53 protein-coding genes and 2 pseudogenes (1 of these 55 only partly in view) are annotated in these 57671 nt (G+C 68.9%); 41 read left to right on the top strand and 14 right to left on the bottom strand.

The genetic code is table 11. From position 1 onward, the window contains the following. Window positions 1-601: the 5' end (the start) of an asparagine synthase (glutamine-hydrolyzing) gene (gene asnB / locus ACZYZ9_RS01825; protein ID WP_463824490.1), read on the bottom strand. Its footprint begins 1376 nt before the window's first position; 601 of the gene's 1977 nt are visible here — the first part of the coding sequence; it begins with the start codon at window positions 599-601; its stop codon lies beyond the left edge, outside the window. A gap of 179 nt (window positions 602-780) precedes the next feature. Here asnB and ctaC point away from each other — a divergent pair, with 179 nt between their 5' ends. The 4 genes from ctaC (at window position 781) to ACZYZ9_RS01805 (ending at window position 4057) form a co-directional block, all read left to right on the top strand. Next, window positions 781-1869 (top strand): aa3-type cytochrome oxidase subunit II, encoded by a 1089-nt coding sequence (gene ctaC, locus ACZYZ9_RS01820; protein ID WP_463824489.1) that lies wholly within the window; start codon window positions 781-783, stop codon window positions 1867-1869. Window positions 1870-1877: 8 nt separating this feature from the next. Further along, window positions 1878-2297 (top strand): cytochrome c oxidase subunit 4, encoded by a 420-nt coding sequence (locus tag ACZYZ9_RS01815; RefSeq protein WP_463824488.1) that lies wholly within the window; start codon window positions 1878-1880, stop codon window positions 2295-2297. Between the two features lie 171 nt (window positions 2298-2468). Further along, complete coding sequence (locus ACZYZ9_RS01810) at window positions 2469-3407, top strand: MmpS family transport accessory protein (RefSeq protein WP_463824487.1); 939 nt, start codon at window positions 2469-2471, stop codon at window positions 3405-3407. Further along, complete coding sequence (locus tag ACZYZ9_RS01805) at window positions 3407-4057, top strand: DUF2561 family protein (protein ID WP_463824486.1); 651 nt, start codon at window positions 3407-3409, stop codon at window positions 4055-4057. The genes ACZYZ9_RS01810 and ACZYZ9_RS01805 overlap by 1 nt, the downstream gene beginning before the upstream one ends. A 62-nt stretch (window positions 4058-4119) precedes the next feature. On the opposite strand, the gene qcrB is transcribed toward ACZYZ9_RS01805, so the two are convergent. Genes qcrB through ctaE form a run of 4 tightly spaced genes read right to left on the bottom strand, consistent with a single transcriptional unit; the run spans window position 4120 to window position 8525 of the window. After that, complete coding sequence (gene qcrB / locus ACZYZ9_RS01800; RefSeq protein WP_463824485.1) at window positions 4120-5787, bottom strand: cytochrome bc1 complex cytochrome b subunit; 1668 nt, start codon at window positions 5785-5787, stop codon at window positions 4120-4122. After that, window positions 5784-7013, bottom strand: a complete 1230-nt coding sequence (gene qcrA, locus ACZYZ9_RS01795) for a cytochrome bc1 complex Rieske iron-sulfur subunit (RefSeq protein WP_463824484.1) — start codon at window positions 7011-7013, stop codon at window positions 5784-5786. The genes qcrB and qcrA overlap by 4 nt, the downstream gene beginning before the upstream one ends. After that, a complete protein-coding gene (gene qcrC / locus ACZYZ9_RS01790) occupies window positions 7010-7873 on the bottom strand; it encodes a cytochrome bc1 complex diheme cytochrome c subunit (RefSeq protein ID WP_463824483.1) in 864 nt (287 codons plus the stop codon). The genes qcrA and qcrC overlap by 4 nt, the downstream gene beginning before the upstream one ends. Window positions 7874-7913: 40 nt before the next feature. After that, the gene (ctaE, locus tag ACZYZ9_RS01785; protein WP_463824482.1) at window positions 7914-8525 is read right to left on the bottom strand and encodes an aa3-type cytochrome oxidase subunit III; all 612 of its coding nucleotides are present in this window, start codon (window positions 8523-8525) and stop codon (window positions 7914-7916) included. 139 nt (window positions 8526-8664) lie between these two features. Between ctaE and trpD the strand changes: the two genes are divergently transcribed. Beyond that, the gene (trpD, locus tag ACZYZ9_RS01780; RefSeq protein ID WP_463824481.1) at window positions 8665-9744 is read left to right on the top strand and encodes an anthranilate phosphoribosyltransferase; all 1080 of its coding nucleotides are present in this window, start codon (window positions 8665-8667) and stop codon (window positions 9742-9744) included. Here trpD and ACZYZ9_RS01775 read toward each other — a convergent pair. After that, window positions 9682-11505, bottom strand: a pseudogene (locus tag ACZYZ9_RS01775) (DEDD exonuclease domain-containing protein); the annotation flags it as partial. The gene trpD and the pseudogene ACZYZ9_RS01775 sit on opposite strands and share 63 nt — an antisense overlap. A 119-nt stretch (window positions 11506-11624) precedes the next feature. Here ACZYZ9_RS01775 and ACZYZ9_RS01770 point away from each other — a divergent pair. From ACZYZ9_RS01770 to pimB, 4 genes are all read left to right on the top strand, one after another. Then, window positions 11625-11879, top strand: a complete 255-nt coding sequence (locus tag ACZYZ9_RS01770) for a hypothetical protein (protein ID WP_463824480.1) — start codon at window positions 11625-11627, stop codon at window positions 11877-11879. 173 nt (window positions 11880-12052) lie between these two features. Then, window positions 12053-13207, top strand: coding sequence for a peptidoglycan hydrolase RipC (ripC, locus tag ACZYZ9_RS01765; protein ID WP_463824479.1), 1155 nt, complete (start codon window positions 12053-12055; stop codon window positions 13205-13207). A 41-nt stretch (window positions 13208-13248) separates the two neighbouring features. Next, a complete protein-coding gene (locus tag ACZYZ9_RS01760; RefSeq protein ID WP_463824478.1) occupies window positions 13249-14070 on the top strand; it encodes a hypothetical protein in 822 nt (273 codons plus the stop codon). Window positions 14071-14121: 51 nt separating this feature from the next. Continuing rightward, window positions 14122-15258: a GDP-mannose-dependent alpha-(1-6)-phosphatidylinositol monomannoside mannosyltransferase gene (gene pimB, locus ACZYZ9_RS01755; RefSeq protein ID WP_463824477.1), complete on the top strand. Its 1137-nt coding sequence runs from the start codon at window positions 14122-14124 to the stop codon at window positions 15256-15258. 24 nt (window positions 15259-15282) lie between these two features. Here the strand turns inward: pimB and ACZYZ9_RS01750 are convergent, their stop codons facing one another. After that, complete coding sequence (locus ACZYZ9_RS01750) at window positions 15283-17085, bottom strand: AMP-dependent synthetase/ligase (protein WP_463824476.1); 1803 nt, start codon at window positions 17083-17085, stop codon at window positions 15283-15285. Window positions 17086-17189: 104 nt separating this feature from the next. On the opposite strand from ACZYZ9_RS01750, the gene ACZYZ9_RS01745 reads away from it, so the two are divergent. The 5 genes from ACZYZ9_RS01745 to ACZYZ9_RS01725 all read left to right on the top strand — a co-directional run bounded on the left by ACZYZ9_RS01745 (window position 17190) and on the right by ACZYZ9_RS01725 (window position 20632). After that, window positions 17190-17579: a polyketide cyclase / dehydrase and lipid transport gene (locus tag ACZYZ9_RS01745; RefSeq protein WP_463824475.1), complete on the top strand. Its 390-nt coding sequence runs from the start codon at window positions 17190-17192 to the stop codon at window positions 17577-17579. 118 nt (window positions 17580-17697) lie between these two features. Continuing rightward, window positions 17698-18132 (top strand): SRPBCC family protein, encoded by a 435-nt coding sequence (locus ACZYZ9_RS01740; RefSeq protein WP_463824474.1) that lies wholly within the window; start codon window positions 17698-17700, stop codon window positions 18130-18132. Beyond that, window positions 18129-19403: an ArsA family ATPase gene (locus tag ACZYZ9_RS01735; protein WP_463824915.1), complete on the top strand. Its 1275-nt coding sequence runs from the start codon at window positions 18129-18131 to the stop codon at window positions 19401-19403. The genes ACZYZ9_RS01740 and ACZYZ9_RS01735 overlap by 4 nt, the downstream gene beginning before the upstream one ends. Continuing rightward, window positions 19400-19795 (top strand): hypothetical protein, encoded by a 396-nt coding sequence (locus tag ACZYZ9_RS01730; protein ID WP_463824473.1) that lies wholly within the window; start codon window positions 19400-19402, stop codon window positions 19793-19795. Before ACZYZ9_RS01735 ends, ACZYZ9_RS01730 begins: the two co-directional genes overlap by 4 nt. An 87-nt stretch (window positions 19796-19882) precedes the next feature. Beyond that, the gene (locus tag ACZYZ9_RS01725) at window positions 19883-20632 is read left to right on the top strand and encodes a lysophospholipid acyltransferase family protein (protein ID WP_463824472.1); all 750 of its coding nucleotides are present in this window, start codon (window positions 19883-19885) and stop codon (window positions 20630-20632) included. A gap of 24 nt (window positions 20633-20656) precedes the next feature. On the opposite strand, the gene ACZYZ9_RS01720 is transcribed toward ACZYZ9_RS01725, so the two are convergent. Then, on the bottom strand, window positions 20657-21934 hold the full coding sequence (locus tag ACZYZ9_RS01720; protein WP_463824471.1) for a glycosyltransferase 87 family protein: 1278 nt from the start codon (window positions 21932-21934) through the stop codon (window positions 20657-20659). A 66-nt stretch (window positions 21935-22000) separates the two neighbouring features. On the opposite strand from ACZYZ9_RS01720, the gene ACZYZ9_RS01715 reads away from it, so the two are divergent. The 3 genes from ACZYZ9_RS01715 to ACZYZ9_RS01705 all read left to right on the top strand — a co-directional run bounded on the left by ACZYZ9_RS01715 (window position 22001) and on the right by ACZYZ9_RS01705 (window position 24948). Then, window positions 22001-22894, top strand: a complete 894-nt coding sequence (locus ACZYZ9_RS01715; RefSeq protein ID WP_463824470.1) for a hypothetical protein — start codon at window positions 22001-22003, stop codon at window positions 22892-22894. 137 nt (window positions 22895-23031) lie between these two features. Then, on the top strand, window positions 23032-23523 hold the full coding sequence (locus ACZYZ9_RS01710; RefSeq protein ID WP_463824469.1) for a polyadenylate-specific 3'-exoribonuclease AS: 492 nt from the start codon (window positions 23032-23034) through the stop codon (window positions 23521-23523). Between the two features lie 36 nt (window positions 23524-23559). Beyond that, window positions 23560-24948: a class II 3-deoxy-7-phosphoheptulonate synthase gene (locus ACZYZ9_RS01705; protein WP_463824468.1), complete on the top strand. Its 1389-nt coding sequence runs from the start codon at window positions 23560-23562 to the stop codon at window positions 24946-24948. 10 nt (window positions 24949-24958) lie between these two features. On the opposite strand, the gene ACZYZ9_RS01700 is transcribed toward ACZYZ9_RS01705, so the two are convergent. Further along, window positions 24959-26230, bottom strand: coding sequence for a protein kinase domain-containing protein (locus ACZYZ9_RS01700; RefSeq protein WP_463824467.1), 1272 nt, complete (start codon window positions 26228-26230; stop codon window positions 24959-24961). A 97-nt stretch (window positions 26231-26327) separates the two neighbouring features. Between ACZYZ9_RS01700 and ACZYZ9_RS01695 the strand changes: the two genes are divergently transcribed. Continuing rightward, entirely contained in the window at window positions 26328-26732 is a 405-nt protein-coding gene (locus ACZYZ9_RS01695; RefSeq protein ID WP_463824466.1) for an Rv2175c family DNA-binding protein, read from the top strand. Here ACZYZ9_RS01695 and ACZYZ9_RS01690 read toward each other — a convergent pair. Further along, entirely contained in the window at window positions 26719-28266 is a 1548-nt protein-coding gene (locus ACZYZ9_RS01690) for an alpha-(1->6)-mannopyranosyltransferase A (protein ID WP_463824465.1), read from the bottom strand. The genes ACZYZ9_RS01695 and ACZYZ9_RS01690 overlap by 14 nt on opposite strands. 4 nt (window positions 28267-28270) lie before the next feature. Continuing rightward, a complete protein-coding gene (locus tag ACZYZ9_RS01685) occupies window positions 28271-29332 on the bottom strand; it encodes a polyprenyl synthetase family protein (RefSeq protein ID WP_463824464.1) in 1062 nt (353 codons plus the stop codon). Window positions 29333-29566: 234 nt separating this feature from the next. Here ACZYZ9_RS01685 and ACZYZ9_RS01680 point away from each other — a divergent pair, with 234 nt between their 5' ends. Then, window positions 29567-30472, top strand: coding sequence for a mycobacterial-type methylenetetrahydrofolate reductase (locus ACZYZ9_RS01680; protein WP_463824463.1), 906 nt, complete (start codon window positions 29567-29569; stop codon window positions 30470-30472). Window positions 30473-30476: 4 nt separating this feature from the next. Here the strand turns inward: ACZYZ9_RS01680 and lppM are convergent, their stop codons facing one another. Together lppM and ACZYZ9_RS01670 are read right to left on the bottom strand one after the other, a co-directional pair. Continuing rightward, on the bottom strand, window positions 30477-31124 hold the full coding sequence (lppM, locus tag ACZYZ9_RS01675; RefSeq protein WP_463824914.1) for a lipoprotein LppM: 648 nt from the start codon (window positions 31122-31124) through the stop codon (window positions 30477-30479). Between the two features lie 116 nt (window positions 31125-31240). Continuing rightward, window positions 31241-31846 (bottom strand): GNAT family N-acetyltransferase, encoded by a 606-nt coding sequence (locus ACZYZ9_RS01670; protein ID WP_463824462.1) that lies wholly within the window; start codon window positions 31844-31846, stop codon window positions 31241-31243. 284 nt (window positions 31847-32130) lie between these two features. On the opposite strand from ACZYZ9_RS01670, the gene ACZYZ9_RS01665 reads away from it, so the two are divergent. The 20 genes from ACZYZ9_RS01665 to ACZYZ9_RS01570 all read left to right on the top strand — a co-directional run bounded on the left by ACZYZ9_RS01665 (window position 32131) and on the right by ACZYZ9_RS01570 (window position 54541). Beyond that, window positions 32131-32535: a DUF3040 domain-containing protein gene (locus tag ACZYZ9_RS01665; RefSeq protein ID WP_463824461.1), complete on the top strand. Its 405-nt coding sequence runs from the start codon at window positions 32131-32133 to the stop codon at window positions 32533-32535. A gap of 423 nt (window positions 32536-32958) precedes the next feature. Continuing rightward, window positions 32959-33390, top strand: a complete 432-nt coding sequence (mraZ, locus tag ACZYZ9_RS01660; protein WP_463824460.1) for a division/cell wall cluster transcriptional repressor MraZ — start codon at window positions 32959-32961, stop codon at window positions 33388-33390. Between the two features lies 1 nt (window position 33391). Continuing rightward, window positions 33392-34564 carry a 16S rRNA (cytosine(1402)-N(4))-methyltransferase RsmH gene (gene rsmH / locus ACZYZ9_RS01655; protein ID WP_463824459.1) on the top strand — a complete coding sequence of 391 codons (1173 nt, stop codon included), beginning with the start codon at window positions 33392-33394 and terminating at the stop codon, window positions 34562-34564. Next, window positions 34561-35685, top strand: a complete 1125-nt coding sequence (gene ftsL / locus ACZYZ9_RS01650; protein WP_463824458.1) for a cell division protein FtsL — start codon at window positions 34561-34563, stop codon at window positions 35683-35685. The genes rsmH and ftsL overlap by 4 nt, the downstream gene beginning before the upstream one ends. Next, window positions 35682-37670 (top strand): peptidoglycan D,D-transpeptidase FtsI family protein, encoded by a 1989-nt coding sequence (locus ACZYZ9_RS01645; RefSeq protein WP_463824457.1) that lies wholly within the window; start codon window positions 35682-35684, stop codon window positions 37668-37670. The genes ftsL and ACZYZ9_RS01645 overlap by 4 nt, the downstream gene beginning before the upstream one ends. A 50-nt stretch (window positions 37671-37720) precedes the next feature. Next, a complete protein-coding gene (locus ACZYZ9_RS01640) occupies window positions 37721-39298 on the top strand; it encodes a UDP-N-acetylmuramoyl-L-alanyl-D-glutamate--2,6-diaminopimelate ligase (RefSeq protein ID WP_463824913.1) in 1578 nt (525 codons plus the stop codon). Next, window positions 39295-40794 (top strand): UDP-N-acetylmuramoyl-tripeptide--D-alanyl-D-alanine ligase, encoded by a 1500-nt coding sequence (locus ACZYZ9_RS01635; RefSeq protein ID WP_463824456.1) that lies wholly within the window; start codon window positions 39295-39297, stop codon window positions 40792-40794. Before ACZYZ9_RS01640 ends, ACZYZ9_RS01635 begins: the two co-directional genes overlap by 4 nt. Continuing rightward, complete coding sequence (gene mraY / locus ACZYZ9_RS01630; RefSeq protein ID WP_463824455.1) at window positions 40791-41891, top strand: phospho-N-acetylmuramoyl-pentapeptide-transferase; 1101 nt, start codon at window positions 40791-40793, stop codon at window positions 41889-41891. The genes ACZYZ9_RS01635 and mraY overlap by 4 nt, the downstream gene beginning before the upstream one ends. A 1-nt stretch (window position 41892) precedes the next feature. Then, complete coding sequence (gene murD, locus ACZYZ9_RS01625; protein WP_463824454.1) at window positions 41893-43338, top strand: UDP-N-acetylmuramoyl-L-alanine--D-glutamate ligase; 1446 nt, start codon at window positions 41893-41895, stop codon at window positions 43336-43338. A 5-nt stretch (window positions 43339-43343) separates the two neighbouring features. Then, window positions 43344-44921, top strand: coding sequence for a putative lipid II flippase FtsW (gene ftsW / locus ACZYZ9_RS01620; RefSeq protein WP_463824453.1), 1578 nt, complete (start codon window positions 43344-43346; stop codon window positions 44919-44921). Continuing rightward, on the top strand, window positions 44918-46120 hold the full coding sequence (gene murG, locus ACZYZ9_RS01615) for an undecaprenyldiphospho-muramoylpentapeptide beta-N-acetylglucosaminyltransferase (protein WP_463824452.1): 1203 nt from the start codon (window positions 44918-44920) through the stop codon (window positions 46118-46120). The genes ftsW and murG overlap by 4 nt, the downstream gene beginning before the upstream one ends. Then, window positions 46117-47574 (top strand): UDP-N-acetylmuramate--L-alanine ligase, encoded by a 1458-nt coding sequence (gene murC / locus ACZYZ9_RS01610; RefSeq protein ID WP_463824451.1) that lies wholly within the window; start codon window positions 46117-46119, stop codon window positions 47572-47574. Before murG ends, murC begins: the two co-directional genes overlap by 4 nt. A gap of 41 nt (window positions 47575-47615) precedes the next feature. Further along, window positions 47616-48533 (top strand): cell division protein FtsQ/DivIB, encoded by a 918-nt coding sequence (locus ACZYZ9_RS01605; protein ID WP_463824912.1) that lies wholly within the window; start codon window positions 47616-47618, stop codon window positions 48531-48533. 578 nt (window positions 48534-49111) lie between these two features. Next, on the top strand, window positions 49112-50254 hold the full coding sequence (gene ftsZ, locus ACZYZ9_RS01600; RefSeq protein ID WP_463824450.1) for a cell division protein FtsZ: 1143 nt from the start codon (window positions 49112-49114) through the stop codon (window positions 50252-50254). Between the two features lie 100 nt (window positions 50255-50354). Next, the gene (gene pgeF / locus ACZYZ9_RS01595) at window positions 50355-51062 is read left to right on the top strand and encodes a peptidoglycan editing factor PgeF (protein WP_463824449.1); all 708 of its coding nucleotides are present in this window, start codon (window positions 50355-50357) and stop codon (window positions 51060-51062) included. A 5-nt stretch (window positions 51063-51067) separates the two neighbouring features. Further along, window positions 51068-51856, top strand: coding sequence for a YggS family pyridoxal phosphate-dependent enzyme (locus tag ACZYZ9_RS01590; protein WP_463824448.1), 789 nt, complete (start codon window positions 51068-51070; stop codon window positions 51854-51856). Between the two features lie 64 nt (window positions 51857-51920). Further along, window positions 51921-52604 carry a cell division protein SepF gene (locus tag ACZYZ9_RS01585; protein ID WP_463824447.1) on the top strand — a complete coding sequence of 228 codons (684 nt, stop codon included), beginning with the start codon at window positions 51921-51923 and terminating at the stop codon, window positions 52602-52604. Window positions 52605-52790: 186 nt separating this feature from the next. Next, window positions 52791-53090: a YggT family protein gene (locus ACZYZ9_RS01580; protein WP_463824446.1), complete on the top strand. Its 300-nt coding sequence runs from the start codon at window positions 52791-52793 to the stop codon at window positions 53088-53090. Between the two features lie 254 nt (window positions 53091-53344). Beyond that, complete coding sequence (gene wag31 / locus ACZYZ9_RS01575; protein WP_463824445.1) at window positions 53345-54148, top strand: DivIVA-like cell division protein Wag31; 804 nt, start codon at window positions 53345-53347, stop codon at window positions 54146-54148. A gap of 114 nt (window positions 54149-54262) precedes the next feature. Then, entirely contained in the window at window positions 54263-54541 is a 279-nt protein-coding gene (locus tag ACZYZ9_RS01570; protein WP_463824444.1) for a transcription factor Iwr1, read from the top strand. An 8-nt stretch (window positions 54542-54549) separates the two neighbouring features. Here ACZYZ9_RS01570 and ACZYZ9_RS01565 read toward each other — a convergent pair. Next, window positions 54550-55263, bottom strand: a pseudogene (locus ACZYZ9_RS01565) (phosphoribosyltransferase); the annotation flags it as partial. A 205-nt stretch (window positions 55264-55468) separates the two neighbouring features. Between ACZYZ9_RS01565 and ACZYZ9_RS01560 the strand changes: the two are divergent. Further along, complete coding sequence (locus tag ACZYZ9_RS01560; protein ID WP_463824443.1) at window positions 55469-56293, top strand: PPE family protein, SVP subgroup; 825 nt, start codon at window positions 55469-55471, stop codon at window positions 56291-56293. Between the two features lie 27 nt (window positions 56294-56320). Beyond that, complete coding sequence (locus ACZYZ9_RS01555) at window positions 56321-57466, top strand: PPE family protein (RefSeq protein ID WP_463824442.1); 1146 nt, start codon at window positions 56321-56323, stop codon at window positions 57464-57466. Window positions 57467-57671: the final 205 nt, after the last annotated feature.

Raw genomic sequence — 57671 nt, 5'->3', positions numbered from 1 at the left:
CGATCGCCTCGTCGAAACCGATCAGATCGGCCAGGTCCAGCAGGCATTTCTTCTCGCTGGCCACCGCGGTGCCGCCGGTGCCGGTGGCCATGAACAGCGGTTTGATGCCGAACGGGTCGCGGGCGCAGAACAACTCGCGGGTTTCGGTGTCCCACAGCGCGAACGCGAACATGCCGCGCAGCCGGGTGAGCACCTCGGCACCCCAGAAGTGGAAGCCGGCCGCGATCGCCTCACCGTCGCCGTCGGTGGCGAAGACCGCGCCGTGCCGGGTACGCAGCTCGTCGCGCAGTTCCAGGTAGTTGTAGATCTCGCCGTTGAAGACCAGCACGTAGCGGTCCGGCGTGTCGGGGGGACCCCACTTGAGCGGCTGGTGCGAATGCGCGATGTCGATGATGGAGAGCCGGTTGAATCCGAACACCACCGAGCCGTCGGAGTCGGGATCGGCCCAGGTGCCCGGCTCGTCGGGACCCCGGTGCCGCATCAGGTGCGACGCGTCGGAGATCGCCTCGTCGGCCCGGGCGGCATCAGCTGCAGCGCGCCGGGCCCCGTCGGGCTCCTCGGAACCGGCCGGAGCGGCGACGAAAGCCAGCAGTCCACACACGGCGCCCCAGTATGCCGCACTTCACCGGGCTTGGGGATGCAGCGTCCGGCGGGTTGCGGTGACCAGGCAGTCGCTAGGTGAGACGGTGTGGTCTACGCTGCGTAGTATTCGACATCCGAGTTAGACCGGGTCAGCCGGAAGGCCAGTCGGCCCAGCTTGTGATACAGGAGGCGCCCAACGTGACACGACGCGGGCTTGGTCGTTCGCAAAGCTTGTCGCAGTGCGGTTCTGGAGGCGTACGCGGCCCGGCCCGGCGTCTCCGGCCGGTGTTGCTGCTCGTCACCCTCGGCGTGCTGGCGGTCACCCTGAGCGGGTGCACCTGGCAGGACGCCCTGGCGCTCGGCTGGCCCGAGGGCATCACCCCCGAAGCGCACGCCAACCGACAGCTCTGGATCGGCGCCGTCATCGCCTCCTTCGTCGTCGGCATCATCGTGTGGGGTCTGATCTTCTGGGCGTCGGCCTTCCACCGCGCCAAAGACTCCGACACCGACCTGCCCCGCCAGTTCGGCTACAACATGCCGCTGGAACTGGTCCTGACGGTGACACCGTTCCTGATCATCTCGGTGCTGTTCTATTTCACCGTCGTGGTGCAGGAAAAGATGCAGCACCGGGAAGACCCCGAAGTCGTGATCGACATCACCGCCTTCCAGTGGAACTGGAAATTCGGCTACCAGCGCGTCGCGTACAAGGGAGACAACGGCTTCCGGTACGAAGGCCTGGACGAGGCGCGAAAACGCGAGATGGTCTCCAAACCGGAGGGCAAGGACCGGCACGGTGAAGAACTGGTCGGACCGATACACGGGCTCAACACCGAGGACCGGACCTACCTGAACTTCGACAAGGTCGAGACGCTGGGCACCAGCACCGAAATCCCGGTCCTGGTACTGCCCGCCCACCGGCGCATCGAATTCGTGCAGGCCTCCGCCGACGTGATTCACGCGTGGTGGGTGCCGGAGTTCCTGTTCAAGCGCGACGTGATGCCCAACCCGGTGGCCAACAACTCCACGAACGTCTTCCAGGTCGAGGAAATCGTCAAGACCGGCGCGTTCGTCGGCCACTGCGCCGAGATGTGCGGCACCTACCACGCGATGATGAACTTCGAGGTCCGCGTGGTGGAGCCGGACAAGTTCGTGACCTACCTGCAGGCGCGGATCGCCGGAAAGACCAACGCCGAAGCGTTGCGGGCGATCAACGAGCCCCCGCTGGCGACGAAGACCGAGCCGTTCGACACGCGGCGCGGTGAATTGGCCCCGAGCCCAAGAGGTTAGGACAACTCATGCATATCGAAGCCAGGTTGTTCGAGTTCGTCGCGGTGTTCTTCCTGGTCGTGACGGTGCTCTACGGCGTGTTGACGGCCATCTTCGCCGTAGGCGGCGTCGAATGGGCCGGGACCACCGCGCTGGCGCTGACCACCGGGTTGGCGTTGATCGTGGCCACCTTTTTCCGGTTCGTCGCACGTCGCCTCGACACCCGGCCCGAGGACTACGAGGGTGCCGAGATCAGCGACGGCGCAGGGGAGTTGGGCTTCTTCAGCCCGCACAGCTGGTGGCCGATCATGATCGCGCTGTCCGGGTCGGTCACCGCCACCGCGATGGCCCTGTGGCTGCCGTGGCTGATCGTCGCGGGAGTGGTGTTCATCCTCGCCACCGTGGCCGGCCTCGTCTTCGAGTACTACGTCGGTCCCGAAAAGCACTGACCGCGTCCCAAAGGTCACAATCCGGGCATCAGTTGTCCGGCGCCTGTTTGCCGCCGCGGCCGTGTCCGGACCGGTTGGGTAGGGTTTCCGAGGCACCATGAGAATTCACCGAGCGCGCGGGCGCGAATGTAGCCGCGGCGCCGCTCGGGCGGTTGGACAGGGTAGGCAGACATGAGCGGGCCGCATCCGCCGGGACGGGAACATGACGAGCCCGACCTTGTCGGCGAACCTGCCGATGCCGAACCCGGCAGCGACGCCCTCGACTACCCCGATGAGCTCGACGAGCTCGACCGGATTGACGAACACGACGACGATATCGGGGCGGCACCGTCCGAGGCCTTCACGCGGGCGTACTCGGCGCCGGAGTCGGAACTGTTTGTCGGCGGCCCGTATCTGCCCGCCGATCTGGGGCTCTACGACTACGACGGCTACGACGACTTCGACCGCGACGACGACCGATCCACACCGCGCTGGCCCTGGCTGGTCGGCATCGCCGCGATCGTCGCTGCGATCGCACTGGTGACGGCCGTGTCGCTGCTCGCGACGAACGCCGACACCGCCAAATTCGCCAAGCCCGAGGTCAGCACGACGACGACCTCGTCGGCGCCGCCCGCCCAGGACGAGATCACCACTACCAAAACGCCGCCGTCGTCCGAGCCGCCGCCACCGCCGCCGTCGTCATCGTCCGAACCGCCCGAAGCACCCCCGTCGTCAGAGCCGGCGACGACAACTACGCCCCCTCCGCCGCCACCGTCGCCGTCACCGACCGCGGCGCCCCCGCCCGCGCCCAGCCCGTCGGTCGCGGCGCCGCCCCCGCCGCCCAGCACCACGCCGGCCGGCCCGCGGCAGGTCACGTACTCCGTGACGGGCAGCAAGGCCCCGGGCGACATCATCTCGGTGACCTACGTCGACTCGTCCGGACGGCGACGCACTCAGCACAACGTGTACATTCCGTGGTCGATGACGGTCACGCCCATCTCACAATCCGACGTGGGTTCCCTGGAAGCGTCCAGTCTCTTTCACGTCAGCAAACTCAACTGCACGATCATCACCAACGATGGAACGGTCTTGTCCTCGAACTCCAACGACGCACCGCAAACGAGCTGCTGATGGTCGGCAGATACTCCGCCTACCGGCGCGGGCCGGATCCGGTGGTCAATCCCGACGTGATCGACCGCGTCATGATCGGCACCTGCGCGGCGATCTGGCTGGTGCTGATCGGTGTCAGCGTGGCTGCCTCGGTCGCGCTGTTCGACCTCGGGCGCGGTTTCCACAAAATGGCGCGCACTCCGCACACCACGTGGGTGCTGTACGCGGTCATCATCGTGTCCGCGCTGGTCATCGCCGGAGCCATTCCGGTGTTGCTGCGGGCCCGCCGCAGCACCCAGGTGGAGCCGGTGGTGCGGTCCAGAGCGCTGCAGGGGCGAAATCCCACTCGGCAGCCGATCGCGGTGGGCGCGCGTCCCGCTTCCCGTGCGGCGACCGACCCGGCGCGCCGCGACCACGTGAAAGCCTATGGCGCGCTTGACGAATGGTCCGGCGAGGCGGTGGACCGCCTGTGGTTACGCGGAACTGTCGCGCTGACCGGCGCCATCGGCACGGCGTTGACCGGGGTCGCGCTGGCGACTTACCTGATGGCCGCGGGCCACGACGGAGCCTCCTGGGCCAGTTACGGGTTCGCCGGACTGGTCACCGCCGGGATGCCGGTCATCGAATGGTTCTACGTGCGGCAGTTGCGGCAGGGTCACGCCGGGCACTAGGTCTGCCGGCCACTGCCACCGACTGCGGCGGTATGGCCTCCGGATTGCGGAGCGCAGCGGCGCTAGTGGTGCTCCCCGTTGGACGAACCGTTCGACGAACCGTTCGTGCTGCGCTCCTGGTGCTCGCGCAACGCCGTGAGAGCCCGGTGTTCGGCCGCGTGGCCCGCCTCGCGCAGCGCCGAATCCTCCGACGCAGGGTCGGCGGTGAGGAAGCTGCCGCTGCCCGGCGAACCGGCGGAGCCCAGTTTGTTCATCTTCTTGGGCAACGGTGCGCCCTGGTATTCCAGGGGCAGCGGGTGACCGTGGTCGTCGACGGGGCCCAGCGGCTGGTGCAGTTCGATGTAGGCACCGTGCGGCAGGCGTTTGATGATGCCGGTCTCCACGCCGTGCTCGAGGACCTCGCGGTCGCTGCGCTGCAGGCCGACGGCCCACCGGTAGGCGATGAAGTAGACCAGCGGCGGCAGGATCACCATGCCGATCCGGGCGATCCAGGTGGTCGCGTTCAACGAGATGTGGAACTTGAACGCGATGATGTCGTTCATTGCCGCCAGCGTCAGCACCATGTAGAAACTGATCGCCATCGCGCCGATCCCGGTGCGCACCGGCACGTCGCGGGGCCGCTGCAGCAGGTTGTGGTGCGCGTAGTCGCCGGTGAACCGCTTCTCCAGGAAGGGGTAGATGATCAGCAGGACGAAGACCAGCCCCATGATGATGCCGACCCACACCACCGCGGGAATCGTGTGGTGGAAGAAGTAGAACTCCCAGGCCGGCCAGATACGGGCCAGGCCCTCGGTCCACATCATGTAGAAGTCGGGCTGCGAGCCCGCCGACACCTGAGACGGCTTGTAGGGGCCCAGGTTCCAGATCGGGTTGATCTGCAGCAGCCCGCCCATCAGGCCGAGCACGCCGACGATGCAGGCGAAGTAGGCGCCGGACTTGACCGCGAAACCCGGCATCACCCGCACGCCGACGACGTTGTGCTCGGTGCGACCAGGGCCGGGGAACTGGGTGTGCTTCTGGAACCACACCAGCGCCATGTGCACGCCGATCAGGGCCAGAATGATGCCCGGGATCAGCAGGATGTGCAGCGCGTACAGCCGCGGGATCAGGATGGTGCCGGGGAAGTCGCCGCCGAACAGCGCCCAGTGCAGCCAGGTCCCGATGACAGGCATGCCCAGGGTGATCGAGGACAGCGCGGCCCGCAGTCCGATGCCGGAAAGCAGGTCGTCGGGCAGCGAGTAACCGAAGTAACCCTCGAACATCGACAGGATCAGCAGCAGCGACCCGATCACCCAGTTGGCCTCGCGCGGCCGGCGGAAGGCGCCGGTGAAGAAGATGCGGGCCAGGTGGACCATGATCGACGCGGAGAACATCAGCGCGGCCCAGTGGTGGACCTGACGCACGAACAGCCCGCCCCGGATCTCAAAGGAGATGTTCAGCGCGGTCTCGTAAGCCCGCGACATCTCCACCCCGCGCAGCGGCTGGTAGACGCCGTTATAGGTGACCTCGGCCATCGACGGGTCGAAGAACAGGGTCAGCCATACGCCGGTGAGCAGCAGGACGATGAAGCTGTACAGCGCGATCTCACCGAGCAGGAACGACCAGTGCGTCGGGAACACCTTGTTGAGCTGACGACGGACGGCCGCCGACGGGTGGTACCGGGTGTCGATGCCTTCGCCCTGGCTGGCCAGCACGTCACCGATTTTGGGGGGACTGAATTTTGGACTCATGTTGTGGTGCGCTCCCAGAAGGCCGGACCGACGGGCTCGATGAAGTCGCCGTTGGCGACCAAATACCCGCTTTTATCGATTGTGATCGGCAGCTGCGCCAGCGCACGGGCCGCCGGACCGAAGATCGGCTTGGCGAAATGCAACGCGTCGAACTGCGACTGGTGGCAAGGGCACAGGATCCGGTAGGACTGCTGCTCGTACAGCGACGAGGGGCAACCCAGATGTGAGCAGACCTTGGTGAAGGCGAAGAACTCACCGAAGTTGAAGCTCTCCTGGCCCTTGCGCTTGACCACCCGGTCCAGGTCACTGGGCTTGATGCGGATGAGCATCACCGGGTTGCGGACGCCCAGCGAGATCTCGGAGAGCTTCTCGTGGGACTCCACAGTGGTGCCGTCACCGTCGGACTCGCGCCACGGGAACACTGTTTCCATGCCGCCGGCGTCGAGGTCCTCGGGACGCATCTTGATGAACGGCGGGCCGTCGTGGGCACCGGTGGCCCGGGCCAGGTAGATGGTCTCGCCTTTGGTCCGCGGGGTCCACCCCGACGTCCACAGCACCGCCTTCATGCCCTCCGCAGTGGGCACGACCGGTTTCCATGGGTTCTTGATCAGGCCGCCGGCAAACGCGACCAGGGTGCCGAGGCCGAACGCGCCCATACCCATCCCGAACGACAGCCCGATCAGCTTGCGCCGGCCGATCGTCGAGCCTTCATAGGCGTCGGTCAGGTTCGCCACCACGGTCCTGCGGTCGATCTCGCGGGAGGCGCCGTCGTGCCGGTCCTGAATCGTAATCTCTTCCGGGATAAAGCGTTTCTGGAAGAGCACGGCCCCGATCGCGATGGACAGCACGGACATCCCGAAGGTGAAGCCGTACAGCGGGGTGGCCAGCGAGTACATCAGGTTGCCGTCGACGCCCCTGGGCTTGTACTCCCACGGCCAGAACAGGAAGACCACCAGCAGCGCGAGTCCGAAACCGCCGCCCAGCAACAGCCAGGTCGCGACCGAGCGCGCGGCGCGCTTCTCGGCCTTGGTGCCTGCGACCGGCCAGCGCGGCTCCTTATAGACGATGTCGACGCCGTCGATCTTGCTGCCGAGGTCGAGCAGCTCCTGGGTGGACATCGCAGCCAGAGCGGCGTCGTCCGGCTCTTTCTGGCCCTGGTGAGTGGCCGTGTCGGTGTCGGTGCCGGCCGCGCCGTCGCGCTCGGTCGGGTCAGGTCTTTCGCTCATGTGCGCGCCCCAATCCACAGTGCCAGTCCGATGGCGCCGACCATGCCAATGATCCACATCGCCATGCCCTCGGGTGCGGGCCCGAATCCGCCCAACCCGTAGCCACCGGGGGTGCGTTCCTCAGCGACGGTCCGCACGTAGCCGATGATGTCCCGCTTCGCCTCCAAGGACAGCTGCCGGTCGGAGAACTTCGGCATGTTCTGCGGTCCGGTCAGCATCGCGGTGAGGATCTGCTGCTCGTTGGCGGGCCCCAGGTCGGGGGCGTACTTGCCGGACGACAGCGCACCGCCCTTGCCGGTGAAGTTGTGGCAGGAAGCGCAGTTGAGCCGGAACAGGTCGCCGCCGCGACCCAGGTCGGTGCCGCGCAGCGACTCCATCTGCAGGCTGTTGTCGGGATTGCGCAGCACGGTGGGACCGCCGCCGTTGGCCTGCACATAGGCGCCGAGCGCGTCGATCTGGCGTTCGTCGAAGATCGGTTCCTTGCGCTGGGCCTGAGCTTCGCCGCGCATCGCGGGCATGCGGCCGGTGGACACCTGGAAATAGACGGCCGCCTCGCCGACCCCGATCAGGCTGGGCCCGTGGTCGGGCACGCCCTGCAGGTTGGCGCCGTGGCAGGACACGCACGAGGTGTCGAAGAGCTGCTTGCCGGTGCGCAGAATGGCCGCACCGGACTCGTCGGCCATCGCGACCTGCGGCGTCGGCGTGAGCACCGCGGCCAGGCCGCCGGCGAAGGTCAGGGCGATCAGCAGCAGCAGTCCGCTGGTCAGCCGACGGCGCAGCCGTCGCCGCGAGCGGTTGGTGCGCGGCTTCTCCGGCTGGCTAGGCCGCCGGCCGGATCGGGTGGATCCCAGTTTTCTCAACTGAGCACTCCTGTTCTCGGGCCTGTGTTTCGGGGGTCGCTCAACGGATGAAATAGATCACGGCGAACAGCGCGATCCACACGATGTCCACGAAGTGCCAGTAGTACGAGACGACGATGCTGGCGGTGGCCTGCGCAGGGGTGAACTTGCTCATGGTGGTGCGCGCCAGCAGGAAGATGAAGGCGATCAAACCTCCGGTGACGTGCAGCCCGTGGAAGCCGGTCGCCAGGTAGAACACGCTGCCGTAGGCGCTGCCCGGGATGGTGGTCCCGTGCGTCACCAGGTGCACGTACTCGTAGGCCTGACCGAGGATGAAGAACAACCCCATCCCGAACGTGAGCAGATACCAGCGGCGCAACCCGAAGACGTCGCCGCGTTCGGCCGCGAAGACCCCCATCTGGCAGGTGAACGACGACGCGATCAGCACCAGCGTCACCGGCACCGCCTGGTAGAGATTCAGCTCGGTCGGCGGCGGCGGCCAGTTCCCCGCCGCCTGTGCTCGCGCCGTGAAGTAGAACGCGAACAGGCCAGCAAAGAACATGAGCTCGCTGGAAAGCCACACAATGGTGCCGACACTGACCATGTTGGGCCGGTTCAGCGAATGCACCCGCGAGGTAATCGCAGTACCCGAGGTCCCTACCGCACTCGTCACATCCGCAAGTATGACGCTTTGTAGTTGTCGCGCACTACCCGGGTGACTAATTTCCGGAAATTCGGTGGGCCGGGCCCGGTCTGCCGGCGGCTCAGGACGCCGGTTGGGCCGCGTTCGAAGCGCGTGGGACCATCGGCGCGTGGCTGCGTCGTCCGGGGGTGTGGTGTCCGCTGCGGTGCCGACGTGGCCGCAGGTGCTGGGCCGGCTGACCCAGCAGCAGGATCTGATCCGGGGCCAGGCCGGCTGGGCCATGGATCAGATCATGGCCGGGGAGGCGCAACCGGCCCAGATCGCGGCGTTCGCGGTAGCGCTGAAAATGAAGGGTCCGCGGGCCGACGAAGTGAGCGAACTCGCCGGCGTCATGCTCGACCACGCCCGCCCGATGCCGGCCGATGCGGTGCCCGCCGACGCCGTGGACGTGGTCGGCACCGGCGGTGACGGGGTCAATACCGTCAACCTGTCCACGATGGCGTCCATCGTGGTGGCGGCGGCGGGCGTTCCGGTGGTCAAACACGGCAACCGGGCGGCCTCGTCGCTGTCCGGCGGCGCCGACACGCTCGAAGCGCTCGGGGTACGCATCGACCTGGGGCCCGAGCAGGTCGCCCGCAGCCTGCGCGAACTGGGGATCGGGTTCTGCTTCGCGCCGCAGTTCCACCCGTCGTACCGGCACACATCGGTGGTGCGTCGCGAGATCGGTGTGCCGACGGTCTTCAATCTCCTTGGGCCGCTTACCAATCCGGCCCGCCCGCGGGCCGGACTGATCGGTTGCGCCTTCGCCGACCTGGCCGAGGTGATGGCCGGGGTGTTCGCCGCACGCCGGTCCAGCGTGCTGGTGGTGCACGGGGACGACGGACTCGACGAACTCACGACCACCACGACGAGCACCATCTGGCGCGTGCAGGCGGGCACCGTGGACAAGCTCAAGTTCGATCCGGCGGGGTTCGGGTTCGCCCGCGCCGATCTCGAGCAGCTGCGTGGCGGCGACGCCCAGGTCAACGCCGCGGAGGTGCGCGCCGTACTGGGCGGCGCCCGGGGCCCGGTGCGCGACGCCGTGGTGCTCAACGCAGCCGGCGCCCTGGTTGCCCACGCGGGATTATCCAGCCGCGCTGAATGGCTGCCGGCCTGGGAAGACGGGCTGCGCCGGGCCAGCGCCGCGATCGACAGCGGCGCGGCCGAACAGCTGCTCGCGCGTTGGGTGCGGTTCAGTCAGCAGGTCTGAGCTGGTTTGCTCACCGGCGAGCCGCGCCGATCGTGCGGTGGCCGCCCAGCCGGCCCAGGCGCCCGCCGACCGCAGCGGTGTGGCCCACCCCGGGGTGTCGGCGTCGCCGGCGACCCGCACGATCCGCACCCCCGGCGTCGCCAGCCAACGGACGATCAGCGCGGTCTCTTCCACCAGCGTGCCGCCCAGCGGGGCGGGCGACGGCAGGATCGACTGCGCCCCCGCGACAATCGCCTCGACCACCGGCATCGGCGGCACCCCGCGCCGCGCGGTGCCTGCCGCGGCCAGCCGGCCGTGCCGGATGACGGCGAGCTGGTAGCCGTCCGAGCCGTCCGGCTTGGCGGCGATCAGTTCGGGCAGCACGGTCAGGGCACGCAGCCGTTGCCCACGCCAAAGCGCCTCGACGGCAGTGGCGATGTGATCGCGCAGCCGGGCCGCGCTCTCGTAGTGATGCCGGGCGGCCAGGGCCGCGACGTGGGCGACGGCCGCGCCCAGCGCCGTGTTGTCGGTGCCCTCGATCAACCTCGACGCGCGCCGTGTCGCCGCGGCGTACTGCTCGGCCGTCATATCCCGGGCGGCGGGGCACGGCGAGATTTCCAGTTCCGGACATGCGGGGCCGTGCCGGGCGGAGCGGGCCAGGCGCTTGGTGCAGGTCCGCACCCCGGTGAACCGGGCCAGCAGGTGTGCGGTGTCCACAGCGTCGGCGCGGGACCGGAACGGGCCGACGACCCGGTCATGCCGGGGGTTGCGGACCACCGAGAAGCGCGGGAACGCCTCGTCGGTGAGCACCACCCACCACCAGCGGTGCGGGAACCGCGACCGGCGGTTGTACGGCGGGGCGTGGGCGGCCAGCAGACGGAGTTCGCGCACCCCGGCTTCCAGCGCGTGCGCGCACTCGACGTAGTCGACCCCGTCGGCCAGGGCGACCATCTCCTTCATCCGGCTGCGCGGATCGGCGCCGTTGAAGTACTGGCTGACCCGGCGGCGCAGGTCCACGGCGGTGCCGACGTAAAGCACCTCCGCCGCGGGTCCGCGGAACAGGTAGACGCCCGGGCGGCGTGGCAGCGCATCGGCGAAGACCCGTTTGCGCCGCTGCGCGGGGGTGACGTCGGGCAGGTACGAGCGCAGCTCGGAGTAGGTGTGGATGCCCTGGTTGCCGACCCGCTCGATGAGCGCGTGCAGGACGTCCACGGTGGCCCGCGCATCGTCCAGCGCGCGGTGCGTGGGCTGGGTTGCCACGGCGAACAGCCGGGCCAGCTCGGCCAGCCGCACGCTGGGCGCTTCCTCCCGGCTGAGCACCCGCCGGGCCAACCGGACCGTGCACAGCACCTTGGGCCGGGGCCAGCGCAACCGGCAGCGCTCGGTGGCCGCGCGCAGAAAACCCATGTCGAAGCCGGCGTTGTGGGCCACCAGCACCGCGTCGCCGGCGAATTCGAGGAACATCGGCAGCACTGCGTCGATGGTGGGGGCGTCGCACACCATGGCGGTGGTGATGCCGGTCAGTTGCACGATCTGCGGCGGGATGCTGCGCTGCGGGTCGACCAGGGTGGCGAATTCACCCAGGACGGCACCCCCGCGCACCTTGACCGCGCCGATCTCGGTGATCGCGTCCGGGGTGGCACCGTCGCGGCCGACGGCCCGACCGCCGGTGGTCTCCAGATCGACGACGACAAACGTGGTTTCGCGCAGGGTCGGTTCGGTAGGCGCCGCCCAGCTGTCCAGCCCGGCGAAGCTGAGTTGGGTCCCACCGCTCGCGCCCATGACCGTGACGTTAGGCATGCGCACCGACACCTGTTGATTTCCCACGCCGACCGTTGTTGTCGGTGCCCGCCGTTACCGTGCATTTCAGTACGCAGGCCCGACCGAGAGGACCGACTCAGATGGCATTCAGCAGCGGAACCGAAAGCCGCGGTGGCAGTGCGCCACGCCCGGGGGAGCCGGTTGTCATCGACTGCGATGACTGCGCGGTGCGCGGCCCGGGATGCCGCGACTGTGTGGTGAGCGTCTTGCTCGGCGTACCCGAAACCCTTTCCTACGACGAGCAAGTCGCGTTGGAAGCGCTGGCAGAGGTGGGGATGGCGCCGCGGCTGCGCCTGGTGCCGATCCGGCGCGGAAGGGAGTCTGGCGTGGCGTGATACCTCGTGTAGGGTCGACGACGGCATGAACCCGGCTTCACATAAAAATGACAGAAATCTACCTAATTTCTTAACCCGTCCCTTTGGACAAACGTCGATATCATTTCGTAACCTGTTTGAGACCTAAACCAGCTCGTCGCATTGGCGTCGATGGCAGTTTAAGGAAGCAAATCTTGAGGCTCGACTTTAGGCACTTGACCGCGCGCGCAATCAAGCAGTTTGCCATCGGTTCGTTGACGAGCTTCGTCGTGTTTTCCGGCATCACGGCCGCCGCGGTGATGGCCGATCCGGCCGAGGACGCACTGGCAAAACTGAACGAACTCTCCCGTCAGGCCGAGCAGACCACCGAGGCGATGCACAGCGCCCAACTCGACCTGAACGAGAAGCTGGCCGCCCAGCGGGCCGCGGACAAGAAGCTCGCGGACGACCAGGCTGCCGTGGGCGCCGCGCAAGCGAAGTTGGCCACCTTCCAGACCGCAGTGAACAAGCTCGCCGCCGCGACCTACATGGGTGGCCGCACCGACGGGCTGGACGCCATCCTGACCGCCGACTCTCCGCAGCTGCTCATCGACGGGCTGTCCGTGCAGCGGGTGATGGCAGGTCAGATGTCCGCGCAGATGGCCAGCTTCAAGGCCGCCGGCGAGCAGGCCGCCAAGGCCGCGCAGGTCTCCGCCAAATCCGCGGCGGACGCCAAGGCCGCCGCCGAGCAGGCCGCTGCGGTGCGGGCGAACCTGCAGCACAAACAGAGTCAGCTGCAGGTGCAGATCGCCGTGGTGAAGTCGCAATACCTGGCGCTGACCCCGGCGCAGCGCACCGCGCTGGCCAGTCCCGGTCCGGTGCCCGAGCAGGTTCCGGGGGCACCGGCTCCCGAGGCCCTGCCGCCGGGTGCTCCACCGGCCCCCGAGGGCGCTCCCGCGCCTGGCGAGCCGCCGGTGACCGGCGCGCCGTTCACCATGCAGCCCGGCGGAGGCGGGGGTGGCGGGGACCGTGCCGTCGTGGTCCAGGCCGCGTTGACCCAGATCGGGTCGCCCTACGTGTGGGGTGGTGCCGCGCCCGGTGGATTCGACTGCTCCGGCCTGGTCATGTGGGCCTTCCAGCAGGCCGGCATCTCGTTGCCGCACTCCAGTCAGGCGCTGGCGCACGGCGGTCAGCCGGTGTCGCTCGGCGAGCTGCAGCCCGGTGACGTGCTGACCTTCTACTCCGATGCGTCACACACCGGCATCTATATCGGCGACGGAATGATGGTCCATTCCTCCACCTTCGGCCAGCCGGTCCGGGTGGTACCGATGGACTCCTCCGGTCCGATCTACGACGCCCGCCGCTACTGACGATCGCGGCCTCACGCCGGCGTTCCCTGCCGCTGGCGTGCGTGCTGGTCGCTGAGCTGTGTGCGGCGCTGGTCGTCGCGGTTCACCAGCAGGCCGAGCAACCCGCCCCGGTTGTCACCACGTCGTCGGACAGCATCGAGCACCGATTCGCCGTGGGCACCACGCCGGATCGCATCGTGCGGTCAACGAATGAAGGTGGGCCCGATGCCGGTCGCCTGCTGTCCCGGGTGGCAGCGGACATGCGCCCGGCTGTCGAGGCGGTGGTCGCGTTCTGGGGCCCGGACTGGTCACCCGAGATCCCGGTGATCGCCACCGGTACCGATGAGCAGTTCCGGGTCGCCGCCGGGGGTGGTCCGGCGGCGCAGTGGACGGACATCGCCGCGGTCACCGTGGTCGACCGGGTCGATCCGGCGCTGCGCACCGCCCTGGGCGCCCGGATCGTGTTCGCGCCCGGCGCGGCCGGGATGAGCGTGGGTGCATTGCGAATTGTGTTGACGCACGAGCTTTTTCACTTCGCCGCTCGGGCGGACACGGCTACCGACGCGCCCCGGTGGCTGGCCGAAGGTGTGGCCGACTACGTGGCCAGGCCGCCGACCGCGGTGCCCGCCGACGCGGCAACCACCCTGCCCACGGACTCCGAACTGGACGCCACCGGTCCGCAGCGCTCGCAGGTATACGACCGGGCGTGGTGGTTCGCGCGGTTCGTCGCCGATATCTACGGGGTGCCGAAATTGCGCGAACTCTACCGGTCCGCTTGCGGGGTGGGGCATGGCGATGTGCAGACCGCCATCCGTGCCGTGCTCGGCGTCGACGCTGCCGACCTGCCGAACCGGTGGCGGAACTGGGCGGCCGACCGAACCTGATCTGCGCGCGCCGAGGACCGGTTTGCGGACCGGCCGGGCTAACGTGACGTGGTGAGCCGGGTCCTGCTGGTAACCAACGACTTTCCGCCGCGGCGCGGCGGGATCCAGTCGTATCTGGCGGAATTCGTCAGCCGGCTGGCCGGCGCCGGTGCGCACACCGTGACCGTGTATGCGCCGAAATGGAAGGGCGCCGAGGCTTTTGACGCCGCCGCCGGCTATCGCGTGGTGCGCCATCCCACCACGCTGATGCTGCCCGTTCCCACCGTGGACGCCCGGATGCGCCGGCTGATCGCCGAGCACGACATCGACACGGTCTGGTTCGGCGCGGCCGCACCGCTGGCCCTGCTGGCGCCGCGCGCCCGGCAGGCCGGGGCCACCCGGGTGCTGGCCAGCACCCACGGCCACGAAGTCGGCTGGTCGATGCTGCCGGTGGCGCGGTCGGTGCTGCGCCGCATCGGCGACGGGACCGACGTCGTGACCTTCGTCAGCCGCTACACCCGATCTCGGTTCGCGCCCGCCTTCGGGCCCGGCGCGTCACTGGAGTACCTGCCGCCCGGGGTGAACAGCGACCGGTTCCGGCCGGACCCGGCCGCCCGCGCCGAGCTGCGCAAGCGCTACCGGCTGGGGGACCGGCCGACGGTGCTGTGCCTGTCCCGGCTGGTGCCCCGCAAGGGCCAGGACATGCTGATCAAGGCACTGCCGGCGATCCGGCAGCAGGTTGACGGCGCGGCGCTGGTGATCGTCGGTGGCGGACCTTATCTGGAGACGCTGCGCCAGTTGGCGCGCGACCGTGGGGTCGCCGACCACGTGACCTTCACCGGCGGGGTGCCGGGCGACGAACTGCCCGCCCATCACGCGATGGCCGACGTGTTCGCCATGCCGTGCCGTACCCGCGGCGCCGGAATGGACGTCGAGGGGCTGGGCATCGTGTTCCTCGAAGCCTCAGCCACCGGGGTACCGGTGGTTGCCGGCGATTCCGGTGGAGCTCCGGAAGCGGTGCAGCACAACAAGACCGGGCTGGTGGTCGACGGCAACTCGGTGCAGGACATCGGCGCAGCTGTCACCGGGCTGCTGACCGATCGCGACCGGGCGGCGGCGATGGGTGCCGCCGGCCGGGAGTGGGTGCAGGCGCAGTGGCGCTGGGACACCTTGACCGAGCGGCTCGCGGGCCTGTTGTCCGGGGACTGATCCCGGCCGGCCACGCGCCCGTCGCTATTCCTTGTCGTAGATCGCTTCGATGTCGGACGCGAACTTCTCGGCCACCACGTTGCGCTTGACCTTCATGGTCGGTGTCAGCTCGCCGGTGTCCTCGGTGAAGTCCACCGGCAGAATCCGGAACTTGCGGATCGACTCGGCGTTCGACACCTGCAGGTTGGCCTGCTTGACGGCGGTATCCACCTCCGCCATCAGATCGGGATCGGTGGCCAGATCGCCCACCGAGGCACTGTCGGCTTTGCTGTTGCGACTCTTCCAGCCGTCGAACGCCTCGGGATCGATGGTGATCAGCGCGCCGATGAACGGCTTGTTGTCCCCGACCACCATCGCCTGGCTGATCAGCGGGTGCGACCGCAACTGGTCCTCGAGCACCGCGGGCGCAACGTTCTTGCCGCCCGCGGTGACGATCAGCTCCTTCTTGCGGCCGGTGATGCTCAGGAAGCCGTCTTCGTCGATGGAACCCAGATCTCCGGTGCGGAACCAGCCGTCGGCGAAGGCTTCCTCGGTGGCCTGCTCGTTCTGCCAATAACCGCTGAACACCACGCCCCCGCGCACCAGCAGTTCCTTGTCTTCGGCGATCTTGAGGCTGTTGCCGGGCAACAGGCTGCCGACGGTCCCGATCTTGAGGCCGTTGACCTGGTTGACGGTGATCGCGGCACTGGTCTCGGTCAGGCCGTAGCCCTCGTAGATGGTCAGGCCGACACCGCGGTAGAAGTGCCCCAGCCGGGCGCCCAGCGGTGCCCCGCCGGACACCGCAGCATGGCAGTCGCCACCGAGCGCCGCGCGCAGTTTGTGGTAGACCAGCCGATCGAACACCGCGTGTTTGGTGCGCAGCACCAGGCCGGGCTTGCCGTCGTCGAACGCGCGGCTCCAGTCGACCGCGGTCTGCGCCGCGGCCTTGAAGATGGGACCTTTGCCGTCGTTGGAGGCGTTCTGCGCGGCCGTGTTGTAGACCTTCTCGAACACCCGCGGAACCGACACCACCACAGTCGGTTTGAACTCCGCGAACAGCGGCAGCAGGTTCTTGATGTCGCTGGTGAAGCCGACCGTGACTTTGCTGGTGAACGCGGACAGGGTCAGCGCGCGGGCCAGCACGTGGGCCAGCGGCAGGAAAACCAACAGCCGCTGACCCTCGCACAGCAACGTCGGCAGGCAGTCCTGGGTACCGCGGATCTCGTGCAGCAGGTTGGAATGGGTGAGTTGGCAGCCCTTCGGCCGTCCGGTGGTACCCGAGGTGTAGATCAGCGTCGCGGGATCCTCGGACCGCAGCCCCTCCTGGCGTGCGGTCAGCTCGGCGGGGTCGACCGATTCGCCGGCCTCCACCAACTGATCCAGAGCCTTGGGACCGGAGCCGTCGATGTGCAGCACCCGGCGCAGTGCGGGCAGGTCGCCGGTGAGTTCGGTGACGGTCGCCGCGTGCGCGTCGGTTTCGGCGAACGCCAATACCGCTTCGGAGTTCTTCAGCACCCAGCGCACCTGCTCGGCCGACGACGTTTCATAGATCGGCACCGTGACCGCACCCACCGCCAGGATGGCCAGATCGAGGATCGCCCACTCGTAGCGGGTCGCCGAGAAGATACTGACCCGGTCCCCGGCCTCGACGCCCAGGCCGATCAAACCCAGTGCGGCAGAACGAATTTGACTTGCGGCTTCGGCGCAGGTGACATCGGTCCAGACGCCGTCGATCCGGCGTTGGTAGATCACATAGTCAGGGTCGTCGCGTTCGTGCTCGAACACCACGGCCGCCACATTGTCGTGCTCGGCTACCGAAAAGCGGGCAGGGACACTGTACTGACGCACTCTATTTCCTCGCTTGACCTAGGTGGGGTCGGCTTGCTGTCAACAGCCTAGTGCGGTACCGGGTCGCACCGTCGCGACGTCGGCCAGTATGTGAAGCTGAGGCGATGAACAGCATCCAGATTGCTGACCAGACGTATGTCGCGGCCGACGGGGCGCTGGTCGGGGCCGCGGTCGCCGATCAGTCGAAGTGGCGCCGGTGGTGGCCCGATCTGCGGCTGCAGGTCACCGAGAACCGTGCCGAGAAGGGCATCCGATGGGCGGTCACCGGAGCCCTGACCGGAACCATGGAAGTCTGGCTGGAACCGTCGCTGGACGGCGTGATCCTGCACTATTTCCTGCACGCCGAGCCGAGCGGCGTATCGGCCGCGGAGTTGGCCAAACTGAACCTGGCGAAGATGACGCACCGGCGCCGAGTAGCGGGCAAGAAAATGGCGTTCGAGGTGAAGACGACCCTGGAAGAGTCACGTCCGGTCGGTGTTTCTCCGGTAGTTTAACCGGGTCGAGGTTGGCATCGAGCCGACCGAAGGACGCAGCTCAGGGGAGTACCGTTTCAGCCGGGAGAAGGGCGCTCCCGAGAACGGTGCGGGACGGGAACGCGAAAGGGACTGCCAGGTGGCGGACAAGACGGAGCAGACAATCTATATCGACGCCGATCCGGCCGAGGTGATGGCGGCGATCGCCGACCTCGAGTCCTACCCGGACTGGATCAACGAGTACAAGCAGGTCGAAGTCCTCGAGACCGACGACGACGGCTACGCCAAGAAGGCCTGCATGCTGATGGACGCGACCATCTTCCGGGACACCCTGATCATGAACTACGAGTGGCCCGCGGATCGCAACTCGCTGAGTTGGACGCTGGAGTCCAGTTCGCTGCTCAAGTCCCTCGAGGGCTCATACATCTTGGCGCCCAAGGGTTCTGGCACCGACGTCACCTACCAACTCGCTGTTGACCTGGCCGTCCCGATGATCGGCATGCTCAAGCGCAAGGCCGAGCGCAGGATTATCGACGGCGCGTTGAAAGACCTGAAGAAACGAGTCGAGGGCTGAGTGATTCCGCCGCGCCCACCCCGGCTCGGATCAGCCTTTTCGTCGGCAAGGGCGGGGTAGGGAAGTCCACCCTGGCAGCTGCTACCGCGGTGTGCGATGCCAGCGGTGGTCGGCGGGTGCTGATCGTGTCCACCGACCAGGCGCACTCGCTGGGCGACGTACTGGGTGTCCCGGTGCCGCCGACGGGTACCGGCGACGCAGTCCGAGTCTTCACCGATCTGGAAACCGAAGACGCCGAGCCCAGCGGCGGCTCCCTGGACGCCCTGGCCCTGGACACGCTCGCGTTGCTGGAGCACCGCTGGCGCGACGTCGCCGAGGCGCTCGATGCGCAACTGCCCGACTCCGACCTGGCCAGCATGGCCCCCGAAGAACTCTCGGCGCTGCCCGGCATCCAAGAAGTGCTGGGTCTGCACGCGGTCGGCGAACTCGCCTCCTCCGGCCGCTGGGACCGCATCGTCGTCGATTGCGCCTCCACCGCCGACGCCCTGCGCATGCTGACTTTGCCTGCGACCTTCGGCCTCTATGTCGAACGCGCGTGGCCGCGGCACCGCCGACTGAGCATCGGCGCCGACGACGCCCGGTCGGGCGCGGTGGTGAACCTGCTGGAACGCATCAGCGACAGCGTCGATCGTCTGGGCTCGCTGCTGGCCGACGGGGAGTCGGTCAGCGCGCACCTGGTGCTGACCCCCGAGCGGGTGGTTGCCGCGGAGGCCGCCCGGACGCTGGGGTCGTTGGCCCTGATGGGTGTTCGGGTAGAGGAACTCCTGGTCAACCAGGTGCTGGTGCGTGACGAGAACTACGAGTACCGCAGCCTGCCGGACCATCCCGCGTTCTACTGGTATGCCGAACGGATCTCCGAGCAACGCGCGGTGCTGGAGGAGTTGGACGTCACCATCGGCGACGTGGCGCTGGTGCTGGTGCCGCACCAGGCCGGCGAGCCGATCGGACCCAAGGCCCTGGCCGGACTGCTCGACAGTGCCCGGCGCCGTCGCGGCGAGTCCCCGCCCGGCCCCATTCGTCCCGTCGTCGACCTGGAATCGGGGTCGGGGCTGGATTCGATATACCGACTGCGACTAGCGTTGCCCCAACTCGATCCCGGCTCGCTCACCCTGGGGCGGTCCGACGACGATCTGGTCATCAGCGCAGGTGGGGTGCGTCGCCGGGTGAGGTTGGCTTCGGTACTGCGACGATGTACGGTGCTGGACGCCCAATTGCGCGGCACCGAGCTGACAGTACGATTTCGACCAGATCCGGAGGTATGGCCAAAGTGAGTGGGGCTCATACCGACATCGGTCCCGAACTGCGCCGGCTGGCGCAGTCGATCCTGGACGGCATCGATCCCGGGGTGCGTGCGGCAGCCATGACGGCGATCAGCGGCGGGGCCGGCAAGTGCCAGCAGGTGTGGTGCCCGGTGTGCGCGCTGGCGGCGGTGGTGACCGGCGAGCAGCATCCGCTGGTGACGATCATCGCCAACCACAGTGTCGCGCTGCTGGAAGTGGTCCGGGCGATCGTCGCCGACATCGACGACACCGTGGTGCCTCCCGAAGACGACGTATCCGGTGGTGCCGATTCCGGCGGCCCGGGCGCCGACGGTAACAGCGCCACCGGCGACGGCACCGCGAAAACGCGCTACCAGCCCATCCCCGTTACGCTGCACGAGTGAGCCACCCGGTTGCGAGGTGGTCGGAGCCATCGTCGATGGGTACAGTTGGCGCAGACACCGTTCCGGTGTGGGGCATGAGGGAGAACCATGTGGTACTACCTGTTTAAGTACGTCCTCCTCGGCCCGTTGCTGTCCCTGCTCGGTCGTCCCAAAGTCGAAGGGCTGGAACACGTTCCGAGTTCCGGCCCGGCGATCCTGGCCAGCAATCACCTGGCGGTCATGGACAGCTTCTTCCTGCCGCTGGTGGTGCGTCGGCGAATCACCTTCCTGGCCAAAGCTGAATACTTCACCGGCACCGGGCTCAAGGGCTGGTTCAACCGCTGGTTCTACACCGCCGTCGGCCAGGTGCCGATCGACCGCAGCGACTCCGAAGCCGCGCAGGCCGCGCTGGAGACCGCCAAAGAGGTTCTGGGCCAGGGCAAGCTGCTGGGCATGTACCCCGAAGGCACCCGTTCCCCCGACGGTCGGCTGTACAAGGGCAAGACCGGGCTGGCCCGGCTCGCCCTGCAGACCGGGGTCCCGGTGATCCCGGTGGCGATGATCGGGACCAACGTGGTCAACCCGCCCGGCACATCCCGGTTGCGGTTCGGCCGCGTCACGGTGCGCTTCGGTGAGCCCATGGACTTCTCCAGGTTCGACGGGCTGGCCGGCAACCACTTCATCGAGCGTGCCGTCATCGACGAGGTGATGTACGAGCTGATGGGCTTGTCCGAGCAGGAGTACGTCGACATCTACGCGGCCAGCGTCAAGGACGGCAGCGCCACCGAAGACGGGCCGGCGGGGTCCAAGTCGGAGACCTCCGACGCGGCGCGGATCCCTGAGACCGCCGCCGGTTGACTAGCCCCGAGTGACCCGGAATAGCTAGGCGGCCGCTACCGGCGTGCGTTCGGGGGCGGTAGCGCGTGGTGATGTCAGCTTCGCGGTGACCGTGAGGCCCGCGACGAGGATCACCGCCAGTGCCCACCACACGTAGGACATCCCCAACAGCTGCCGCCACCAGGCCGCGGTCAACTCGTGATGCTTGGGCAGCAGGTCGATCGGCGTCCACCGCATCAGCGCCACGCCAGCGGCGGCGACCACGGCCAGCGCGACGTTGCGCCGCCGCCAGGCCAGCACCGACAGCACCATGACCGCGGGCAGCATCCAGACCCAGTGGTGCGACCACGACACCGGGGACACCACCAGCCCGAACAGGGCCACGCAGATAACGGCCAGCGACGGCTCGTCGGCCCGCAGCACCCTACGCATGGCCCACACGGTCAGCGCCAGCACCACCAGGCACGCCAGCACCCACCACGGCAGCCGCGCGTGTTCGCCGAGCCCCAGCCGGGCCAGCGACCCGGCGATGTTCTGGTCAGTGTTCAGCGCGGAGTCCCCGATGCGATCGGTGTGCCGCAGCGTGTGCGTCCAGTACTCCCAGGAGTCGCCCCAGGCAAGCACGAAGCCGACCAGCGTCGCGACCGTGAAGGTGCCCAGCGCAGTGAGCGCGGCCCGGGTGTCGCGGCGCAGCAGAAAATACAGCAGGAACACCGCCGGGGTCAGTTTGAGCGCGATGCCCACCCCCAGCAGCACTCCGCGCGGCCAGGGAGTGCGACGCGGGAAGCAGTCGGCGATCACCAGGGTCATCAGCACCGCATTGATCTGACCATAGGCGAAGTTCGAGTTGATCGGTTCCAGCCAGACGGTGGCCGCCGCGACGATCAGCACCGCCAGCCAGGACCGGCGCAACAAAGCCGGGCCGGGCAGCAGCCGGGAGTCGTCCCAGACGTTCAGGCTGCTCAGCACGATGGTCGTCGACACCAACAACACCAGCAGGGTCAAGACGGTGATCACGTGCGTGGCGGCCGCCATGCCCATCCAGGCGAACGGGCTGAACACGATCGCGGACAACGGGGGATAAGTGAAGGGCAGATCGACGATCGGTGTGTGGAACAACACGTTGCCGCTGTAGAGCGGACGGCCGTCCAACCAGGCCTGGGCGCCCATCTGGTAGATGTCGATATCGATGCGATAAGGGATGTCGACGAACAGGTCCCAGCACGCGTAGCCCAGTGCCAGCGCGGCGAGGAGCCAGAGCAGGCACCACAGCGAAACCCGCCCGAGTCGACTGCCCACGTCGGGCGACCGCCATTTACTCATGTCGAGGACAGCCTATCGTTGCGGCGCCGGGTGTTGTTCGCACAGCGCGGCTTCCGGGTTGTGCGGATGCGCTGGCGTAGCTTGTGGGGAGTGCACCACTGGCTGCAGCACGACATCATCGATCGCGGCCATCTGCCGCTGCTGTGCTGCCTGGTGGCCTTCATCCTGACGTTTTTCGTCACCCGCACCTTTGTCCGCATCATCCGCCACCGGGACGTCCGCGGCGGTGCCCCGGCCAAATGGTGGCAGCCGCGCAACATCCACGTCGGGTCGCTGCACATCCACCACGTCACGTTCGGGGTGGTGCTGGTGATGGTCGCCGGACTGACGTTGGTGACGTTGTCGGTCGACGGTCAGGTACCCCAACTGTCGGTGGCCGCGACCTTCTTCGGCATCGGCGCGGCGCTGGTGCTCGACGAATACGCGCTGATCCTGCACCTGTCCGACGTGTACTGGGAGCAGGACGGGCGCACCTCGGTGGACGCGGTGTTCGCCGCGGTGGCCGTCGCCGGTCTGCTGATCCTGGGCCTGCACCCGCTGATGTTCCTGTTGCCGATCCGCTACGACGGCGACTGGGTGGTGCTGCAGAGCACCCTGGTCGGCGCGGTGGTGGTGACGTTGCCGCTGGCGGTGGTCGTGCTGCTCAAGGGCAAGGTGTGGACCGGTCTGCTGGGCATGTTCCTGGTGGTGCTGCTGGTGATCGGCGCGGTTCGGTTGTCGCGGCCGCATGCACCGTGGGCGCGCTGGCGCTACACCACCCGGCCGGGCAAGATGCGGCGCGCGCTGGCCCGCGAGCGCCGATGGCGGCGTCCGGTGGTGCGGGCCAAGCTGTGGCTGCAAGGCGCGATCGCGGGAACGCCGCAGCTGCCCGACGACCGCACCGTCGACGCCCAACTGGACCTGGATGTGCACCCCGCCCCGCCGCCCGACGGCACCGAGCCCATCCCTATCAGCAGCTGACCCCCCCTGCGCGAGCAGACGCAGAATCGCACTCCGGCGGGCCGGATCGTGCGATTCTGCGTCTGCTCGCCGGGCGGAGCCGGGCGGAGCCGAGCGGAGCCGGGCTAGCCCGAGCTGAGTCGCACTAAGCTGCGGCGGTGCGGTATTTCTACGACACCGAGTTCATCGAGGACGGCCGCACCATCGAGCTGATCTCGATCGGGGTGGTCGCCGAGGACGGCCGCGAGTATTACGCGGTATCCACCGAATTCGACCCGCAGCGTGCCGGGCCCTGGGTGCGGACCCACGTGCTGCCCAAGCTGCCCTCGCCGGCCTCCCAGCTGTGGCGCTCGCGCAGCCGGATCCGCGCCGACCTGACCGAGTTCCTGCGGGTGGACGGCCCCGACCCGATCGAACTGTGGGCGTGGGTGGGCGCCTACGACCATGTGGCGCTGTGCCAGCTGTGGGGCCCGATGCCCGCTCTGCCCAAAGCGATACCCCGGTTCACCCGCGAGCTGCGCCAGTTGTGGGAAGACCGGGGCTGCCCGCGGCTGCCGCCACGATCGGCTGACGTGCACGACGCCCTGGTCGACGCGCGGGATCAGTTGCACCGCTACCGGATAATCACCGCGGAGCAGCGTTCGCCCTGATCAGCCGGTGCGCACGGCCACAGTTACGATGGACCGATGAACTGGACCGTCGATATCCCTATCGACCAGCTGCCGCCGCTGCCGCCGCTGCCCGCCGATTTGCGTGCGCAACTGGACGCAGCGCTGGCCAAACCGGCCGCTCAGCAGCCCAGCTGGGACACCGAGCAGGCCGCGGCGATGCGCACGGTGCTCGAGAGCGTGCCGCCGGTGACGGTGTCGTCGGAGATCGTCCGCCTGCAGGAACACCTCGCCCAGGTCGCTCGCGGCGAGGCATTCCTGCTGCAGGGCGGCGACTGTGCGGAAACCTTCACCGACAACACCGAGCCGCACATCCGTGGCAACATCCGCACCCTGCTGCAGATGGCCGTGGTGCTGACCTACGGCGCCAGCATGCCGGTGGTCAAGGTGGCGCGCATCGCCGGCCAGTACGCCAAACCCCGGTCGGCCGACATCGACGCGCTGGGCCTGAAGTCCTACCGCGGTGACATGATCAACGGCTTCGCGCCCGACGCCGCGGTCCGCGACCACGACCCGTCCCGCCTCGTGCGCGCCTACGCCAACGCCAGCGCCGCGATGAACCTGGTGCGCGCGCTGACGTCGTCAGGCTTCTCCTCGCTGCACCTGGCCCACGACTGGAACCGTGAATTCGTGCGCACCTCGCCGGCCGGCGCCCGCTACGAGGCGCTGGCCAGCGAGATAGACCGCGCGCTGCGGTTCATGAGCGCCTGCGGGGTGGCCGACCGCAACCTGCAGACCGCCGAGATCTACGCCAGCCACGAGGCGCTGGTGCTCGACTACGAGCGGTCCATGTTGCGCCTGTCCGAGGACGAGAACGGCGAACCGCAGCTTTACGACCTGTCGGCGCACACGGTGTGGATCGGCGAACGGACCCGCCAACTCGACGGTGCGCACGTCGCTTTCGCTGAGGTGATCGCCAACCCGATCGGCGTCAAGATCGGGCCCACCATGACCCCCGAGTTGGCCGTGGAGTACGTCGAACGGCTCGACCCGCACAACAGGCCGGGCCGGTTGACGCTGGTGAGCCGGCTGGGCAACAACAAGGTGCGCGACGTGCTGCCGCCGATCATCGAGAAAGTCCAGGCCGCGGGCCACCAGGTCATCTGGCAGTGCGACCCGATGCACGGCAACACCCACGAGTCCTCGACGGGGTACAAGACGCGGCACTTCGATCGCATCGTCGACGAGGTGCAGGGCTTCTTCGAGGTGCATCGCGCGCTGGGTACGCATCCGGGTGGCATCCACGTCGAGATCACCGGCGAGAACGTCACCGAGTGCCTCGGCGGCGCGCAGGACATCTCCGACAGCGACCTGTCCGGCCGCTACGAGACGGCGTGCGACCCGCGGCTGAACACCCAGCAGTCGCTGGAGCTGGCGTTCCTGGTCGCGGAGATGCTGCGCGACTGACCCCGGCCGATCAGCCGGCGTGCAGCAGGCTGCTCAGGTGCACCCCGATGTTCCAGCCCGCGGTCGCAACCAGCCCGGTCAGGGTCAGCACCACCGCCGCCCAGATCAGGATCATGCGCCGGCCGTGCTGGCGCTCCCACCTGAACTCGTCGAGCGGGATGCCGGCGAAGTGCCCGGAATCGTCGGCGTCGAAGTCGACGTCCTGATCGAAGTCGGCCGGCACATCCGGATCGTCGGGTTCGGGCCAGTCCCCGGGTTCCCGGGTGAACTGACGGGTGGGGTGGGGCACCGGCGCGCCGGCCGGGCGCCCGGCCATCCGATCGTGGTGCAGCGCCGCAGAGCGGTGCTGGGCGGAGTTGCGCGGCGTCGGCACCCGGAAGTCCGGCAGATTCAGCTCTTCGGCGATCGATTCCACGTCGGCGGCCATCTCGATGGCGTCGGCGTAGCGCTGCGCGGGGTCGAGCGCGGTGGCGCAGGCGACGAAGTCGTCGAGCTGCGTGGGCACGCCCTCGATCGCGGCGCCCGGCGGCGGGACCTCGGTGTCCAGCCGCTGATACGCGATGGACAGCGCGGTGTCGCCAGTGAACGGGGTTCGCCCGGTCAGCAGTTCGTAGGTCAGAATCCCCACCGAGTAGACGTCGCTGCGGGGTCCGGCGGTGCCGTCGCGCACCTGCTCGGGTGACAGGTAGGCGGCGGTGCCCAAGATCACGCTGGCCGAGGTGATTCCCGCTGCCGCCACGGCGCGGACCAGACCGAAATCGGCGATCTTGACCTCGCCGTCGTCGGAGATCAGCACGTTCTCCGGTTTGACGTCGCGGTGCACCAGACCGGCCCGGTGCGCGGCGGCCAGCCCGTTCAACACCGGGCGCAGTACCGCTATCACCGCGTGCGGGGGCATCGGTCCGCGCTCGATCAGCAGCTCACGCAGCGTGCCGCCGTCGATCAACTCCATCACCAGAAACGGGTACCTCCCGTCTTGGCCCTGGTCGTAGACCGCGACCAGGTTCGGGTTCTTCAGCCGGGCCACGGTGCGCGCCTCGAGCTGGAACCGGGTCAGGAACTGCTGGTCACCGGAGTAACGCGGGTCCATCACCTTCACCGCGACGGGCCGGTCCAGGCGGGTGTCCAGGCCGCGATACACCGTCGAGGTGCCGCCGCTGGCGATCTTTTCCTGAATGAGGTAGCGGCCGTCGAGCAGCGCGTCGTGCAGCGGGTCCCCGGCCGGGCGACGGTACGGGCCGGTGCGTCCCGGCGGGATGCCGGGCGATCCAGGTTCGGCCACGCAGTCATCGTAGGGGTCGACGCGACTGACCCGCGGTAGGCGCAGATTCCGCACCGAAGGCGCAGACGCGGCCGTCCTGCGGTTCTAGACTGACCTGGTGGGCAGCATCCCGGCCGGCGACGACGTACTCGATCCTGAAGAACCGACCTACGACCTGTCCCGGGTCGCCGAACTGCTCGGCATACCGGTGAGCAAAGTGCAGCAACAGCTGCGGGAGGGACACCTGGTCGCGGTGCGCCGCGCCGGAGGCCTCGTGGTGCCGCAGGTCTTCTTCACCACGTCCGGCCAGGTCGTCAAGAGCCTGCCCGGGTTGTTGACGATCCTGCACGACGGCGGCTACCACGACACCGAGATCGTGCGCTGGCTCTTCACCCCGGACCCCTCATTGACCGTCACCCGCGACGGCTCCCGGGACGCCCTGAACAACGCGCGCCCGGTCGATGCGTTGCATGCGCACCAGGCCCGCGAAGTGGTGCGGCGCGCCCAGGCTATGGCGTACTGAGGGCAGCGTCGTCCGGCGCGTCCTCGACTTCCGGGGCGCGGTTCAGCGAATGCCAGGCCCACAGCGCGGCCGCGGTCGCCAGCCCGACGTGCAGCCAGGAGTACATGCCGTGCGAGCCGTCGGGTTTGAAGATCACCATGATCCACGTCGAGAATCCGGCGATCACGGCCATCGCGCGTCGCGACTGGGCCAGCGGGGCCAGCACCGCCAGCGGCCACGAGTAGTACCAGGGCAGTGCGGCGGGCACGAACAACACCACCACCAGCATCACCGCGGCGATGCCGGTCAGCGCGGCACGGTCGTCGCGGCGGTACCGCCACCACAGCACCGGGAGTGACACCGCGATCACGCCGATGCCCACCAGCCGGGCGATCCGCAGCACGGCGTAGAACTGCACCGGCAGAAACCCGCTGGTGAAAGCGTGAATCAGGTTCGCGGCGGCGGTTGGCACCGTGAGCCAGTTGATGATCTTCACCGACCCGGCCAGCGCGGTCAGCCAGCCCAGGCCGACCCCGGCCGCGACCGAAATCACCCCGAACACCGCCACGAAAATCGCCACCGTGGACAGCGCGGCGACCAGGAACGCCGGCACCGGCCGCCAGCCCCGGTCGTCGCGCAGATGCCGCATCCACACCCACCCCAGGAACGGCAACGCCAGCCCCGCGGTGGCCTTGACGGCGATTGCGAAAGTGAGCAACACGATCCCGGCTACCTGCCGGCGTCGCAGCGTCAACGCGATGCCGGCCGCCATCAGGCCCACCATCAGCATCTCGTTGTGCACCCCGCCCATCAGATGGATCAGCACCAGCGGGTTCAGCACGCAGATCCACAGCGCCCTGGCGCCGTCGGCGCCGACGTGGCGTGCCAGCCGCGGCGCCGCCCAGATCAGCAACGCCAGCCCGGGCAACATGCACAGCCGCAGCAGCATGGTTCCGGCCACCACGTTGTTGCCGACGAGCATCGTCACCAACTTGGCCACCAAAATGAATGCCGGACCATACGGGGCGGTGGTGATCGTCCAGATCGGGCTCACGTCGTCCAGCAGCGAGTTCGGATTGCCGACCGGGCCCACCGCGTACGGGTCGAAGCCGTCGCGCAACAACGCCCCCTGAGCCAGGTAGGAGTACGTGTCGCGACTGAACACCGGTGCCGAGAGCAACAGCGGGGCCAGCCAGCAGGCGGTGGTCACCCGCATGGTGAACTCGTCGGCTGCGCCGGCGAGTACCCGTCGACCCAGCCGCACCCAGGCGATCAGCATCAGACCCACGCCGACCCACAGCACGATCGACGAGAGCACCAGCCCGTGGCCGAACCGCAGCCAGGACATGTGGATCGCCTCCAGCAGCGGGTCGTGCTGGCGGGTGCTGCCCGCACCCAGACCGCCCAGGGTGATCAGCACGGACCCCACGAACCCCAGTCGCGCCGGCCCGCCCTCGGAGCCGGTAGCGACCGTGCGGAAGCGGGAAAAGCGTTGGCCCACGGTTACTTTCGGAGCCGTGGTGTCGGCGGCCGGGGTCGGCGTCGGAGCGCTCATCGATTCAGGCGGACCGGTCGGTGGCCACTCGGGCCAGGTCGGTCAACCCTGCTTTGGCGCTCGCGCTGATCGGCGCCGAGGCCAGCGTGGTCAGCGCACGTTCGGTGAGTTCGGTGATCCGGTTCTCCGCGGCGGCCAGCGCACCCACCCCCTCGATCAATTGCCGTAGTTCGCGCACCTGGGCGTCGGTCAGGTCGGTGCCGATCGATTCGCGCAACAGCCGGGCCGCCGCCGGATCGGACGTCTCGGCCAGGCGGGTGGTCTCGGCCAGCAGCACGGTGCGCTTACCCGACCGCAGATCGTCCCCGGACGGCTTGCCCGTGACCTCGGGGTCACCGAACACCCCGAGCACGTCGTCACGCAGCTGGAACGCCACCCCCAGATCGGTGCCGAACGCCTCGAAGACGGCGGCCACCTCCGGACGGTCGGCGGCGGCGGCCGCCCCGAGCTGCAGTGGACGGGTCACCGTGTAGCAGGCGGTCTTGAAGGTGGCGACGGTCATCGCGGCGGCCAGCGATTCGTCAGCCGAAGCTGATACCGAGGCTTCGGCGACCACGTCGAGGTACTGGCCGCCGAGCACCTCGGTGCGGATCGCCGTCCAGACCCGCTCGACCCGGTCCCGGGCCTCGGCGGTCAGCGGCGCACGGGACACCACATCGTTTGCCCACGTGTGGGTGATGTCGCCGAGCAGGATCGCCGCCGAGATGCCGAACTGGTCGGCGGACCCGCGCCACCGGCGAGCGCGATGCAGCGCTGCGAAGTGCATGTGGGCGGTCGGCTTGCCGCGGCGGGTGGCCGATGCGTCGATCACGTCGTCGTGGATCAGGGCGAAGGCGTGCAGCAGTTCCAGCGCGGAGAACAGCAGCAGCGCATCGGGATCGGGCGCCCGGCCGGCGACCGCGTCCCACCCCCAGTAAGCGAACACCGGCCGCAGGCGCTTGCCGCCGGTGAGGACGAAATCCGCCAGCCAATCGGTCAGGGAGTCGAACTCGGCTCCGAGGTAACCGGATTCACCGCGCCGGTCGTCCAGGTACCGCCGCAGTTGTTCGGTGACAGCGCCGGCCACCTCGACGGTCGCCGACGTTGCCGATGCTTCCAGACTCAGCGCGGCGCCCCTTTCCGATTCGGTGTGCCTCTGGCCCGACAGTGTATGCCGCCGCGGTGTTTGCCGGAGTACGCGGAGCCGCAGCCACCGGCGGCTCGGAGCCGCTGACTACCGCGCCCCTATGCTGTCGTGGGGTCTGTCCAAGCTTTGCGCGACGGAGCGCGAGAACAACTTGTCTGCAGAATGAGGGGCCGCGTGACGCTCAACACCATCGCGCTGGAATTGGTGCCACCGAATGTGGACGACGGCCGCGAGCGGGCTTTGGAGGACGCGCACAAGGTGGTGCGGTACGCCGCCGAGTCGGGCCTGGACGGGCGGCTGCGGCACGTGATGATCCCCGGCATGATCGCCGAGGACGACGACCGTCCGGTGCCGATGAAGCCCAAGCTCGACGTGCTGGACTTCTGGTCGATCATCAAGCCGGAGCTGCCCGGCTTGTACGGCCTGTGCACCCAGGTGACCGCGTTCCTGGACCAGCACACCCTGGGCGAGCGCCTGGCTGCACTGACGGCGGCCGGCATGCAGGGGGTGGTTTTCGTCGGGGTGCCGCGCACCATGAACGACGGCGAGGGCTCGGGCGTGGCGCCCACCGACGCGTTGTCGATCTATCGCGACGCGGTGACCAATCGCGGCGTGATCGTGATTCCGACCCGGGACGGCGAACACGGCCGGCTGAACTTCAAATGCAACCAGGGCGCGACCTACGGCATGACCCAGTTGCTCTACTCCGACGCCATCGTCGGGTTCCTGACCGATTTCGCCAAGGAGACCGACCACCGGCCGGAAATCCTGCTGTCGTTCGGCTTCGTGCCCAAAGTGGAGAGCCGGGTCGGGCTGATCAACTGGCTGATCCAGGATCCGGGTAACTCCGCGGTGGCCGAGGAGCAGGAGTTCGTCAAGAAGCTGGCGGCCAGCGAGCCCGCGGACAAACGCGCTCAACTCGTCGACCTGTACAAGCGGGTGGTCGACGGGGTCGCCGACCTCGGTTTTCCGCTGAGCATTCACCTGGAGGCCACCTACGGGGTTTCCGGGCCGGCTTTCGACACCTTCGCCGAGATGCTCGCCTACTGGGCGCCCTCGCCGGAGACAGTGGGCGGGTAGTAACTCAGGCCGACGACGACTGGTCGGTGGGCGCGGTGAACCGCGGCGAGCGGTCCCGGCTGACCCACGCCAGCATCGCCACCACCCCGGCGACCGCGAATGATGCGATGCCCAGCCAGATGCCGGCCCCGGTGAACGAGCGGGTGTTGGGGTCGGTGTAGCGGGCCGTCGCGGTCATGGTGCTGACCACTCCCGGTTTGAGTTTCCACTGCACGACTTCGGGCTCGATCCGGTCACCGTTGGTGGAGGTGACGGTGCCCGGGAAGGCGACGGTCAACCCGACTTCGGCGTCGGGGTCGGTCACCGAGGTCAGATCGGCGCGACCCTCCAGGATCACCAGGTTGCCGTTGCGGCGCATCGACAGGTTGACCCCCGCGGCGTCGGGGTTCATGTGGGCCAGCTGGGGCAACTCGGCGAAGGTCAGATCGGAGAACACCGCCTGTGAGCCGACGTAGCCGTCGCTGTCGTAGTTCGAGATCGCGACTTTCTGACCGAACGGCAGATTCGAGTCCAGTTGCGGCCCGGTGTCCTTGTTGTTCTTCGGTTTGGCGGCCGCGATGATTTCGCCGGACACCAAGTCGTCGGGCGAGACGGTCAGCGAGGCCCGGACCCGCAGGCATCCGGTGGCCAGCGGCACCACCATCAGCAGCATGACGATGGCCAGCAGCTTGCGGCTCCGGCGGGAGCGCAGCGGGGAAAGTGGGGGAGAGCTGGCGCGCACCAGGTCATCGTGCCAGACCCGGTGTGCCGCACAGCTGCGCCATCCGGTCATAGCGGCAGGGCGCGTCCGAGAATGGCGAACGCGCGCGGATCACCGGCGAAGTAGTAGCTGCGGATGACGTCGGTGAAACCCAGCCGTCGATACAGCCGCCAGGCCCGGTTGGACTCGCCGTTGGTCTCCGGCGTGGACAGCAGGACGTTCGCCTCGTGGCGACCCGCCAGCAGCCGGCGGGCCAGCGCCTCGCCGAGTCCCCGGCCCTGGGCGCGGGGGTGAATGTGCAGTTCGGTCAGTTCGAAGTAACTGGTCATCAGCCGGTCGATGGCCGCCGGCGCCAGACCGCTGCGCTGCAACCCCAGGATGACCTGCTGTTGCCACCACTGGCCAGGGGCGCCCGGGTATCCGTAGGCGATGCCCACCAGCGGTGCGTTGCGGAGTTCGGCCGCCGGGGGTGGCGGGCCGTCCGCGGCCCGCTTGCCCACCTCGACCGCGGCCACCGCCTGCCAGCCGGGCCGGCGGGTGTGTTCCAACCACATCGCGGCACGCTGGTTCTCGGTGCCGCGCGGGTAGCGCATCGCGTCGACATATACCCGCAGCGCGTCGGTGAGGCGGCGCTCCATTTCGGCAGCCGGCAGGTCGACGAGGAAGATCGCCACGTCGCGGTGTCCTCCTCAGCGTTGGTCGGGGTCGGATCGGTGGGTCCAGTATCGGACGCGGGCTCGGCTGCGCGACAAGCAGTCTTGCCGAGCCAGGATGTGCGGCGTGGCACCCGGTGCTGTTGCGGGCCGTATCGCGGCGGCGGTCGTCGCCGGGATAGAATCGCGGGCGAATCAGTGGTACCGCACTAAATGACCTCGTATCATCGGAGTTAATTGCCCCGCAACGGGCTATATGTGTGCTATCGGTGATGACGTCACAATCTTTCGGCAAGGAGGGACGAATGCCACTCTCCGATCATGAGCAGCGAATGCTCGATCAGATCGAGAGCGCCCTCTACGCCGAGGATCCCAAGTTCGCGTCGAGTGTCCGCGGGGGTGGCTTTCGTGCCCCGACCGCGCGGCGCCGTCTGCAGGGCACCGCGTTGTTCGTGGTCGGCCTGGCCATGCTGGTCTCCGGGGTGGCATTCAAAGCCACGATGATCGGGACCTTCCCGGTGTTGAGCGTGCTGGGATTCGTGGTGATGTTCGCCGGTGTGGTGTACGCGGTCACCGGTCGGCCGTTGCCCGGCAAAGCGGATCACGGGGTGTCGCCGCCGAGTGCGTCGCGCTCGCGTCGCGCCAAGGGCGGCGGTGGTTCGTTCACCAGCCGCATGGAGGACCGGTTCCGGCGTCGCTTCGACGAGTAGTCCTGCGCGCCAACACATGACGGGGTAGCCGAGCGGCTGCCCCGTTTCTGTTCGCCGGCCCGATCGTGCCGGTCGGTGCCGGAGCGTCCCGCGCCGGGTCGACGGACACAGTGGCAGATTCCGGACCGCCGGACACCCACAACGCGGCGTACGAAGCCATTCCGTGCCGAACTCGTAGCGAACTTGTGTCCGGTGCCCCCCACCTCGCCCCACCGCCGTTTCGGCGCTGCCAAATAGGCTCTGAAATGCGCTTTTCTGGGTCTTCGAACCCTGTCTGCGGCAGTCTTGCGCACCCCGATGGCGACCCGGTTCGGTGATTCGCCGCTTCGACACTCGCGGAAGGGGTGTTTATGGGGAGAAGTGGGGGATTGTGGGGTATGGTGGCCGAAGTGTTTGGGTGAGAAGCAAGTTGGAGGTGCCGCCGTGTTTCTCGGCACCTACACGCCCAAGCTCGACGACAAGTGGCGGCTCACGCTGCCGGCCAAGTTTCGCGACGCGTTGGCAGGGGGGTTGATGGTCACCAAGAGCCAGGACCACAGCCTCGCCGTCTACCCGCGCTCGGAGTTCGAGCAGCTGGCACGACGGGCCAGCAAGGCGCCCCGCAGCAACCCCGAGGCACGGGCCTTCCTGCGTAATCTCGCCGCCGGCACCGATGAGCAGCACCCCGACGCGCAGGGCCGCATCACGTTGTCGGCCGACCACCGTCGTTACGCCGGGCTGTCCAAGGACTGCGTGGTGATCGGTGCGGTCGACTTCATCGAGATCTGGGATGCGCAGGCCTGGAACAACTATCAGCAAATCCACGAAGAGAACTTCTCCGCGGCCAGCGATGAAGCACTCGGCGACATCTTCTGAGGTGCATGCCGGTGCACCGTGGTCTCTGCCCGAACCGACCCTGGCGTACTTCCCCAACGTCAGGTGCGTGCTTTCGGTCAGAGACCACGGTGCACGGGCGACCAGGCCGGTAAGTCGGTGCGGCCCGAACCGGGGAGGTGTCCAAGTGCCTGACCCGGATTCCGGCGAATCAGGAAGCAGCGCAGGTGATTTCGGTCATGTGCCGGTGCTGGCGCAGCGGTGCATCGAATTGCTCGACCCGGCGCTGACCCGACACCACTCCGACGGTTCCGGTGCCGTCCTGGTCGACGCGACACTCGGGGCCGGTGGGCATGCCGAACGGTTCCTCACCGCCCTGCCGGGGCTGCGACTGATCGGGCTCGACCGCGACCCGACCGCGCTCGACATCGCCGGCGCCCGGCTGGCCCGCTTCGCCGACCGGATCACGCTGGTCCACACCCGCTACGACGGCATCGACGCCGCTCTCGATGAAACCGGTTGTGGCGCAACAGATTCCATCGACGGAGTGCTGTTCGATCTGGGCGTGTCCTCGATGCAGCTCGATCGGGCCGAGCGAGGCTTCGCCTACGCCAAAGAGGCACCGCTGGACATGCGGATGGACCCGTCGTCGCCGCTGACGGCAGCCGACGTGGTGAACACCTACCCCGAAGCGGAGCTGGCCGGCATTCTGCACCGCTACGGCGAGGAGCGCTTTGCCCGGCGCATCGCGGCCCAGATCGTACGGCGACGCGCCCGCACCCCGTTCACCTCCACCGCCGACCTGGTCGCGCTGCTCTACGAGGCGATTCCGGCGCCGGCCCGGCGGACCGGCGGACACCCGGCCAAACGGACCTTCCAGGCGCTGCGCATCGCGGTCAACGACGAACTGGGGTCGTTGCGCAGCGCCATTCCCGCCGCACTGGACGCACTCGCGGTGGGTGGCCGGATCGTGGTGCTGGCCTACCAGTCGCTGGAGGACCGGATCGTCAAACGCGCGTTCGCCGACGCGACGGCCTCCCGGACACCACCGGGGTTGCCGGTCGAACTTCCCGGCCACGAGCCGCGATTCCGGTCGCTGACGCACGGCGCCGAACGCGCCGATGCGGCCGAGATGGAGCGCAACCCCCGCAGCACCCCGGTGCGGTTGCGGGCACTGCAACGAGTAGAGCGGGCAAGCGGGAAGGGCTATGCATGAGCACACAGCGCGAGGCGTCGAAACGTCGCGACACCGATCGTCGCGGTCGACGTGCGGCCCGGACCAGTGCCCGCAACGCGGCTGACGCGTCGCAGCGCCGCAACCCGTCGCGCACGCCGGCGGGTGCCAACCGCGAAGCCCGGGTGCCCAGATCGGGGCCGCAGACCAGCCCGATAACCCGACCCGCGGAACGGCCGGGCCGGGCGAAGAACACCAGCCAGGCCAAGGCTCGGGCCAAGGCCCGGAAAGCCAAGGCGCCCAAGGTGGTACGGCCCAAACTCACCGAACGGCTGGCCGCCCGGCTGGCCGAGATCGACCTGCGGCCACACACGCTGCTCAGCCGTATTCCGTTCGTGGTGCTGGTCATCGGCTCGCTCGGAGTGGGGCTGGGACTGACGCTGTGGTTGTCCACCGACGCGGCTGAGCGCTCCTATCAGCTCAGCGATGCCCGGGAGCGGACCCGGATGCTGCAACAGCAGAAGGAGTCGCTGGAGCGCGACGTGCGGGAGGCGGAATCGGCGCCGGCGCTGGCCGAGGCGGCGCGCAAGCAGGGCATGATCCCCACCAGGGACACCGCCCACCTGGTTCAGGCACCGGACGGCACCTGGGTGGTGGTGGGCACACCGCGGCCCGCCGACGGCGTGCCGCCGCCGCCGTTGAACGCCAAACTGCCCGACGCGGCGCCCCCGCCACCCCCGCCACCGCCGGTGGTGAGCCCGCCTGAGGTTGCGGTCCGGGTCGCACCGGGCACCGGGGACCCGACGCCGCCGCAGGTCTTGCAGCGCGGGCCGAACGGCGCAACCACCCTGGACGGCCCCCACCTACCAGGTATGACACCGGGGGCTCCGACGACCGTGCCGGGTGGTCCGCTACCCGTGCCGGGATCGGCAGTGCCCACCCCGGCGCCCAACTCCGTGCACGCCGACCTGCTGCCGTCCAACGGGTTCGCGCTCCCGGCGCCCGCCGCGCAGCCGCCGGTGCTGGTACCCACACCGCAGCCGCCGGTGCTGATGCCCACACCGCAGCCACCGGGCCTGGTGACCACCCCGCTGCCGGCCAACCCCGAACAGTTCGGGCCCGTCATACCGACGGCGCCCGCGGCCCCCGGGGCCACCCGATGAACCGCGGCGAGGAGCGGCGCACTCCCCGCAAAGCCCGCGACGCCCAGGCGGTGCGGCAACCCAAGCGATCACGGAAAGCCGCCGACGCCAAGCGATCCCGGGCGACTGCCCGGCCCGAGGCAGCGCCGGCAGGACACTCGGCGCGCGCTCGGCGCACCCGCCAGGCGGCCGAAGTCACCACCCGGGGCGCCTCGTTCATCTTCCGGCATCGCGCGGGCAACGGCATCATCTTCGTACTGATGCTGGTCGCCATCGCTCAGCTGTTCTACCTGCAGGTGTCCAACGCCTCGCAGCTCAACGCCCAGGCCGCCGGCCAGCTCAAGGTCACCGACGTCGAACGGGCGATCCGCGGCGCCATCGTGGACCGCCACAACGACCGGCTCGCGTTCACCATCGAGGCCCGCGCGCTGACCTTCCAGCCCAACCGGGTCCGCCAGCAGCTGGAAGAGGCCAAGAAGAAGTCGTCGCGCGCACCGGACCCCCAGGAGCGGCTCGCCGCCATCGCCAAAGAGGTGGCCGGCCGACTGAACAACAAGCCCGACGCGGCGACCATCCTGAAGAAGCTGCAGAGCAACGAGTCGTTCGTCTACCTGGCCCGCGCAGTGGATCCCGCTGTCGCACACGCGATCTCGGCGAAGTTCCCCGAGGTCGGCTCCGAGCGCCAGGACCTGCGTCAGTACCCCGGCGGGTCGCTGGCAGCCAACATCGTCGGCGGCATCGATTGGGACGGCCACGGTCTGCTGGGTCTGGAAGATGCGCTGGACGCCATGCTGGCCGGCACCGACGGTGCGGTCACCTACGACCGCGGGTCCGACGGCGTCGTGATCCCCGGCAGCTATCGCAACCGGCACAAGGCGGTGCACGGCTCGACCATCCAGCTCACCCTCGACGACGATATCCAGTTCTACGTCCAGCAGCAGGTGCAGCAGGCCAAGAACGCGTCCGGCGCCCACACCGTCTCGGCGGTCGTGCTGGACGCCAGGACCGGCGAAGTGCTGGCCATGGCCAACGACAACACCTTCGACCCGTCCCAGGACCTCGGGCGGCAGGGGGAGCGGCAACTGGGCAACCTGCCGGTGTCCTCGCCATTCGAACCGGGCTCGGTGAACAAGATCATCACCGCGTCCTCGGTCATCGAGTACGGCCTGTCCAACCCCGACGAGGTGCTGCAGGTGCCCGGCACCATCTCGATGGGCGGGGTCACCATCCACGACGCCTGGGAACACGGCGTGATGCCCTACACCACGACCGGCGTCTTCGGGAAGTCGTCCAACGTCGGCACGTTGATGCTGGCGCAGCGGGTCGGTCCGGAGCGCTTCTACGACATGGTGCGCAAGTTCGGCCTCGGTCAACGCACCGGCGTCGGGTTGCCCGGCGAGAGCGCGGGCCTGGTGCCCCCGATCGACCAGTGGTCGGGCAGCACCTTCTCCAATCTCCCGATCGGACAGGGTGTTTCGATGACCCTGCTGCAGATGGCCGGCATGTACCAGGCCATCGCCAACGACGGGGTGCGCATCCCGCCGCGCATCCTGAAGGCCACCGTCGCACCGGACGGCACGCGAACCGAGGAACCCCGCCCGGACGGCATCCGGGTGGTGTCGGCGCAGACCGCGCAGACGGTGCGCAACATGTTGCGCGCGGTGGTGCAGCAGGACCCGATGGGTTACCAGCAGGGCACCGGACCCGCAGCGTCGGTGCCCGGCTACCAGATGGCCGGCAAGACCGGCACCGCGCAGCAGATCAACCCGAGTTGCGGGTGCTATTTCGACGACGTCTACTGGATCACCTTTGCGGGCATGGCCACCGTCGACAACCCGCGCTACGTCATCGGCATCATGATGGACAACCCGCAGCGCAACGCCGACGGCACCCCGGGGCACTCCGCCGCGCCGCTGTTCCACAACATCGCCGGCTGGCTGATGCAACGCGAGAACGTGCCGCTGTCACCGGATCCGGGCCCACCGCTCACCTTGCAGGCGATGTAGCCGACTTCCGCACCCACACCCGAGGGGTGTGGCTAGGTAGGGTGTCATGGCTGATCATCGCGATCACGCGACGTCGTACGGAGGTGGTGACTGTGGCGTTGGCCCCCACGGACCTGCGTCCCAGCACCGGCGCCGGGATCCCGCTGGATGTGTTGGCCGCCCAGGTCGGCGCGGTGCTGCCGACGGGCCCCGATCGACCAGATTGCGTCCCAGACCTGCCGGTCACCGGGGTGACGTTGCGTGGTCAGGACGTGCGGCCCGGTGACCTGTTCGCGGCCCTGCCCGGTTCGGTCACCCACGGCGCCCGGCACGCCGGTCAGGCGATCGAACGCGGCGCGGTCGCGCTGCTCACCGACGCCGCCGGCCTGGCCGAGATGGGTGCTGTCGAGATCCCGGTGCTGGTGCATCCGGCGCCCCGCAGCGTGCTCGGCGGCCTGGCAGCCACCGTCTACGGGCGGCCGTCGGCGCGGATGGCGGTGGTCGGCATCACCGGTACGTCCGGCAAGACCACCACGACCTATCTGGTCGAGGCCGGGCTGCGGGCGGCCGGTCGGATCGCCGGGCTGATCGGCACCATCGGCATCCGGATCGACGGCACCGACATCCCCAGCGCGCTGACCACGCCGGAGGCACCCGCCCTGCAGGCCTTGTACGCGGCGATGGCCGAGCGCGGGGTGGACACCGTGGTGATGGAGGTGTCCAGTCACGCGCTGAGCCTCGGCCGGGTGGACGGCACCGAGTTCGCGATCGGGGCGTTCACCAACCTCTCGCGGGACCATCTGGATTTCCACCAGACCATGCAGGAGTACTTCGAAGCCAAGGCACTGCTCTTCGACCCGGCCTCGGCGCTGCACGCCCGCCGCGCCGTGGTGTGCATCGACGACGACGCCGGACGCGCGATGGCCGGGCGGGCAACCGATCCGATCACCGTCAGCGTCACCGGCCGGCCAGCGCACTGGCGCGCCGCCGACGTCACGCCAGTGGGACCGGCCGGGCAAGAGTTCACCGCCATCGACCCCGCCGGCGCGCAGCACCGCGTCGGGATCGACTTGCCGGGCCACTACAACATCGCGAATTGTCTTGTCGCACTGGCGATTCTGGATGCGATCGGGGTGCGGCCGGAACAGGCGGCGCCGGGGTTGCGCCTTACCCGGGTACCCGGGCGGCTCGAGTTGGTCGACCGCGGCCAGGATTTCGTCGCCCTGGTCGACTACGCCCACAAACCCGAAGCGCTGCGTGCGGTGCTGAGCACCCTGCGGCACCCGGATCGGCGATTGGCGGTGGTGTTCGGCGCCGGGGGCGACCGCGACCCCGGCAAGCGGGCGCCGATGGGCGAAATCGCCGCCGAACTGGCCGATCTGGTGATCGTCACCGACGACAACCCGCGCAGTGAGGATCCCGCCGCGATCCGCCGCGAGATCCTGGCCGGCGCCGCCGGCGGTAAGGCCCAGGTGCTGGAGCTCGGCGACCGGCGCGCGGCGATCCGGCGCGCGGTGGCCTGGGCAGCGCCCGGTGACGTGGTGCTGATCGCCGGCAAAGGACACGAAACCGGTCAGCGCGGTGCCAGCGAGGTGCGCCCGTTCGACGACCGCGTCGAACTGGCCGACGCGCTGCAGGACCGCGTGTGATCGACCTGACCGTCGCCCGCATCGCCGAGATCGTCGGCGGCACCCTGGCCGACATCTCCGCCGAGCAGGCCGCGGCCACCCACGTCACCGGGACGGTGGAATTCGACTCGCGTGCCGTCGGTCCCGGCGGACTGTTCCTCGCCCTGCCCGGGGCGCGCGCCGACGGTCACGACCATGCCGGGGCGGCGGTGGCCGCCGGCGCGGCGGTGGTGCTGGCCGCCCGCCCGGTGGGCGTACCGGCCATCGTGGTGGCGCCGCGTCCGGCGCCGGACGGTCGGGCCGGCGTCCTCGAACACGACGTGGACGGTTCCGGCGCGGCGGTGCTGGCCGCGCTGGCCAACCTCGCCGCTGCAGTAGCTGCCGAGCTGGTGGCCGGCAAGCTGCGGATCATCGGCATCACCGGATCGTCGGGCAAGACCTCGACCAAGGATCTGGTGGCCGCCGTTCTGCAGCCACTCGGCGAGGTCGTCGCTCCGCCGGGATCGTTCAACAACGAACTGGGCCATCCCTGGACGGTGCTGCGGGCCACCCGCGACACCGACTTCCTGGTGCTGGAGATGTCCGCGCGCCACCCCGGCAACATCGCCGCCCTGGCCGAGATCGCCCCGCCGTCGATCGGCGTGGTCCTCAACGTCGGCACCGCGCACCTAGGCGAGTTCGGCTCACGCGAGATCATCGCGCAGACCAAATCGGAGCTGCCGCAAGCAGTTTCGCCTGACGGGGTGGTCATCCTCAACGCGGACGACCCGATGGTCGCCGCGATGGCGCACGTGACCCCGGCCCGCGTGGTCCGGGTGAGCCGGCACCGCGACGCCGACGTGTGGGCCGGCCCGGTCGCCCTCGACGAACTGGCGCGTCCCCGCTTCACCCTGCACGCCGGCGGCGCGCACGCCGAGATCCAGCTCGGCGTCTCGGGCGATCATCAGGTGGGCAACGCCCTGTGCGCGGCTGCCGTCGCCCTCGAATGCGGCGCCGACGTCGCACAGGTGGCCGCGGTGCTCGCCGGTGCCGGGCCGGTGTCGCGGCACCGCATGCAGGTCAGCACCCGCTCTGACGGGGTGACCGTGATCGACGACGCGTACAACGCCAACCCCGACTCGATGCGGGCCGGACTGCAGGCGTTGGCGTGGATGGCGCACGGCGCGGCCGATCAGACCGGTGATCGGCGGCGCAGCTGGGCGGTGCTGGGGGAGATGGCCGAACTCGGCGACGACGCGATAACCGAGCACGATCGCATCGGCCGGCTCGCGGTGCGATTAGATGTGTCTCGACTTGTAGTCGTGGGAACCGGGAGGTCGATGAGCGCCATGCACCAGGGTGCGGTGATGGAGGGCTCGTGGGGATCGGAGGCCGTCCAGGTACCCGACCGGGACGCCGCCCTGGCGCTGCTGCGCGCCGAGCTGCGAGCCGGCGACGTGGTGCTGGTCAAGGCGTCCAACTCGGCCGGTCTGGGCGCGATGGCCGACGCGCTCGTCGCCGAAGGTGACCCCGCGTGAGACAGATCCTGATCGCCGTCGCCATTGCGGTGACCGTGTCCATCCTGCTCACCCCGGCGTTGATCCGGCTGTTCACCCGGCAGGGTTTCGGTCACCAGATCCGCGAGGACGGCCCGCCCACCCACCAGAGCAAACGGGGCACGCCGTCGATGGGTGGGGTGGCGATCCTGGCCGGTATCTGGGCCGGCTACCTGGGCACGCACCTGTTCGGCCTGCTCTTCGACGGCGACGGCGTGACCGCCTCCGGCCTGCTGGTGCTGGGGCTGGCTACCGCGCTGGGCGGCGTCGGTTTTCTGGACGACCTGATCAAGATCCGCCGTTCGCGCAACCTGGGGCTGAACAAGACGGCCAAGACCATCGGGCAGATCACCGCCGCCGTGCTGTTCGCGGTGCTGGTGCTGCAGTTCCGCAACGCTGCCGGCCTGACGCCGGGCAGCACGGATCTGTCCTATGTCCGCGACATCGCCACCATCACCTTCACCCCGGCCATGTTCGTGCTGTTCTGCGTGGTGATGGTCAGCGCCTGGTCCAACGCGGTCAATTTCACCGACGGGCTGGACGGGCTGGCCGCGGGCTGCATGGCGATGGTCGCGGGCGCCTACGTGCTGATCACCTTCTGGCAGTTCCGCAACGCGTGCGCGTCGATGGCGTTGCTGGGGCCGCAGACCTGGCTGCAGGGCTGTTACAACGTGCGCGACCCGCTGGACCTGGCATTGGTGGCGGCGGCCACCGCCGGAGCCTGCATCGGTTTTCTGTGGTGGAACGCCGCCCCGGCCAAGATCTTCATGGGCGACACCGGGTCGCTGGCGCTGGGCGGCATCATCGCCGGGCTGTCGGTGACCAGCCGCACCGAAATCCTCGCTGTGGTGCTCGGTTCGTTGTTCGTCGCCGAAGTCACCTCGGTGGTCCTGCAGATCCTGGCCTTCCGCACGACCGGGCGCCGCGTCTTCCGGATGGCGCCGTTCCATCATCATTTCGAGTTGTCCGGCTGGGCGGAAACCACAGTGATCATCCGGTTCTGGCTGCTCACGGCGATCACCTGCGGGTTGGGCGTGGCCCTGTTCTACGGCGAGTACCTCTCCACGATCGGTGCGTGACGTGCTGGGCCCCTTAACGGCGGGCGCGCCCGTCCTGATCGCCGGTGCGCGGGTGACCGGCCGGGCGGTGTTGGCGGCGCTGCACGGGTTCGGCGCCGCCCCGACCCTCTGCGACGACGACCCCGCCATGCTGCGCCCGTACGCCGACCGGGGCGTGGCCACTGTGGCTCCGGCGGCCGCGATCCGGCAGATCGCCGACTACGCGCTGGTCGTCACCAGTCCCGGTTTCCAGCCGAGTACTCCGGTGCTGGCGGCTGCCGCGGCAGCCGGCGTGCCCATCTGGGGTGACGTGGAACTGGCCTGGCGGCTGGACGCATCAGGCCACTACGGGCCGCCGCGGCGCTGGCTGGTGGTGACCGGCACCAACGGCAAGACCACCACCACCTCGATGCTGCACGCCATGGTGACCGCCGGCGGGCTGCGCAGCGCCCTGTGCGGCAACATCGGCGACCCGGTGCTGGACGTGCTCGACAAGCCGTCGGACGTGCTGGCTGTCGAGTTGTCCAGCTTCCAGCTGTTCTGGGCGCCGTCGCTGCGGCCCGAGGCGGGCGCGGTGCTCAATGTCGCCGAGGACCATCTGGACTGGCACGGCACCATGGCCGACTACGCCGCGGCCAAGGCGCGGGTGCTCACCGGCCGGGTGGCGGTGGTCGGCCTCGACGACGCCCGCGCCGCGGCATTGGTCGACACCGCGTCGCAGCGGGTGGGTTTCCGCCTCGGCGAACCCGCTGCCGGGGAGTTGGGCGTGCGCGGCGGGTTCCTGGTGGACCGCGCTTTTGCCGACGACCTGCCGTTGCTGGCGGTCAGCGCGATACCGGTGCCCGGCCCGGTCGGCGTGCTCGACGCGCTGGCGGCGGCCGCGCTGGCCCGCGCGGTGGGCGTTGGGGCCCCGGCCATCGAGTCGGCGATCTCGGCGTTCCAGCCCGGCCGGCACCGCTCGGAGGTGGTCGCGGTGGTCGACGGCATCACCTACGTCGACGATTCCAAAGCCACCAACCCGCACGCCGCCGAGGCGTCGGTGCTGGCCTACCCCCGGGTGGTCTGGTTGGCCGGCGGACTGCTCAAGGGCGCGTCGGTGGACGCCGAGGTCGCCCGCATCGCATCCCGGCTGGTCGGGGCGGTCCTGATCGGCCGGGATCGCGGCGAGGTTGCCGACGCGTTATCGCGACACGCGCCCGATGTCCCCGTCGTACACGTCGTCACAGGCGAGGATGATGTGATGCATGAGACTGGTGGGGCATTTGTTACTAATGTGACGCATGTTAATAACGACGACGAGACCATCGGCACCCGGGTGATGACCGCGGCGGTGGCCGCGGCCCGCGAACTCGCCACACCCGGCGACACCGTGCTGCTCGCCCCGGCCGGCGCCTCGTTCGACCAGTTCAGCGGCTACGCCGCCCGCGGTGACGCCTTTGCCGCCGCCGTCCGCGCCGCGGTCCGGTAGGCGGCGTGGCTATCGCGCTGACCCGGCTGCTGCGCCGGGACAAGACCGTCGGCGACGAGAACTCCGATGCCGAAGGCGTGGCCGAGGCGGCCGAGCAGGATCCGGCCAGCGCTGACCAGCCCACCAAGAGCCCCGCGCCGCCGTCGGGCCCACGCACCCGGTTCGGCACCTGGCTGGGGCGGCCGATGACCTCGTTTCATCTGATCATCGCCGTCGCGGCATTGCTGACGAGCCTGGGCCTGATCATGGTGCTGTCCGCCTCCGGCGTCGAGTCCTACGGCAACGACGGGTCGGCGTGGATCATCTTCGGCAAACAGGTGATGTGGACGATCGTCGGCCTGGTCGCCTGCTACGCCGGACTGCGGATGTCGGTGCGCTTCATCCGCCGGATCGCCTTCACCAGCTACGCCGTCACCTGCATCCTGCTGGTCCTGGTGCTCGTTCCTGGCATCGGCAACCTCGTCAACGGGTCGCGGAAGTGGTTCGTGATCGCCGGCTTCTCGATGCAGCCGTCGGAGTTGGCCAAGATCGCGTTCGCAATCTGGGGGGCCCACCTGTTGGCGGCGCGGCGCGCCGAGCGGGCCGGGCTGCGCGACATCCTGGTGCCGCTGGTACCGGCCTCGCTGATTGCGTTGGGGCTGATCATGGCCCAGCCCGACCTCGGACAGACCGTCTCGCTCGGCATCATCCTGCTGGGCCTGCTGTGGTACGCCGGCCTGGACCTGCGGGTGTTCATCAGCGGTCTGGTCATGGTGGTCATCGCCGGGGCGATCTTCTCGATGTCGGCGGGCTACCGCTCCGACCGGGTGCGGTCCTGGCTGGACCCGGAAAACGACCCGATGGACACCGGTTACCAGGCGCGCCAGGCCAAGTACGCGCTCGCCCACGGCGGCATCTTCGGCGACGGGCTGGGCCAAGGCGTGGCCAAATGGAATTATCTGCCCAATGCCCACAACGACTTCATCTTCGCCATCATCGGCGAGGAACTCGGACTGATCGGCGCGGTCGGATTGCTGGGCCTGTTCGGACTGTTCGCCTACACCGGGATGCGGATCGCGCGCCGCTCGGCCGACCCGTTCCTGCGGTTGCTGACCGCGACCACCACGCTGTGGATCCTGGGCCAGGCGTTCATCAACATCGGCTATGTAATCGGTCTGCTGCCGGTCACCGGATTGCAGCTGCCGCTCATCTCAGCTGGTGGAACATCAACGGCGACAACGCTTTTCATGATCGGCATCATGGCCAACGCAGCTCGCAACGAGCCCGAAGCGGTGGCCGCGCTGCGCGCCGGGCGCGACGACAAGGTCAACCGGCTGCTGCGGCTGCCGGTGCCCGAGCCGTACGCACCCACCCGTCTGGAAACATTCCGCGACCGCAAACGCGCCAAACCGCAGCCCAAGCCGCCGGTCCGCCGCGCCGCCACCCCGCCGCGGCAGGCGTCGGCGCGCACCGCGGAACGGTCGGGTCGCCGGTCTGCGGGCAACTCGCACTTGCAGAAGAGGCATCATGGATCTGGCCAGCAATACGCCGGCCGGCGCCGCACGGGGCGCGCTCGCGCATTGGAAGGTCAGCGTTACGGGTGAATGACATGGTCAGCGAGTCCACCGGCGGGTTGGGGGCAGCGCCCCTGCCCGCCGGTAGCGCGTTGCCGTCCTTATCGGTCGTGTTGGCCGGAGGCGGGACCGCCGGGCATGTGGAACCCGCGATGGCCGTCGCCGACGCGCTGACCTCGCTGGACCCCCAGATCCGGATCACCGCGTTGGGCACCGCGCGCGGGCTGGAGACCCGGCTGGTGCCCGCCCGCGGCTACCACCTCGAACTGATCACCCCGGTGCCGCTGCCCCGCAAACCCAGCGGTGACCTGGCCCGGCTGCCACCGCGGGTGTGGCGCGCGGTCCGAGAGGCCAGGGCGGTGCTCGACGACGTGCGCGCCGACGTCGTCATCGGCTTCGGCGGCTACGTCGCGCTACCGGCCTACCTGGCCGCCCGCGGCAGCCGGGTCTCGGGACGCCGACGCCATCGCGTCCCGGTGGTGATCCACGAAGCCAACGCCCGGGCGGGACTGGCCAACCGGGTCGGTGCCCGCTCGGCCGACCGGGTGCTGGCCGCGGTGCCGGGGTCGGGTCTGCACGGTGCCGAGGTGGTCGGGGTGCCGGTGCGGGCGGCGATCACCGCACTGGACCGGGCCGCGCTGCGCAGCGAGGCGCGCGCCTACTTCGGTTTCCCCGGGGACGCGCGGGTGCTGCTGGTCTTCGGCGGTTCCCAGGGCGCGGTCTCGCTCAACCGGGCGGTGTCGGCGGCGGCCGCCGGGCTGGCCGGCGCGGGGGTCTCGGTGCTGCACGCGCACGGCCCCAAGAACACCCTGGACCTGCGCACCCCCGAACCGGGGGACCCGCCCTACGTCGCATTGCCCTACCTGGACCGGATGGATCTGGCGTACGCCGCGGCCGACATGGCGATCTGCCGGTCCGGGGCGATGACGGTGGCTGAGGTGTCGGCCGTCGGGCTGCCGGCCATCTACGTGCCGCTGCCGATCGGCAACGGCGAACAACGGCTCAACGCGCTGCCGGTGGTCAACGCCGGCGGCGGCATGGTGGTCGCCGACGCGGCCCTGACGCCGGAGCTGGTGGTACGGGAAGTCGCCGGGCTGCTCAACGACCCCACGAGGCTGGCGGCCATGACGGCGGCGGCTGCGCTCGTCGGGCATCGCGACGCCGCGCTGCGGGTGGCGCAGGCGGCGCTGGATCTCGCGCGCTCGGCCTCCTCCGGAGGACGGCGGTGAGCGCCGAACAGCTGCCCCCGGAGCTGCACCGGGTGCACATGGTCGGCATCGGCGGCGCCGGCATGTCGGGCATCGCCCGCATCCTGCTGGACCGCGGCGGGCTGGTCTCGGGGTCCGATGCCAAGGAGTCGCGAGGTCTGCATGCGCTGCTGGCCCGCGGCGCCAAGATCCGCATCGGGCACGACGCGTCCTCGCTGGATCTGCTGCCTGGCGGGCTCACCGCCGTCATCACCACCCACGCCGCCATCCCGAAAACCAACCCCGAGCTGGTCGAGGCCCGACGGCGTGGCATCCCGGTCGTGCTACGGCCGGTGGTGCTGGCCAAGCTGATGGCCGGGCGCACCACGCTGATGGTCACCGGCACGCACGGCAAAACCACCACCACGTCGATGTTGATCGTGGCGCTGCAGCACTGCGGGCGCGACCCGTCATTCGCGGTCGGTGGCGAACTGGGGGAGGCCGGCACCAACGCCCACCACGGCAGCGGTCACTACTTCGTCGCCGAAGCCGACGAAAGCGACGGCACGCTGCTGGAGTACACACCCAACGTCGCGGTGGTCACCAACATCGAGTCCGACCACCTGGACTTCTACGGCAGCACCGACGCCTATGTCGGGGTGTTCGACGCGTTCGTCGAGCGGCTGGCGCCGGGCGGCGCGCTGGTGGTGTGCACCGATGACCCGGGGGCGGCGGCGCTGGCCCAGCGCACCGCGGCGCTGGGTATCCGGGTGCTGCGGTACGGGTCCACCGGCGACGACCTGGCCGCGACCCTGTTGTCCTGGGAGCAGCACGGCACCGAGGCGGTGGCCCACCTGCAACTTCGCGGCGAGGCGCAGCAGCGGGTGATGCGACTGTCGGTGCCGGGACGGCACATGGCGCTCAATGCGTTGGGGGCGCTGCTGGCGGCGACCGAGATCGGCGCGCCGGTCGAGGAGGTGCTCGACGGGCTGGCCGGTTTCGAGGGGGTGCGGCGCCGCTTCGAACTGGTCGGCACTGCCGACTCGGTGCAGGTGTTCGACGACTACGCCCACCACCCAACCGAGGTCGCGGCCACCCTGGCCGCGGTGCGGTCGGTGGTCGAGCAGCGCGGCGGCGGGCGCTCGTTGGTCGTGTTCCAGCCGCACTTGTATTCGCGGACAAAGGCTTTCGCCCACGAATTCGGTCGGGCACTGGATGCCGCCGACGAAGTGTTCGTGCTCGACGTCTACGGTGCCCGCGAGCAACCGTTGGCCGGGGTGAGCGGAGCCAGCGTCGCCGAGCACGTGAGTGTGCCGGTGCGCTACCTGCCGGATTTCTCGATGGTGGCCGGCGAGGTGGCGGCCGCAGCCGGTCCGGGTGACCTCATCGTCACCATGGGCGCCGGTGACGTGACGCTGCTGGGGCCCGAGATCGTGGCGGCGTTGCGGTCCCGGTCGAACCGCAGCGCGCCGGGTCGCCCAGGAGTGTTGCAGTGAGCGAGCCCGACCCCGAGGAGTCCGCGTCCCGCGGAGCCGACCTGGTCGACGGTCCGGCCGAAGCGGTACCTGAGTCCGGCGCCACCGAACCTGTTGCGACCGAACAACCCGCGCCACCGGAGGAAACCTCCGAGCCGGACGATTTCGAAGGTCCACGCCGGCGCGAACGCCGGGAACGCGCCGAGCGGCGCGCCGCCCAGGCCCGGGCCGTCGCGATCGAACAGGCCCGCCGGGAGGCCAAGCGGCGCGCCCGCGGCAACGTCCTGCCCGAGCCCAAACCTGTTGCGCGCGGCGTGGTCCGCGGGCTCAAGATGCTGCTCGCGACGGTGATCATGGTGGTCGTTGGCGTCGGGCTGGGGCTGATCCTGTACTTCACGCCGGCGATGTCGGCCCGCAATATCGTGGTCACCGGGACCGGAGTGGTGACCCGCGAGGACGTCCTGAACGCGGCGCAGGTGCGGGTCGGGACGCCGTTGCTGCAGATCAACACCAGCCAGGTCGCCGAGCGGGTGGCCGCGATCCGGCGAGTGGCCAGCGCCCGGGTGCAGCGCGAGTACCCGTCGGCGCTGCGCGTCACCATCGTCGAGCGAATCCCGGTGGTGGTGAAGGATTTCCCGGACGGACCCCATCTGTTCGACCGCGATGGCGTCGATTTCGCGAACGACCCGCCGCCGCCGGCGCTGCCGTACATCGACGTCGAGAACCCCGGCCCGACGGATCCGCCTACGCTGGCGGCGCTCAAGGTGCTGATGGCCCTGCGACCCGAGGTCGCCGGGGAGGTGGGCCGGATCGCGGCCCCGTCGGTGTCCTCGATCACGCTGACACTCTCCGACGGCCGGGTGGTGATCTGGGGGACCACCGACCGTGCGGAGGAGAAGGCGGAGAAGCTCGCGGCGCTGCTGACCCAGCCCGGCCGCACCTATGACGTGTCCAGCCCTGACCTGCCGACCGTCAAGTAGCCGCCGGGTCCACCCCGGGATTGCCACGCCCGCGTGACACTCGGCGCGCGGTCCCCGCGTTTGTCACGCCAGTGTGACGCTGGGCGTCGAGCGCTGCGCTGGTGTGACGCTGGGTGGGGCGCCGGCCGGGGCGGGCGCCAAATCAATCGTGGGTGTCACGCTGGTGTGACGCTGGGCGTCGAACGTTGCGCTGGTGTGACGCTGGGTGGGGCGCCGGCTGGGGCGGGCGCCAAATCAGTCGCGGGTGTCACGCTGGTGTGACGCTGGGCGTCGAACGTTGCGCTGGGGTGACGCTCGGTGGGGCGCCGGCTGGGGCGGGCGCCTAATCAGTCGCGGGTGTCGCGCTGGCGTGACGCTCGGCGACCACGCTCACGCTCGGCGAAGACACAGCACAAAAATCACCCGCGGCGCGTCGGCGCGCCTGCGGCGTTAGTGCCCGTCGTACCCATACGGTTCTGGTTACGCGGAACTACTTGACATAACTCTAACTCTATGGTTGAGGTTGAGACTTTTGCAAGTAGACACACCGCACCGAAGACATTCAGGGGAACGTGAGCCCTCAGGGAGGAAGACGAATGATGACCCCCCCACATAACTATCTGGCCGTCATCAAGGTCGTGGGCATTGGTGGTGGCGGCGTCAACGCCGTCAACCGGATGATCGAACAAGGCCTCAAAGGCGTGGAGTTCATCGCGATCAACACCGATGCGCAGGCCCTGTTGATGAGCGACGCCGACGTCAAGCTGGACGTCGGCCGCGACTCGACACGTGGCCTGGGCGCCGGTGCCGACCCCGAGGTCGGCAAGAAGGCCGCCGAGGACGCCAAGGAGGAGATCGAGGAGCTGCTGCGCGGCGCCGACATGGTCTTCGTCACCGCGGGTGAGGGTGGTGGCACCGGCACCGGCGGCGCGCCCGTCGTCGCCAACATCGCGCGCAAACTCGGCGCGCTGACCGTCGGTGTGGTCACCCGGCCCTTCTCCTTCGAGGGCAAACGGCGCAGCAATCAGGCCGAAAACGGCATCTCAGCGCTGCGGGAGAGCTGCGACACGCTGATCGTGATCCCCAACGACCGGCTGCTGCAGATGGGTGACGCCGCCGTGTCGCTGATGGACGCCTTCCGCAGCGCCGACGAGGTGCTGCTCAACGGCGTGCAGGGCATCACCGATCTGATCACCACACCGGGCCTGATCAACGTCGACTTCGCCGACGTCAAGGGCATCATGTCCGGCGCGGGCACCGCGCTGATGGGCATCGGCTCGGCTCGCGGCGAGGGCCGCTCGCTCAAGGCCGCCGAGATCGCGATCAACTCGCCGCTGCTGGAAGCGTCGATGGAAGGTGCGCAGGGCGTGCTGATGTCGATCGCCGGCGGCAGCGACCTGGGGCTCTTCGAGATCAACGAGGCAGCCTCGTTGGTGCAGGACGCCGCGCATCAGGACGCGAACATCATCTTCGGTACCGTGATCGACGACTCGCTCGGCGACGAGGTGCGCGTCACCGTCATCGCGGCCGGCTTCGATGCCGGGCCGGGCCGCAAGCCGGTCACCAGCGCCACCGAGACCGGCGGCGCCCACCGGATTGAGACCGCCAAGGCCGGCAAGCTCACCTCCACGTTGTTCGAGCCGGTCGACGCCGTCAGCGTGCCGGTGCACACCAACGGTGCGACGCTGAGCATCGGCGGTGACGACGATGACGTCGACGTGCCGCCCTTCATGCGCCGCTGAGGTCTCGATTTGCTTGCCACTGCGCGACGAACCGGCCTCGAAACATAATGGCCTCACGTCGAAGCACTCTGGCGGGCAACCGATTCCAGATACTGGGCAGGTGAGCGTTCGCATCCGTCGGGTGACCACCACCCGGGCGGGCGGTGTGTCGAAGCCGCCGTTCGACAGCTTCAATCTCGGCGACCACGTCGGTGACGACCCGTCGGCCGTCGCTGCCAACCGTGCCCGGCTGGCTGCGGCCGTCGGCCTGCCCGACGAGCGGCTGGTGTGGATGAACCAGGTACACGGTGACCGCATCGCGGTGGTCGACGAGCCGCGACACGCGGCGATCGACGACACCGACGGGGTCGTGACCGGCACGCCGGGCCTGGCGCTGGTGGTACTGACCGCCGACTGCGTGCCGGTCCTGCTCGCCGACGCGCGCGCCGGTGTGGTCGGGGCGGTGCACGCCGGTCGGGTCGGGGCCCAACATGGCGTGGTGACCCGCGCGGTAGAGGCCATGGTGAGCCGGGGTGCGCGGCCCGGCGACATTTCCGCACTGCTCGGCCCGGCGGCCAGCGGCAGTCGCTATGAAGTGCCCGCCGCGATGGCCGACGAGGTCGAGACGACGCTGCCGGGCAGTCGAACCACGACCGCCGCCGGAACGCCCGGACTGGACCTGCGTGCCGGAATCGCTTGCCAGCTCCGCGATTTGGGAGTGACTTCGATCGAGGTCGATCCGCGCTGCACCATTTCCGACGCGACGCTGTTCAGCCACCGGCGCGGTGCGCCGACCGGACGGCTGGCGTCGTTGGTGTGGATGGAATGAGTGTGATGGCCACGGAGAACCCGGTGCGGGGAGGCGGCGGCGACCGCCAGACGGAATTGACCACGGCCCTGGGGGCGGTGCGATCCCGGCTGGCTGCGGCCGCCGCGGCCGCCGGCCGCAATGTCGCAGAAATTGAGCTGCTCCCAATTACCAAATTCTTCCCAGCAACCGACGTAGCGATTTTGTCCCGATTAGGTTGTCGGGCCGTTGGCGAATCGCGCGAACAGGAAGCTGCGGCGAAGGTGAGTGAAGTCACCCGGCTGTTGACGGCCGCTGCACAACACACCGGATTGCGGGATTTGCATTGGCACATGGTCGGTCAGATTCAGCGCAAAAAAGCCCGGTCCCTGGCGCGCTGGGCGCACACCGTCCACTCCGTCGACAGCATGCAGTTGGTGACCGCGCTCGACCGGGCGGTGACCGTTGCGCTGGCCGGGCACGAGCGGGAGAACCGGCTGCGGGTCTACGTCCAGGTCAGCCTCGACGGCGATGTGTCGCGCGGTGGCGTCGACATGGACGAACCCGGTGCGGTGGACCGCATCTGCGCCCAGGTGCAGGACTCGCGCAGCCTGGAACTGGTCGGTCTGATGGGCATCCCGCCCGTGGAATGGGACCCGGAACAGGCCTTTGACCGGCTGCAATCCGAGCACCAGCGGGTGCGCGCGGCGTTCCCGACGGCGGTCGGGCTGTCGGCCGGCATGTCGGGTGACTTCGAAGTCGCCGTCAAACATGGTTCGACGTGTGTGCGTGTCGGTACCGCGCTATTGGGTCAACGGCGGTTACGGTCACCGTGAATAGTCACTGTAGTCACATCTTCATCACAGGCAACAGATATCCCAGGCTAGAAGGGGTCGTACGATGAGCACACTGCATAAGGTCAAGGCCTACTTCGGGATGGCTCCGATGGAGGATTACGACGACGAGTATTACGACGACCGCGCGCCATCGCGCGGTTATTCGCGGCCGCGATTCGACGACGAATACGGTCGTTATGAGGACCGTGACCGCGATTACGACGATCCGCGCAGAGATCCCCGCGCCGACCCGCGCGGCGACCTGCGCGGTGAGCCGGCCGACTACCCGCCGCCCAGCAGTTACCGCGGCGGCTATGCCGACGAGCCGCGCTTCCCGACGGGCGGGTTCGACCGTGCCGACCTGGCTCGGCCGCGGCTGGGTTCGTGGCTGGGACGCGGCGGCGCCACCCGCGGCGCGTTGGCGATGGACCCGCGCCGGATGGCGATGATGTTCGAGGAAGGCCACCCGCTGTCGAAGATCACCACGCTGCGTCCCAAGGACTACAGCGAGGCGCGCACCATCGGCGAGCGGTTCCGCGACGGCACTCCGGTGATCATGGACCTGGTGTCGATGGACAACGCCGACGCCAAGCGGCTGGTCGACTTCGCCGCGGGCCTGGCGTTCGCGCTGCGCGGCTCGTTCGACAAGGTCGCCACCAAGGTGTTCCTGCTCTCACCCGCGGACGTCGACGTGTCCCCGGAAGAACGTCGCCGGATCGCCGAAACCGGTTTCTACGCTTACCAATAAGCTCACCGGCAGGGGCTTGCGCCGAATAGTTTCCGCACCGCCCGGTAGGTCACCAACTGGCCGACCGGGCGGTGCGCTGTCGACAGCCCACCACGGGAACGGGGCGGGTCGGTAGGCTTGCTGTCGCCGCTACGCCGGCGGCGACGGACATTCTCATCAACGTCATCGTGAAGGTCGGGACTCTCGTTGGTTGTGTTGCTGTACATCGTCGGGTACACCCTGCTGGCCTTCTGGTTGCTGCTGGTCTTCCGGGTCGTCATCGAGTGGATCCGGTCGTTCAGCCGTGACTGGCGGCCCACCGGCATCACTGTGGTGATCCTGGAGATCATCATGTCGATCACCGATCCGCCGGTGAAGCTGCTGCGCCGACTCATCCCGCCGATCACCATCGGCGCCGTGCGCCTGGACCTGTCCATCCTGGTGCTCTTGTTGATCGCCTTCATCGGCATGCAACTCGCGCTCGGCGCAGCCGACGGCGCCACGTAGGCGACCCGAGTTGGTCTTTTAGAGACGGTTCGGCCACGATTTGGCGTCAACTCAGGCGCGTGTTTTTTGAAATCTAAGGAATGTGATTTATTGGCTGCAGAGCTCTAAAAAGAATGAAATCTGTCCTTATTTATTACTCCAATCGGCAACCGCCGAGTCTGGTGTGACAGGATGGGCGGCAGTTGCGCGACGGCTACCGCACCGTTCTACACTTTCAGATTGTTCGACCGTCCAGGAACTCGAGGGGACAAAGAATGCCGCTTACACCTGCCGACGTCCACAATGTGGCGTTCAGTAAGCCGCCTATCGGCAAGCGCGGGTACAACGAGGACGAGGTTGACGCCTTCCTTGACCTGGTGGAGAACGAACTGACCCGACTGATCGAGGAGAACTCCGATCTGCGGCAGCGGATCGCCGAGTTGGACCAGGAGCTGGCCGCGGGAGGCGGCGCCTCCGGTGCCGCGCCCACGGTGGCCCAGCCGATCCCGGCCTACGAGCCCGAGCCCGAGCCGGTCAAGCAGGCCGCGCCGACCCCGGCGCCGGCGCAACCGAGCTCCTCCAACGAGGAGCAGGCGCTCAAGGCGGCCCGCGTGCTCAGCCTGGCCCAGGACACCGCCGACCGTCTGACCAGCACCGCCAAGGCCGAATCGGACAAGATGCTGGCCGATGCCCGCGCGAACGCCGATCAGATCCTCAGCGAGGCGCGGCACACCGCCGAGACCACGGTCTCCGAAGCGCGGCAGCGCGCGGACGCGATGCTGGCGGATGCCACGGCGCGCTCGGAGAGCCAGCTGCGCCAGGCGCAGGAGAAGGCGGACGCGCTGCAGGCCGATGCCGAACGCAAGCACTCCGAAATCATGGGGACCATCAACCAGCAGCGCACCGTGCTGGAAGGCCGTCTCGAGCAGTTGCGGACCTTCGAGCGCGAGTACCGGACCCGCCTGAAGACATATCTGGAGTCCCAGCTCGAAGAACTCGGCCAGCGCGGATCGGCGGCTCCGGTCGATTCCAGCGCGGACGCCGGCGGCTTCGAACAGTTCAACCGCGGCGCCAACTGACCGCTGGGCGGCAACCTGCCCGGAACGCGACGCCGGACACGCGCCAGGCGCGAGTTCAGCGTCATCGACCCTGGTAGGTTTGGCAGTCGCGCCTCGCGGCTGGAGGGATGACCGATGTTGATCATTGCGCTGGTATTGGCCCTGATCGGGCTTGTCGCGCTGGTGTTCGCGGTAGTGACCAGCAACGTGCTGGTTGCCTGGGTGTGCATCGGCGCCAGCGTGGTGGGCGTGATCCTGCTGATTGTGGACGCGGTCCGGGAACGTCAGCAGCGCGATGCGGCCGTCGATGAGGACGACGATGCGAACGCCGAGTCCGAGGACACCGTCGACTATCCGGACGAAGACGTCGAGGCGCCCGAGGAACCGGCGCGGCGTGATGAGGACGCCAAGTAGCGGTCGGTCTACCGCGGTTCGGTCGCAGTGGACAGCAGGGCGCGCACCTCGTCGTCGCTGACCTGATGGAAGTCGGCATAGACCTGCCCGACGGCGTTGAAGTCCCGGGGCATGGTGGCGCACACCACGTCGTCGGCTTCGCGCGCCAGCATCCGGCACCCTGAGGCCGGCCCGACGGGAACCGCGACCACCACCGCCTGTGGCCCGGCGGCGCGCACCGCCCGCACCGCGGCTAACATGCTGGCGCCGGTAGCGATGCCGTCGTCGACCAGAACCGCAATCCTGGCGCGCGGGTCGGCGCCGGGACGCCCGCCGCGGTAGGCCAGTTCGCGCCGCCGCAGTTCGGCCGACTCGGCCTCGATTACCCTGTGCACCTGCTCGTCGGAGATGCGCAGGCTGGACAGCACGTCCTCGTTCATCACCACTCGGCCGCCGCTGGCCAACGCCCCCATCGCCAATTCCGGTTGCGTCGGGACACCCAGCTTGCGCACCAGAAACACGTCGAGGTCGGCGTCCAGCCCGGCGGCGACTTCCCATCCCACCGGGACGCCACCCCGGGCGAGCCCGAGGACCAGCAGATCCGGCTTGCCGCGGTAGGCGGCCAGGGAGTCGGCCAAGACGCGGCCGGCTTCGCGTCGGTCGCGAAACGTGCGGGTCGGCGTGCGCCGAAACAGGGCTCTCGATGGGGTCCGCGGTGGGTTCATGGGTCGCACTCCGCCCTGTGCTGGCAACCACCAAAGCCTACTGACTCACCGCGCCGCTGGGCAGTCAGCAGCAACTCGGTTGCTCGTTACAGCGGGATTACCGACGTATTTCCGAAACATTGCCGAAATTCCTGGTTCCCGTGCTGGCAGGCGCGCTTAATAAACGGGTCATCCACCGCCGGCCGACCTCCGAAACGGGTGGCGCTGCCGATAGGAGAACCCGATGTCCTTCGTGACCACGTACCCCCAAGCATTGACGGCCGCAGCGGGCGCACTGCAACACCTCGGGACGGCCATGGCCGCCGAGGATGCCGCCGCCGCGCCACCGACCACCAGCGTCGTCCCGGCCGCCGCCGACGAGGTGTCCGCACTGCAGGCTGCACAGTTCGCGGCCTACGGCACCTGGTATCAGCAGGTCAGCGCGCAAGCCAGAGCCGTGCATCAACAGCTGGTCACCACCCTCGGGTCCAATGCCGACGCCTACGGCGAGACCGAGGGGGCCAATCAGAGCGCGGCCGGCTCGGAATCGATGTCCGGCCTCACCAACGCGGCATCCGCGGCGGCCGCCAGCCCGGCGGAGGCGGCCGCGTCCGACGACGCGATCATCGGCACGCCGTTCAACTGGTTCCAGAATGTCGGCGCCGCGGCGTCGAACTTCATCGCGCTCGGCCAGGGGCAGTTCCTGCCCGGTTCGGTGACTTGGAATCCCGCGATGGCCGATTTCCCGCCGCTGGGCGTCGGTGCGGCGCCCGCGTTACCGACCTCGGCTATCGCTGGACCACCGGTGGCGGCAAGTGTCGGCGAGGCCGTGTCGATCGGGGCGATATCGGTGCCACCGAGTTGGGCGGCCGGCATGCCTGTTGCTGGCGGAACGCCGGCAACGCTGACGGGCGCGGGCTGGACCAGCGCCGCGGCGCATTCCGCGCCGATCACGACGGTGCCCGCCGGCCTGCCGGCGATCGCATCGGCCGACCGTTCGAGTGCCGGATTCGGGGCGCCGCGCTACGGCCTCAAACCGATCGTCATGCCCAAGCCGACCGTTGTCTGAACCCCCCACTTTAGTAAGGACCGAGAAATGCCTTTTGATTTTGGCGCGCTGTCCCCAGAGATCAATTCAACCCGTATGTACACCGGCCCGGGAGCGGCGCCGCTGATGGCCGCCGCCGCGGCCTACAGCAACCTGGCTGCCGAACTGAGCAGCACGGCGACGGCCGCCGAGTCGGTGATCTCGACGTTGACCGAGGACGAATGGCGGGGCCCGTCCTCAGCGACGATGGCCACCGCCGCCGCCCCCTATGTGCAATGGCTGCTCACCACCTCTGCGTCGCTGCAGCACGCGGCCGACCAGGCGATGGCGTCGGCGGCCGCCTACGAGGCCGCGTACGCGATGACGGTGCCGCCGGCGGTCGTCGCGGCCAATCGCGCCCAGCTGGCAACACTCGTCGCCACCAACATCGTGGGTCAGAACACGCCCGCGATCGCGGCCAACGAAGCGCTCTACGGCGAGATGTGGGCCCAGGACGCCGCCGCGATGTACGGCTACGCCGGATCGTCGGCGCTGGCCGGGCGACTGGACCCGCTGACCGCACCGACCCCGGCCGCCAACCCCGCGCCGAGCGCCACGGCGGATCAGGCCGCCGGCACCTCGACAGGGCTGTCCGCCTTGGTGTCCAGCACGCCGAGTGTCGTTCAGTCGCTGGCAAACCCAGCGGCGGCGGCGCCGGCATCGGCCGTCGGCGACTTCTTCAGCGACAGCCTGGTGCAGAACATCCCCAACGGCATTATCGACATGGCGGCCTGGAACGGTTTCAACGCAATTGTCACTGCAGTGCTGTACTCGCACACCTTCGACGCGGGCCTGATCGCGAGCCAGTTCCCGCCGGATTTGGGCGCCATCGGGATCGGGCCGGCGCAAATGGCTGCGGGTCTGGGTTCCGGCGGCGCGAGTGCTGCGTCGGTATCCGCGGCGGCCGGCCAGGCGACGACGGTCGGCAAGCTCTCGGTGCCCGCCTCGTGGTCGGCCGCCACCCCGGCCACGATGGCAGCGTCCACCGCGCCGTTGGCCGGTTCGGGCTGGACGGTGCCGGCAGAGCAGGGTGCTGGGGTAATGAATGTGGCCACCGGGATGCCGGCCTACGCCTCGGCGGGCCGCGGCGGCTACGGTGTTGGCCCACGCTATGGGATTCAGCCGACCGTGATGCCCCGGCAGGTCCTCGTGTAGGTGTGTTCGCGGCTGCGCCGCTCAACACACTGCACCGGCTTGTCGGAGGTGTGTTCGCGGCTGCGCCGCTCAACACACTCCCTCGGCTCGGAAATGAACGCGAGCGTTCATTTCGCTCGCCTCAGTCGGCTTGTCGGAGGTGTGTTCGCGGCTGCGCCGCTCAACACACTCCCTCGGCTCGGAAATGAACGCGAGCGTTCATTTC

The sequence above is a fragment of the Mycobacterium sp. IDUB_28 genome (assembly GCF_055419285.1).
Note: the sequence above shows the minus strand (reverse complement) of the source record. Positions and strands in the feature narration are given on the sequence as shown.

Excerpts from the sequence above, each read along its gene's own strand:
- ACZYZ9_RS01815 (WP_463824488.1), top strand. The coding sequence starts at position 1,878 with ATGCATATCGAAGCCAGGTTGTTCGAGTTCGTCGCGGTGTTCTTCCTG.
- ACZYZ9_RS01810 (WP_463824487.1), top strand. The coding sequence starts at position 2,469 with ATGAGCGGGCCGCATCCGCCGGGACGGGAACATGACGAGCCCGACCTT.
- ACZYZ9_RS01805 (WP_463824486.1), top strand. The coding sequence starts at position 3,407 with ATGGTCGGCAGATACTCCGCCTACCGGCGCGGGCCGGATCCGGTGGTC.
- qcrB (WP_463824485.1), bottom strand. The coding sequence starts at position 5,787 with ATGAGTCCAAAATTCAGTCCCCCCAAAATCGGTGACGTGCTGGCCAGC.
- qcrA (WP_463824484.1), bottom strand. The coding sequence starts at position 7,013 with ATGAGCGAAAGACCTGACCCGACCGAGCGCGACGGCGCGGCCGGCACC.
- ACZYZ9_RS01770 (WP_463824480.1), top strand. The coding sequence starts at position 11,625 with ATGGCATTCAGCAGCGGAACCGAAAGCCGCGGTGGCAGTGCGCCACGC.
- ACZYZ9_RS01745 (WP_463824475.1), top strand. The coding sequence starts at position 17,190 with ATGAACAGCATCCAGATTGCTGACCAGACGTATGTCGCGGCCGACGGG.
- ACZYZ9_RS01725 (WP_463824472.1), top strand. The coding sequence starts at position 19,883 with ATGTGGTACTACCTGTTTAAGTACGTCCTCCTCGGCCCGTTGCTGTCC.
- ACZYZ9_RS01720 (WP_463824471.1), bottom strand. The coding sequence starts at position 21,934 with ATGAGTAAATGGCGGTCGCCCGACGTGGGCAGTCGACTCGGGCGGGTT.
- ACZYZ9_RS01715 (WP_463824470.1), top strand. The coding sequence starts at position 22,001 with ATGCGCTGGCGTAGCTTGTGGGGAGTGCACCACTGGCTGCAGCACGAC.
- ACZYZ9_RS01705 (WP_463824468.1), top strand. The coding sequence starts at position 23,560 with ATGAACTGGACCGTCGATATCCCTATCGACCAGCTGCCGCCGCTGCCG.
- ACZYZ9_RS01690 (WP_463824465.1), bottom strand. The coding sequence starts at position 28,266 with ATGAGCGCTCCGACGCCGACCCCGGCCGCCGACACCACGGCTCCGAAA.
- lppM (WP_463824914.1), bottom strand. The coding sequence starts at position 31,124 with ATGCTGCTGATGGTGGTGCCGCTGGCCACCGGATGCCTGCGGGTCCGG.
- ACZYZ9_RS01665 (WP_463824461.1), top strand. The coding sequence starts at position 32,131 with ATGCCACTCTCCGATCATGAGCAGCGAATGCTCGATCAGATCGAGAGC.
- ftsL (WP_463824458.1), top strand. The coding sequence starts at position 34,561 with ATGAGCACACAGCGCGAGGCGTCGAAACGTCGCGACACCGATCGTCGC.
- ACZYZ9_RS01645 (WP_463824457.1), top strand. The coding sequence starts at position 35,682 with ATGAACCGCGGCGAGGAGCGGCGCACTCCCCGCAAAGCCCGCGACGCC.
- ftsZ (WP_463824450.1), top strand. The coding sequence starts at position 49,112 with ATGACCCCCCCACATAACTATCTGGCCGTCATCAAGGTCGTGGGCATT.
- ACZYZ9_RS01590 (WP_463824448.1), top strand. The coding sequence starts at position 51,068 with ATGGCCACGGAGAACCCGGTGCGGGGAGGCGGCGGCGACCGCCAGACG.
- ACZYZ9_RS01585 (WP_463824447.1), top strand. The coding sequence starts at position 51,921 with ATGAGCACACTGCATAAGGTCAAGGCCTACTTCGGGATGGCTCCGATG.
- wag31 (WP_463824445.1), top strand. The coding sequence starts at position 53,345 with ATGCCGCTTACACCTGCCGACGTCCACAATGTGGCGTTCAGTAAGCCG.
- ACZYZ9_RS01570 (WP_463824444.1), top strand. The coding sequence starts at position 54,263 with ATGTTGATCATTGCGCTGGTATTGGCCCTGATCGGGCTTGTCGCGCTG.
- ACZYZ9_RS01560 (WP_463824443.1), top strand. The coding sequence starts at position 55,469 with ATGTCCTTCGTGACCACGTACCCCCAAGCATTGACGGCCGCAGCGGGC.
- ACZYZ9_RS01555 (WP_463824442.1), top strand. The coding sequence starts at position 56,321 with ATGCCTTTTGATTTTGGCGCGCTGTCCCCAGAGATCAATTCAACCCGT.